We start from the raw sequence: 56,798 nt of genomic DNA on the forward strand, positions 1-56,798 counted from the left end.
GGGGGGAGGGGAGACATTATGACCATCGCTGCCATCTCCGGCCTGATCCGCCCGATGCTTGAACACCGCCTGCCCGAAGGCCTCGACGTGCGCTGGTTCATGTCTGCCGAGGAGGCGCTAACCGCCGTTGCCGAAGCCGAAATCGGCTGGTTCGACATGAACGATCAGGCCGCGATGGCTGAAACCCTGCGCGCCGCCAAAAAGCTGAAATGGCTCAATTCGATCTACGCGGGGCTCGATTTTCTTCCGATGGATGTGCTGATCGAGCGCGGGGTCACCGTCACCAACGGGGCGGGGATCAACGCTATCACCATCGCCGAATATGTCGTGATGGGGATGCTCAACATCGCCAAGGGTTACCGCGATGTGGTGCGCGCACAGGACCGGCACGAATGGCTGCTCGACAGCCCCGGCAAGCGCGAATTGGCAGGATCGAAGGCGCTGCTGCTGGGTTACGGCGCGATCGGAAAGCTCATCCAGCCGCGTCTCGAAGCCTTCGATGTCGAAGTTTCGGTGGTGCGCCGCAGCCCCGGCGACAACACTCTCGGCCCGGATGAATGGCGCGCCCGGCTGGGCGAGTTCGACTGGGTGATACTCGCCGTGCCCGCAACGCCCGAAACCGAAGGCATGATCGGCGCAAGCGAACTGGCCGCGATGAAATCCGACGCCGTGATCGTCAACATCGCCCGCGGCTCTGTGATCTATCAGCCCGCCTTGGTCGCCGCGCTGGAGCGCAAGGCGATCGGCGGCGCTTTCCTTGATGTAACCACGCCCGAGCCACTGCCCGCCGATCATCCGCTGTGGGCGCTGGACAATGCGCATATCTCGATGCACCTGTCGGGCCGCGCGCAAAGCCAGATGTTCATCCGCAGCGGCGACCGCTTCCTCGACAATCTCGGCAAATATCTGCGCGGAGAGCCGGTCGCACCGGTGTTCGACCCGCGGCTGGGGTATTGATCGCACCCCCCACGCGGTCTGGCGCGTTTCGGCAAGACATTCCCCGGCGCAGCGCCCATCATCGCGGCGCCGGGCAGGAAAGCTGGTCGGCAGCGTGAATTTCATGGGGGGAAATTGCAGGCATGAGCGAGACCAGCAAAGCATCGGACCTTTTCGTCGAATGCCTTGAGGCAGAAGGCGTGGAATATATCTTCGGTGTGCCGGGGGAAGAAAACCTCGATTTTCTCCAAAGCCTGTCGAAGTCTGAAAAGATCAAGCTGATCCTGACCCGCCACGAACAGGGCGCGGGTTTCATGGCGGCCACTTACGGTCGGCACACCGGCAAGACCGGGGTGTTCCTCGCCACGTTGGGGCCGGGCGCGACGAATATGGTGACGGCGGTGGCCTATTCGCAGCTGGGCGGAATGCCGACGCTGGCGATCACCGGGCAGAAACCGATCAAGAAATCCAAACAGGGCCGGTTCCAGATCCTTGATGTGGTAGCGATGATGGGGCCGATCACAAAATACGCCCACCAGCTTGCCAGCGCCGACAACATCCCCAGCCGCGTGCGCGAGGCGATCCGGCTGGCCGAGGAGGAAAAGCCTGGCGCGGTGCATCTTGAGCTGCCCGAGGATATTGCCGAGGAACAGACCGCCAGCCGGCCGATCCCGGCCAGCCTTGCGCGGCGTCCTTCGGCCGAGGTCAAGGCGGTGCGACAGGCGGTGCTGGCGCTGGAACAGGCCAAGGCCCCGATCCTGGTGATCGGCGCGGGCGCGAACCGCAAGATGACCGGGCGGATGCTGCGCCAGTTGATCGACAAGACGGGCATTCCCTTTGTCACCACCCAGATGGGCAAGGGCGTGGTCGATGAACGCCACCCGCTGTTCCTCGGGTGCGCGGCGCTTTCGGCCGGGGACTTCGTCCACCGCGCAATCGAGGATGCCGATTGCATCGTGAATATCGGCCACGACGTGATCGAAAAGCCGCCGTTCTTCATGCACGCGGGCGGGCCGACGGTGATCCACGTTTCGACCCGCACGGCAGAGGTCGATCCGGTCTACTTCCCGCAAGTGGAGGTGATCGGCGATATCGCCAACGCCATCTGGCAGATCAAGGAGGACATCGTGCCGCAAGGCCGGTGGGATTTCCGCCGGATGCTGGAATACCGCGCGGCCGAAGTCGCTCACACTGCGCCTCTGGCCGATGATGCGCGCTTCCCGATTTTCCCGCCGCATCTGGTGGCGCAGGTGCGCGGCGCAATGCCGGAAGACGGGATCATCTGCCTTGATAACGGGGTCTACAAGATATGGTTCGCGCGCGGCTATGCGGCCTATCTGCCCAACACCGTGCTGCTCGACAATGCACTGGCGACGATGGGCGCGGGCCTGCCTTCCGCGATGATGAGCGCGATGCTCTATCCGGATCGCAAGGTGATGGCGATCTGCGGTGACGGCGGGTTCATGATGAACAGCCAGGAGATGGAAACCGCCGTCCGGCTAGGGCTGAACCTCACCGTGCTGATCCTGCGCGACGATGCCTATGGCATGATCCGCTGGAAGCAAGCGAACATGGGCTTTGCCGATTTCGGCCTGACTTATGGCAACCCCGATTTCGTCAAATATGCCGAAAGTTATGGCGCTCTCGGTCACCGGGTGACGTCAGCCGAGCACCTCACCGATCTGCTGACGCATTGTCTCGCCACGCCGGGGGTGCATCTGATCGATTGCCCGGTTGATTACACCGAGAACGACCAGATATTGAACCACGATATCAAGCGGCTGAGCAAGGAATTGTAACAATCCCTTCCGTTCGCCCTGAGCCTGTCGAAGGGCCGCCCTTCTTTTGAAGCCGCGCAACCGAAGCAGGGCAGGGCTTCGACAGGCTCAGCCCGAACGGAGGATGAAAAATGCCCAAACTCAAAGACACATACCCGCTCTACCTCAACAACAAGGCCGCGCAGCCCAACACCGATCTTGAGGTGACGGATAAATACACCGGCGAAGTCGCCTTCCGCACCGCGCTCGCCACGCCCGATGTGATCGAAGAGGCGATTGCCGGTGCAGTGCGCGCGGCCGAGCCCATGGCGCGGCTGGCCTCTTACGAAAAGCAGGACGTGCTGATGCACTGCGTCGCGCGTTTCCGCCAACGGTTCGATGAACTGGCCTACGCGCTGTGTGTTGAAGCGGGTAAACCGATCAAGGATGCCGAGGGCGAAGTCACCCGCCTGATCGATACCTTCCGCATCGCCGCCGAGGAATCGGTGCGGAACTACGGCGAAGTCCAGCCGCTCGACATTTCGGCGCGGGCCAAGGGCTATATGGGGATGTGGAAGCGCGTCCCCATCGGGCCGTGCAGCTTCATCTCGCCGTTCAACTTCCCGCTGAATCTTGCCGCGCACAAGATCGCGCCCGCGATTGCGATGGGCTGTCCGTTCGTGATGAAGCCTGCCAGCAAGACCCCGCTCGGCGCGATCATCATGGGTGAGGTGCTGGCGGAATGCGACGTGCTGCCCGAAGGCGCGTTCTCGATCCTGCCCGCTGCCCGCGACGGGGCCGATCTGTTCACCACCGATGAACGGTTGAAGTTGCTCAGTTTCACCGGATCGCCGGGGGTGGGCTGGGATCTGAAGGCCAAGGCGGGCAAGAAGAAGGTAATCCTCGAACTCGGCGGCAATGCGGCGGTGATTATCGACAGGGACGCCGATCTCGACGATGCCTTGGAGCGCGTGATCTTCGGCGCGTTCTACCAGTCGGGCCAGTCCTGCATCGGGGTACAGCGTATCCTGATCCATGATGATGTGTATGACCGCTTCAAAGCCATGCTGGTCGAAAAGACCAAAACGCTGGTGGCGGGGGATCCCAAGGACCGTGACACTTTCATCGGCCCGATGATTTCCGAAGGCGAGGCCAAGCGGCTGAAAGGCTGGATCGACGAGGCGGTGGAGGCGGGCGCGACCCTGCTGTGCGGCGGAGGCCTGTCGCGCGGCAACATGCTGGAGGCGACCTTGCTCGAAGGCGTGCCGGATGGCGCCAAGGCGAAGAACGAGGAAGCCTTTGGCCCGCTCGCGATCCTGCAACGCTTTGACAGTTTCGAAAAGGCTTTGGAGGAGGTCAACAACTCCAGATTCGGGCTGCAAGCGGGCATCTTCACCCGCGATCTTTTCCAGATGTTCGATGCGTGGGACAGGCTTGATGTCGGCGGCGTGGTGATCAATGATGTGCCAAGCTACCGCGTGGACAACATGCCCTACGGGGGCGTGAAGGATTCCGGGCTGGGCCGCGAAGGCATCCGCTTTGCAATGGAAGACATGAGCGAGATCAGGAATCTGGTGATCAGGAGGGAAACATAGTGGTAAAAGGACGTGCAAAGCCGCTGGCATTGGTGGCAATCGCGGCTGCAATGGTGGCCGCACCAACATTGGCTGGCCCACTCACGCCGCTCACCTATCGCGATAAGCCAGTAAACGGCTATCTTGGCGGGCATGAGGATTTCCCGGCGGTGTTTGTGGGGCAAAATCTGTGCGAGAACGGCAGCCCTGCACCCGACGCCCGCAGCGGTTGTGTCAAGCTTGAAGCCGATGGCAGCGGCACATGGGAGAATGATGTTGCCCCCGGGCGGCGTCCTGCTCCTGAAAACATCACATGGTACGTGATTGCCGATCAGCAGGGCACGGTGACCAAGGTTTCATCGTCCGATGCGGACACCTATTTCGTGCTGTTCGAGTTTGCGGGTGGCGAAAAGCGCGCCTTTCCCGCACGGATTGTGAAAGACACACCGGCCCGCGCTGTGATCGACAGCAAGTATCGTGTGATCCCCTGACCGGATTGGCTGGCCCCGCCCGGAAAAGGGCGGGGCTTTGGTCGTCACCCCTCTTCCAGCAACAACAACACCGCCGTTACCTCCAGCCGCTCCATCGCGCCGAAGCGGTGATCGACCTTGGTGATGGTGGCGTCTGCCACCAATTGTCCGGGGATTGAGAATTCGTGATCGGGCAGGCGCTCGATCAGTTCCTCGCCGCCGACCACGGCTTCAGCGCCGCAGAACTCCAGCCGCACCTCGTGGCGCGTGCCCGAAAAGGTGATCGACGCCCAGGCCTTCTCGTCATGCGAGAGCAGCGCGCCGTGCCCGCCCGCTATGGACTTAAGGGCCGTCCGCACACGGTCAGCCGTGGAGCGACGGGCGCGGAACGCGGGTGAGGCGGGGGCTGGCGCGGACTTGATCTCGATCTGGTCGAAATCGGCAAAGATATGAGCGAACGGATCGCGCAGGCTTGTGGTCAGCATCATGCAGCCTCCTTCATCTGCGCAGCCGCGCGGTCGGCATAGCCCTGCATCCATGCGCGGGTGCGCAATTCTGTATCGGGACGGGGGATGCGCCCCATCCTGAGATCGAGCACGAAGCGCGGGTCATGGGCGGCCAATCGCCCGAATTTGGTGGCGGGCATGGAATGTGTCCGCAGGAAGGTTTCGATCGTCCGAAGCAGCATGGTTTGCGTCCCTGTTGAAGCTTGCGAGAGTGGCGGCAGTGGTATTTCGCATCGTGCGAATCGCCCGATGTTCCTGAAATGTTCCAGCTTTTTCCGGGCTTGTCTAGGAAAAATCCTTCGTGTAGGAAGTGCCCATGAAGGAAACCCAACAGAATACTGCCGAAATGCTCTCTGGCCCGCGCGCGCGACTGCTCGAATTGTCGCTGGAACGGGGGGTGAGTCTCGCCGCGCTCTCTGATCTGTTGGGGCGCAATCCCTCGTATCTCCAGCAATTCATTCGCAAAGGCAGCCCCCGCAAGCTTGAGGAGCAAGACCGCGCCAAGCTCGCGCAGTTCTTCGGCGTGGGAGAGGAGGAATTGCGCGAATCGCAGGATAATTCCTATGCGAAAGCCCCTAAACAGCGCGAATCGGGCGATTGGGTGGATGTGCCACGCCTCGATCTCGGCGCATCAGCCGGGCCGGGCAGGGTGGCGGGTGGCGAGGCGGCGTTCGATACCTTCCGCTTTTCGCGCCGCTGGCTGGCCGAACAGGGCCTCGACCGCGCGCAGCTATCCGCGATCCGGGTCGAGGGGGATTCGATGGAACCTCTATTGAACGACGGCGACGAAATCCTGGTCGATTGCAGCCCCCGCCCGTTCCGCGATGGCATCCACGTGGTGCGCCTTGGCGACACGCTGATGGTGAAGCGCGTGGCCAGCGCCGGACCGGGGCGGGTGGCGCTGCTCTCGCAGAACTTCGCCTATCCACCGGTCGAGGTCGCGGCGGAGGAGGTGGCGATTATCGGACGGGTTGTGTGGAAGGGGGGGCGGGTTTAAGTCCCTTCGCATGACCGAACCGACCACGCCTCCCCAAAGCGTACCGATGCGCGCAGCCATCATCCCGGTGACGCCGTTGCAGCAGAACTGTTCGCTGATCTGGTGCACCAAGACCATGAAAGGCGCGCTGGTCGATCCCGGCGGGGATCTCGACAAGCTGAAGGAGGGCGTCGCCAAGGCGGGCGTTACGCTGGAGAAGATCCTCGTCACCCACGGCCATCTTGACCATTGCGGGCAGGCGGGGATGCTGGCGGAGGAACTTGGGCTCGAAATCGAAGGCCCGCACGAGGATGACCGCTTCTGGATCGAGCAGCTTGACGATGACGGCCCGCGCTGGGGCATGGTCGCCAAGAGTTTCGAACCGGACCGCTGGCTGCAGCATGGCGACACGGTGACGGTGGGCGAATTGACGCTCGACGTGATCCACTGCCCCGGCCACACGCCCGGCCACGTTGTGTTCTTTCACGAACCGAGCCGGTTCGCGATCGTCGGCGATGTCCTTTTCCAGGGCAGCATTGGCCGCACAGACTTCCCGCGCGGCAACCATCAGGATCTGATCGATGCGATCACCCAGCGCCTTTGGCCGCTCGGCGAGGATGTGATGTTCATTCCCGGCCACGGCCCGACCAGCACCTTCGGGCGCGAGCGGAAGACCAATGCGTTCGTTTCGGATTATGCATTGTCCTGATTATTCGTCATTGCGAGCCGAAGGCGAAGCAATCCATCAACTGACACGGCGTCCGGGCGCAAAGTCCGGTCATGGATCGCCACCGAGCCTGCGGCTCCTCGTAATGACGATGTTGGATTTTACATCACCCCCGCCGCCACCAGCGCCGCAACCACCGCCAGGCCGAGTTGCACCAGCATCGTCACCAGCGTGCCGATCATCCGGCCGACCTTCCACTTGCCGCCATCCATGCCGAAGCCATGTGCCACGCGGCCAAGGAAATATGCCGCCGCCACAAGGCTGAGCCACCAGCTGCCCCGGCCTGCCAGTTCGATCGCGGCGATCAGCACCAGCACGAAGGCGGTGTTTTCGACATAGTTCAGCTGCGCGCGCATCCGGCGCTGCAGTGCCTCGTTCCCGCCATCGCCGACGTTGATTCCCAATGCCTGCCGTACCGCCCCGATGCGGATCGACAGCCAGATATTCAGCACAGCCGCAGCCGCCGCAGCAGCCAGCGTGACAGGAAGCACGATCATCAAACAATCCCCTTGAACACAGGCCGCCGCTGCTAGGCTGGCGGGGAGCGGGTTGCAACGCGCGAATTTTGCGTTATAGCGCGCGCCTTCCCGCCGCCACCGGCAAAGGAATGCACGTACCTGCTACGGCTTGTGCGCGCCTTTCCCTTGCCGTAAGGGCGGCCTTCGAGAATCACACCTTTGACCAGCAAAGCGCCGGTGGCGCGAGTTGACGCATTTATTTGAGGAATTGGTGCCGCCATGGCTGTCCCCAAGAGAAAAACTTCCCCCAGCCGTCGCGGCATGCGCCGTTCGCACGATTCGCTGAAGGTAGAGGCATTCCACGAATGCCCCAACTGCGGTGAGCTGAAGCGCCCGCACAATATCTGTGGCAGCTGCGGCCACTACAACGGACGTCAGGTTGTTGCCGTCGGCTGATTGCCGGTGGCCCTCACGATAAACCGGAGTATCGCACCATGAACCTGCCGCGTATCGCCGTTGATGCGATGGGCGGGGATGAAGGCGTGCGCGTGATGATCGAAGGCGCGGCTCTGGCCCGCCGCGATCACGACAGCTTCCAGTTCCTGTTGGTGGGTGATGGCAAGCGGATCGAATCCGCGCTTGAATATCACCCGAACCTGCGGGCGGCCTCCGAAATTCTGCATTGCGATGATGTGGTGGGCGGCGACGAACTGCCCAGCAAGGCGATCCGCCGTGCCAAGAGCACATCGATGGGCCTTGCCGTCAATGCGGTGAAAACCGGCGCCGCCGGGGCTGCGGTGAGTGCGGGGAATACCGGCGCGCTGATGGCGATGAGCAAGATCGCGCTTCGCACCATGCCGGGGATTGATCGCCCGGCGCTGGCTGCGATCATGCCGACCTTGCAGGCGCATGATGTGGTCATGCTCGATCTGGGCGCCAACACCGAGGCCGATGCCCGCAATCTGGTGCAATATGCGGTGATGGGCGCGGCCTATTCGCGGATCGTCAACGGCTTTGACAAGCCTGTCGTCCGCCTGCTCAATATCGGCACCGAAGAAATCAAGGGCACCGAAGAGCTGCGCGATGCCGCAGCCATGCTGATCGCTGCTTCCGCGCGCGAGGATGGCGGTCTGGCGCTGGTGTTCGACGGCTTCGTCGAAAGCGACAAGATCAACCGCGGCGAAACCCATGTGGTGGTGACCGACGGGTTTTCCGGCAACATCGCATTGAAGGCAATCGAAGGCTCCGCGCGCTTCGTGACCGATCTGCTCCGGCAGGCGTTTACCTCGTCGCTTCGTTCAAAAATCGGGTTTCTTGTTTCACGCCCGGCCACCGAACTGCTGAAGCATCATCTTGACCCCAATAATCACAATGGCGCGGTGTTCCTCGGCCTCAATGGCGTGGTGGTGAAAAGCCATGGCAGCGCCAATGCCAAGGGCGTGGCCAACGCGGTGGCCGTGGCGGCGCGCTTGCTGGAAAACAAGCTGACCGAACGGATCGCGCATGATCTTGCCGCACTGGGTGAAGGCGCATTGACCCGCAATGGCCGCAGCAAGGCGGCCAAGGACAATCCTACGGATAGCGAGGCTTCCGCGTGATCGGATCGCGACTGCTGGGCACCGGATCGGCGCTTCCCCGCCGGGTTGTCACCAATGCCGACCTTTCGGAACGGGTTGAAACCTCTGACGAATGGATTGTCGAGCGCACTGGCATTCGCCAGCGCCACATTGCCGAGCCTGACGAAACTACCGCCACGCTCGCCACCGCTGCCGCACGCGCGGCGCTTGCCGATGCCGGGATCGATGCGTCGAGCATCGGTCTGATCGTGCTGGCCACGGCCACCCCTGACAACACTTTTCCGGCCACGGCTACCAAGGTGCAGAATGCGCTGGGCTGTAACGGCGGCATCGCTTTCGATGTGGCGGCGGTGTGTTCGGGCTTTCTCTACGCGCTTGCCACCGCCGATTCGCTGCTGCGCACCGGCATGGCCAAGCGCGCGCTGGTGATCGGCGCGGAAACTTTCAGCCGCATTCTTGACTGGGATGATCGCACCACTTGCGTGCTGTTCGGCGATGGCGCAGGCGCGGTGGTGCTGGAGGCGGCCCCTGCTGACGCACCGATGGACGGGCCCGGCATTCTTGGCACCCGGCTTCATGCCGATGGCGCGCAGCATGATCTGCTTTATGTCGATGGCGGGCCTTCGACCACGCAGACCACTGGCCATGTCCGCATGAGGGGGCGCGAAGTGTTCCGCCATGCGGTGGTCAATCTCACCAATGTTCTCAACGAAGTGCTTGAGGAAACAGGAGTTTCGGCAGAGCAGATCGATTGGGTCGTACCGCATCAGGCCAATGCCCGGATCCTTGATGCTACCGCCAAGAAGCTTGGCATTTCGCCTGACAAGGTGGTGGTGACGGTGGATCGCCACGCCAACACGTCGGCTGCTTCGGTGCCGCTGGCGCTTGACGTGGCGCGCAAGGATGGGCGGATCAAATCCGGCGATCTGGTGATGCTGGAGGCGATGGGCGGCGGCTTTACCTGGGGTGCAAGCCTGATCCGCATCTGACCTCGCATTGGCCTGTGGCTAAGAGATTTGCGAAAAACTCTGCATTCTATGATGCATCGCATTGCAAATCCGGTGAAAAATCGTAATCTGCAAGCCTTCGATCGGGTCGCGCCGCGAAGGAGTAATCGCATGATGCGTTCGGTAGGCACGTTGACCCGCGCAGACCTGGCGGAAACCATCAATCGCAAGATGGGTTTCAGCCGGGCAGAATCTCTCGAAATGGTGGAAGCCATTCTGGGCAAAATGTCCGATGCTCTGGACAAGGGCGAAAACGTCAAGATTTCCGGCTTCGGCAGCTTTGTCCTGCGCGACAAGAACGAACGCATTGGCCGCAACCCCAAAACGGGCGTCGAAGTCCCGATCACGCCGCGCCGGGTGATGACTTTCCGGGCGAGCCAACTGCTCAAGGAACGCATTGCCAAGGGCTGATCGCCCCGCAGCATCGTGTGCAATAGTGAGGTTTGATGACCGGTTTCGATGACGGCAAGGATGATGGCGCGCTGCGCACCATCGGCGAAGTCAGCGATGCGCTGGGCATCAAGCCGCACGTGCTGCGGTATTGGGAAGCGCAGTTCCCGCTGCTGAAGCCGTTGAAGCGCAGCGGCGGGCGACGTTATTACCGCCCGGATGATGTGGCTCTGGTCGAAACGATCGACCGGCTGGTCAACCGCGAGGGATACACGTTGAAAGGCGCGGAGGCTGTGTTGCGGTCATCGGCCAAGTCCGATCTTGACCGCCGCGGCGTTGAGCGGCGCAGCGGTGACCGGCGGGCAGATGCCGACGCCGGTGCCAATTCTGCAGAAGGCCCGGGCGTACGGCTGATGGTGTCCGAAGGGCCCGACATGGCCGAAACCATATCTGCTTTGAAAGCCATCCGCGCAAAGCTTGCCGCCGCGCTGGGAGCGTAAAGCTACTCGGCCGCCAGCAGAGCAGCTTCGCCCAGATCGACGCTGACGAGACGCGAGATTCCGCGTTCAGCCATCGTCACCCCGAACAAGCGATGCATCCGGCTCATCGTCACCGCGTTGTGGGTGACGATCAGGTAGCGGGTGCGTGTGGTCGCCACCATCGAATCGAGCAGATCGCAGAAGCGTTCGACATTGGCGTCATCCAGCGGGGCATCGACTTCGTCGAGCACGCAGATCGGCGCGGGGTTGGTGAGGAACAGCGCAAATATCAGCGCGGTTGCCGTCAACGCCTGTTCGCCGCCTGACAGCAGTGACAGCGATTGCAGGCGCTTGCCCGGCGGCTGGGCATAGATTTCAAGGCCAGCCTCCAGCGGATCATTGCTATCGACCAGCGCCAGATGCGCCTGCCCGCCTTCGAACAGCCGCGTGAACAGCACCCGGAAATGCCCGTCCACCTCCTCGAAGGCGGCGCGCAGCCGTTCGCGGCCCTCACGGTTGAGATTGCCGATCGATCCGCGCAGCCGCGCAATGGCTTCGACCAGCTCAGCCTGTTCCTGCGCGCTCGAACCGTGCTCGCCCTCGATCCGGGCGAGTTCATCGGCGGCGACGAGATTGACAGGCCCGATCCTTTCGCGCGCAGCAGTCAGGCGTTCAAGTTCGGCGGATTCGTCGGCTGCCGGGGCGAGATTGGTTTCGTCAAATCCGAAACGTTCGCACAGGAGCGGCGGCGGGCACTGGAAGCGCTCGCCGGAAATGCGCGCCATTTCCGCGCGGCGCAGTTCCTCGTTCTCGGCGCGAGCGGTAAGGCTGGCGCGGGTCTCGCGGGATTGGGCGAGGGTTTCGGTGCGGGCGGCAAGGGCTGCGTCGGCGGCGCGCTGCCGCGTTTCGGCCTCGCGCATCACGCTTTCGGCTGCGGCAAGTTCTGCGGCAAAACGCGTGCGGGCTTCTTCGCCCGCTTCGATTTCGGCGGTGAGGGCGGCGGGCTTGGCGGCGTGGACGGCGCGATCTTCGGCGATTTCGGCGAGCCGCCGGGTGGTTTCGGCCATACGCCGTTCGGCATCGGATGATCGCGCCTGCCAGCCGCCATGGTCGGCCTGCTGCGCGGCGAGCCTCTCTCGCGCAACGGCCAGTGCCTGATCCTGCGCGGCTAGTTCTGCCAAGGCCGCCTGCACACCGGCGCGGGCAGCGGCGTTCTTTGCCTGCGCGGCTTCGAGCGCGGCGCGTTCGGCATCGCGGGCAGGCAGGCGGGCGCGGGCTTCCTGTGCAGCGCTGACATCGGCCTGAGCGGCGGCGATCTGGGTTTCGATCTCATCCGCGCTGTTAGCGAGCTCGGCGAGCCGGGCAGCGAGGCGTTCTTTCGCTGCTTCGGCCTGATCGAGCCGCCGCAGCGCCTGGCGCTCGGCCTCGATTGCTCCTGCGATGCCGCGTTCCTGCGCGACAAGTGCAGTCTGCAACGCCCCGAGTTCCTCACGCACGGTCTTGTCCTCGGCCTTGGCGCAGGCGGCAGCTTCGCGCAACGGCGGCAACGCGGCGTCGAGTTCGGCAAAACGGTTGGCGGCTTCCAGCTGCGCAGCTTCGGCAGCACCTTCGCCGCGCGCCACAAAACCGTCCCAGCGGCGCAGGTGTCCGGCGCGGGTGACAAGCCATTCGCCCGGAGCGAGTACGCGGCCATCGTCGGCATCGACACAATGCACCAGCGCCAGCCGCGCGGCGAGTTCGGGCGGGCAGGTGGTGAGGCGCGTCAGCAGACTGTCCGTGACAGGCTGAGGCGCTTCGGCACCCGTCCAGAACCGCCCGTCCTGCGGCGTGGCAGGCGAACCCAAGGGCGACTTTCCATCGCGGCCCAGCACGGCTGCAAGTGCGCGCTCGTATCCGGGAGCAACGCTTACCCGGTCTAGCGCGGTAGCCATCCCCTGCCGCCCGGCCTCGCGCTTGGCACGGGCTTCGCGGTCGCGGGACAGCGCGGTGTGTTCACGCTCGATTCCGGCGAGTTCGGCGCGCGCGGCAGCAAGCGCGCTGGCTGCATCATCGCGCAATGTCTGCAATTCGCCCTTGCGCGCCTGATCGGCGGCGAGCCTTTCGCGCAAGGCTGACACAGCGCCTGCCGCTTCGTCTGCGGCATTGCGGGCGGCAATGACATCGGCCTCCGGATCGCCGCTTGCTGCCAGATCACTGCGAGCGCGGGCGATGCGGGCGGCTTCTGCATGGATGCGGGAGAGGCGGCTTTCGGCCTGTTCCACCGCCGCTTCGGCCACACGCCATTCGGCCTCGACCCCGGCGTGATCAGCTGTCGCCTTGGCCAGAGCGAGTTCGGCACCGCGGCTGGCGCGTTCGCGGTCTTCTGTTCTTTCTGCCAGTGCGGGGCGAGCGGCTTCGGCGGCGGACACAGCTTCGCGGCTGGCAGCCAATTCCTGGCTTAGCCGCGCCAGCGCCGCGACCGCTGCGTTGGTGAGCCGGTCGGCATCGTCGCGGTCTTCCTCCAGCCGCTGCTGCTGGCGGGCGAGGTCGGCAAGGCGGGTTTCTGCGGCATCGAGCTTTTCCGCAAGTGCGGCCATGCGGTGGCCGTGGGCGCTGGCATCATCGCGGCGGTCGGCCAGTTCCTCGCGGGCATCGGCAAGGGCCTGCGCGGCGGCGGCCTGCTCGGTTTGCGCTTCGGCAACGGCGGCCTGTGCGGCGGTAACCTGCGCTTCGGCGGCGCCCGCTGCGGCGCGGGCTTCCTTGGCCGCCGCCGCCGCCTCGCGCCAGCGGGCGAACAGCAGTCGTGCCTCGGCCGCCTGAATCTTCGAGGTCAGTTCAGTATAGCGTTCGGCCTGCTTGGCCTGCCGGCGCAAGGTGGCAATCTGCGCGTCGAGCCCCGCCATCAGGTCTTCAAGCCGCGCAAGGTTCGCCTCCGCCCCGCGCAGTTTGCTTTCGGCATCCTTGCGGCGGACGTGCAATCCGGCGATCCCGGCGGCTTCTTCCAGCATCGCGCGCCGTTCGGCCGGCTTGGCGGCGATCACCTGTGCGATCTTGCCCTGACTGACGAGCGCGGGGGAGTGCGCCCCCGTGGCAGCATCGGCAAAGGTCAGTGCGACATCCTTGGCCCGCACATCGCGCCCGTTGACGCGGTAAGCGCTGCCTGCGCCGCGCTCGATCCGGCGGGTGACAACCAGTTCCTCGCCCGCGTCATCCTGGGCGTGCAGCACCACTTCGGCAAAATCGCGCGGCGGGCGGGTGGAGGTGCCCGCGAAGATCACGTCCTCCATCCCGCCCGACCGCATCGACTTGGCCGAGGTTTCGCCCATCACCCAGCGGATCGCTTCGAGCAGGTTGGATTTGCCGCAGCCATTGGGGCCGACAACGCCGGTCAGACCCGGCTCTATGCGCAGTTCAGCCGGCTCGACAAAGCTCTTGAACCCGCTGAGCTTGAGCCGGTGGATCTGCATCAGGTTACGCCGCGCCCCCGCCCCGAACCGCCCGGCGGATCAGCGTGCGCCAGCGCGTTGCAGCAGCGGTTCAAGCTGCGGCCACTGGGTCACGTCCAGCCGGTTGCCGTTGAGCAGGAAGGTCGGCGTGGCGTTGATCTTCAGATCTTCCGACTGCTTGTTCGACGCATCGGCAATAGCCTGCACCTTGGCAGTATCGGCAAGGCAGGCCCGCGATTGATCGGCGGAAAGGCCCCGCGCCGCGAAGAAATCGATCAGGCCGGCAGCTTGCGCAATGGTGACAAAGCGCTGTTCGACCGGCTGGCTTGATGCCGCTTCGTATACCGCTTGATTGGTCTGGACTGTGGCAAAGATTTCCTCAAGCGAAGCCCACGCCTGATCGGACAGTGGCTGCATGTTTTCCTTCGCCCCGCAGCGCACCAGCGTGGCGATGCTGAGGTCGATCGGATCGCGCACCAGATTGCGCAGTTCGAAGCTTACGACGCCGCTGGAGACGTATTTGTCCTTCAGCGGCGGCTTGCCATTGACGGCGAAAGTTGCGCAGGCACCGCATGTGTGTGAGGCATATTCCACCAGCTTGAGCGGCGCATCGGGGTTGCCGACCATGTATCCGCCTTCGGGCGTGATAGTAACGGTGTCGGTCCACGTCGCGCCCGCCGGTGCGGCGACCGCAGGGATTGGCTCGCCCGAGGCAACGCCGCCTTCGGTCGTGGCGGCATCATCGCAGGCTGCCAGAGCGAGGGGGGCGGCGGCGACAAGCGCCAGCTTGGCAAGGCGAGAGATCGTCATAAGTCAGGATTCCTTGATGCAGGCGATAAGATTAGCCGTGGAGGCGCCCATGCAGCAAGGCTTGAGGCGCCCGATTGTGAACAAATGGATCAGCCCGGTGCGCCTGGCCTGCCTTCGGGGTCGGGGGTAAGCCGTGCCGAGAGCACTGGATAGAGCGCATCCCAGCCATGCACCTCGCTGAGCAGCTTGCCGTCCATCGCGAAACTGGGTGTCGCATTGACCGAAAACTCGGTGTAATCGGCCTCGCCATTGTCGAGCAGCTTTTTGGCGGCAACGTCATTCGTCACGCAGGCATCCAACTCGGCGCGCGATTGGCCGCGTTGCACCAGCAATTCCGACAGCCCCAGCGCGCTGGCCGCGTTCATGCGCGATGCCTTGTCCCCGCGTGACCAGATGGCCTGCTGGCTTTGCGGGGCGTTGCGCGCCTTGCCCATCCAATCGGCCTGCGACAGCATCAGCGTGCGATGGCGATCCTTGAAGCCCGCCGGATCGCCGCACTGGGCCAGCAACGACAGGGTGAGATCCAGCGCATTGCGGATCACCGGACGCACTTCCAGCCCGATCTTGCCCGGCGCCAGCGCCGACAATTCCAGCGCGGGCTCGCCGTTCGCCGTGAAAGTGGCGCAGTGGCTGCAGGTGTAGCTGATGAACTCGATCAACTGCACTTCGGCTTCGGGATTGCCGATCCGATGGCCGCGCGCGGTGCGCTCGATCGTGGTCTGCCAGTTACCGGGGTTGTCGGCCGGCGAAAAGCTGCTGCCGGGGTTAGCGAGCGTTTGCTGTGCAGTCGCCGGGCCGGTCGCCAGCATCAGGGCAGCAGCGGCAGAAAGGAGGAGCGGCTTGATCATGTCCGTTGGGGTTCCTGTCAGGACGGTTTTTCGGTGTTGCCAAGGCTGCGAGCCAGCGATTCGAGCACGGTGCGCAGTTCCGGATCGCCGATATCGCGCAAGCTGTCGCCCAGTTCCAGCGGGATCGGCTTCAAGGACGGCGGCGGCTTGGCCGGTCCGCCATCTGCCGGCGCGGTGACTGCGCCCTGCCGCAGCTTGACGCGGGCAACCGCCTTGTATCCGAAGAAGCGGTTCACCCGCTCGATGATTTCGGGGATCACCTGCTGGATCAGCGGGGCGTGGGCGGGTACCACTACCAGTTGCAGGATGCCTTCGGCTTTTTCACCGGGCGGAAAACGGATCGCTTCCGGGCTGCAAATACGGGCGTGGCGCGGGCCGACGATTTCAGGCCAGCGGGTGACGACCGAGCTTTGCACAAAACCGAAGCGGCGAAAGGCGGTGCGGCCGATTTCGGGCATCAGATCGCCGATCGCACGCACGCCTTGCCCGCGCGGGCGGGTGTAGGGCTTGATCTTGCCCTTTTTGGGGGGTGTGGTCTTCTCGGTTCCCATGGTCGATCCCGCCATGCCATAGGCGGCGTGTGACTGCCAGCATCTCCGACATTCTGCTGCATTGGTATGATGCACACGCGCGCGATCTGCCGTGGCGCGTGCCGCCCGGCGCGGCGCTGCCTGATGATCCGGCGTGGCCTTACCGGGTGTGGTTATCCGAAGTGATGCTGCAACAGACCACCGTGGCGGCGGTGAAGCCGTACTTCGCCAAGTTTATTGCCACCTGGCCGACGGTCGAGGCTCTTGCTGCTGCGCGCGATGATGACGTCATGGCGGCATGGGCGGGGCTGGGGTATTACTCGCGTGCCCGCAATCTGGTGAAATGCGCGCGGGTGGTGGCGGCACAGGGCGGATTTCCCTCCACCGAAGCGGAACTGCGCCAGCTGCCCGGCTTGGGCGACTATACCGCAGCCGCCATCGCCGCGATTGCTTTCCGCCAGCGCGCGGTGGTGGTCGATGCCAATGTCGAGCGGGTGGTCGCGCGCTTGTTTGCCATCGCGGAACCGCTGCCTGCTGCGCGCAAGGCGATCCGCGCGGCCACAGATACGATTACGCCGGCATCGCGTGCAGGGGATTTCGCGCAGGCGATGATGGATCTGGGCGCGCATATCTGCACCAGCCGCGCCCCGCGCTGCATGCTGTGCCCCTTGCGGCAGGACTGCGCGGGCCATGCCTCGGGCGAGCCTGAGCGATTGCCGGTCAAGCCTGCAAAAAAGGCCGTGCCCGAGCGGCGCGGCACTGCTTACTGGATCACCCGGGCTGACGGGGCCGAGGTGTGGCTTGTCACCCGTCCGGCCAGCGGGATGCTGGGCGGGATGCGCGCACTGCCCGATGATGGCTGGAGCGCGCAAAGCGATGGTTCGGCGCAGCCTCCGCTGGAAGGGCAGTGGCGACAACTGGGAGCGGTGCGCCACAGTTTCACCCACGCCCATTTGACGTTGGCGGTTGCGGCGCTGGAAACAGGGTCAGGCACGCCCGGCGATGGCCAGTGGTGGCCGGTCAGCCGGATCGGGGAAGCTGGCCTTGCGACCCTGTTTGCCAAGGCCGCGCGGCTGGCACTGGCGGATTAGATAATCCCGCCGCCCAGCATCAGGCGCACGCCTGCAATCAGCAGCACCACAAGACAGAAATTGCGCCCGCCATCCTTCGATGAAAGCGCGCCCAGAATAACGCCGATCACGATCAGCGGCAACGCTACCCAGTTGGCCCAGCCGAGCAGGGGTATCTGCGCCGGGATGACGATGATCAGGCTGATAAGGCCGGTGATATAAGCAAGTGCGTTCAACATGTGTTTTATATGTATAGGACACCTGCGGAATGCAAGCCCCCTTACGGATTGCGGCGATTGACCCATGCGCTCGCCTGCCGCAGACACTCGTGCCAGACCTTTCGGAGATTCTTTGCCCATGGCGTTCCGCGAATTCGAAACCCCCGCACTGTCCCGCCGCTCCCTGTTCCGGGGAAGCGCCTTGCTGGCTGGCGGCGCCGCGCTTTCCTCCTTGCCGTTTGGCCGGGCATTGCTGGCGCATGATATCAGCGAAAACTGGCCCAACGTCGCTGCGCTGGCAAAGCGTTATGTCGACAGCCGTAAACTGGCCAACCTGTTCCTGACGTTTGGCTGGGGCCAGGAAGACCATGCCCACACGGTCGGCGGCGGCACGCTTTCGCTCGCCAAGCCGGCACAGGTGGATGAAAACTCGCTGTTCCGGATCTATTCGATGTCCAAGCCGATCACCGGCATGGCGACGATGATCCTGATCGATCAGGGCAAGCTGGGCCTTGATCAGCCGCTGCACGAAATCCTGCCTAAATTCCGCAACATGCAGGTGTTGATCGATCCTGAAGGGTCGCTGGAAGAAACCGTTCCTGCGCAGCAACCGATCACGATCCGGCAACTGCTGACCCATACGGCTGGGCTGGGTTACCAGATCATCAGCAAGGGGCCGCTTCAGGCGGCCTTCAACGAACAGGGACTGGTTGGCGGCAGGGTCAGCCGGATGCCGATCCCCGGGATCGAGCCGGTAACGCCTGCACCCGGCCTTGCGGTCTGGGCCGACCGGCTGGCCGAATTGCCGCTGATGTATCAGCCTGCCACCAAATGGAGCTATTCCTGCTCGATCGACCTCCTGGGCCGGGTGATCGAAGTGGTTAGCGGGATGGAGTTCGAAGCGTTCCTGAAGCAACGCATTTTCGAACCTTGCGGCATGGGCAGTACCTATATGCAGGTGCCGCAAAGCGAAGTGGGCCGTTTGACAGACAATTACGGGATCATCGGCGGCAATGCCTTCCCGATCGATCCGGGCGTCAATTCGATTTTCCTCGACCCGCCCGAGGTGCCCGCAGGCGGCGGCGGTCTGGTGTCGAGCCCCAAGGACTACGATCGCTTCCTGCGCATGCTGCTGGGTTACGGTACCATCGACGGTAACTTCGTGTTGAGCGAAGAAGCGGTGCGGGTTGGCACGTCGAACCTGTTGCCTGCGTCGGTCGATACGACCGGCAGCTGGCTTGAAGGCGAAGGCCATGGTGCCGGCGGCCGATCAAAAGATGGCAGTTTCGGCTGGGGCGGGGCGGCTGGCACGCTGGCCGCAGTGGACTTCAACCTCAAGCTGCGCTCGTGCCTGTTCACGCAATACATGCCGGCAGAAGCCTATCCGATCCGGGACGAATTCCTTGCCGCGATGGAAGCTGATCTGGCGGGGATGCGGGCCAAGCAGAAGGCAGCGTAATGCTGAACACCATTGCAACTGCACCGCTGATGGCGTTTTCCGGATCGCCGATTGACCGGGCCGACAATATCCGGGTCGATCCGGCGGCGCTGGGTAACCTGATGAACTGGCGCGCGCGGGTGATGAACCTCGACGGGTTGCTGCCCGAATTCGACGATGACGGGCGCTTGCTCTGGCATACGCTTGCCGATGTCGCGCCTGATGCCGAGCTGGTCTTCCTCGGAATGCTGGGCGACCAGGCGCATTTCGCGCCGGTGCCGGATCAGGGCGCTGGCGGGCCGGCCATGCCGCGCGCGTGGCAGGTGATGCAGATGCTGCAGCCGGAGGATCTGGCGATCTATGGCGGGGCAAGGAGCCTGATCGATTGGCACGCGCGGCACCGGTTCTGCGCCAATTGCGGTTCGCCGACGAAACTGGTGAAGGGCGGCTGGCAACGCCATTGCGATGGCTGCGGCGCGGATCATTTCCCGCGCACCGATCCGGTCACAATCATGCTGGTCGAGCACGAGGACAAGCTGCTGCTGGGCCGCCAGCCGCGCTTCCCGCCGCGCATGTATTCCGCGCTGGCAGGTTTCGTCGAACCGGGCGAGACGATCGAGGAAGCCGTGGCCCGCGAAATTCACGAGGAAGCAGGCGTGCGGGTGCGCGATGTGCGCTACATCGCCAGCCAGCCGTGGCCGTTCCCCAGCCAGCTGATGATCGGTTGCACCAGCGTTGCCGTTGACACGCAAATCACCATCGACCGCACCGAACTGGACGATGCACGCTGGTTCACCCGCGCCGAACTGGAGGATGCCCGCGCCGCCGGGCCTGAGGGCAATGAACTGCTGATCTTCCCGCAGAAATTCGCCATCGCCCACCACCTGATCGCATGGTGGCTCGACCGATGACAGCAGAAGCCCCCCGGCGCCTGACGATCGACATCTATTCCGATGTGATGTGCCCATGGTGCCTGATCGGCTATGGCCAATTGACCAAGGCCTTGGCCGAGCTCGAAGGTGAAATCGCCGCGGAAATCCGCTGGCGACCGTTCGAATTGAACCCCGGTATGCCGCCCGAAGGCGAGGAACAAGAGGCTCATCTACAAAGGAAATATCGCCGTCCGGCAGAAGAGGGCGCGGCGATTCGCGGGCAGATGAAAGCGATTGCCGAAAGGGCCGGCGTGTCGCTTTCCTACGAGGGCGGGGATGTGGCACCGCCTGCGATGATGTGGAACACGCGAGACTGCCACCGGCTGCTGACCTTTGCGCTCGAACAGGCGGGGCCAGACGTGCAGACCGCGCTGAAGCTGGCGCTGTTTCGCGCCCATTTCAACCACCGCGCCAACCTGTCAGACCGCAAGGTTCTGCTTGATATTGCAGCCGAAAACGGGCTTCATCGGGAAGCAGTCAAAGCCGCGCTGGATGATCCCGAAGTGGAAGCCCGCGTTGCTGCCGAGCAAGCCCGGGCGTGGGATATGAATATCTCCGGCGTGCCTGCGATGATCGTTGAAAACAAGTTCCTGATCCCCGGAGCGCAAGCCCCGGAAGTCTATGTGAACGCGCTCAGAAGGGTGGCTGAACGCAGTCAGCCAGGGGTCTAGAAAGGGTCTAACAAGGGTCTGGACACCAGCAAGGCTTGCCCATTCAGACCAGTCCCAGCCGCTCCAGCTTCATCGCCAGCTTGCCGGGCAGCGCATCGCCGATATCCTCGCCATCGGCCACGTCTTTCGGGGCCTTGTCCTCTGTCAGATAACGCCAGCCCTGATGGGCGCGCTTGGGGATCTGGTGGACGCGGATCAGGCGCGGTTCGAGGCAAATGTCCCAGCGCCCGTCATCGGTTTTCACAAAGCCGGTGATCGGGGATCGCGCCACAATGGCGTGGTTGATGATCCAGTAAAGCGATCCGCCCACCACCTCTTCATGCCGCGTCGGGCGGTTGCGGGTGGTGAGACGAGCCCCGCCGCGCCCTTCAAACCATCCGGCAAGGTCATCATAGCTTTTCGCGCCGAACGCGATCTTGGTCAGGTTGAGCGGCATGGGGGCAACTTAGGGTGTTTTGTCGTCATTGCGAGCCGTCAGGCGAAGCAATCCACGGCCAGGTCTGTCAGTCGGTTGCTGCGGTGGTCCATGGATTGCCGCGTCGCCTCCTGACGGAGGCTCCTCGCAATGACGAAAGGTAATCAAGCAATAGATAGGCCCCCATCCACAATGAACGGCGCGCCCGTGGCAAATTTGCTCTCGTCGCTGGCGAGATAGACCACCAGATGCGCGATATCATCCACCTCGCCCATGCGGCCGATGGGCTGGGCGACGGAGAAGGCGGCGCGGGTGGCATCGGGATCGGGGGTGCCCGCGATTACGCTTTCCACATTGGGGGTGAGGATCGTGCCCGGCTGCACCGAATTCACCCGCACGCCGTTCTTCTCGCGCGCGCAGTAGAGTGCGATGCTTTTGGTCAGCGTCACCACCGCAGCCTTGGCGCTGTTGTATGCAGCCAGATCGGGCGAGACCTTGTTGCCCGCCGCACTGGAGAAATTGACGATCGATCCCCCGCCACTGCGCGCCATCAAGGGGATCGCCGCCTTGCAGCCCATGAAGATCGAATCGACATCGACCGTGTAACAGCGCTTGAAATCCTCCACGCTGATATCGGCGATGGAGCCGAACACGGTGATCGCAGCATTGTTGACCAGCACATCCAGCCTGCCGTGGCTGGCTTCGACTGCGGCGATCACTTCCTGCCAGCGCGCCCAGTCTGTCACGTCCTGCGGCAGGTAGTCGCAGCCCAGTTCCGCCGCAGTCGCCGCGCCCGCCGCCTCGTCGATATCGGCGATGATGACGGTCGCACCCTCGGCCATCAGAGCTTTGGCTGCTGCCTTGCCCAGACCCATTGCGCCGCCGGTCAGCAGCACCACCTTGCCCGAAACCCGTCCTGCCATGCGCTCTCTCCCCTATGTTCGGGAGAGCGGGTTAAAGCGTGGCCAGCCCCATCGCCACTGCCAAACCTAAGAAGGCAAAGAAGCCCATGGAGTCGGTGATCATCGTCACAAACACGCTGCTGGCGACGGCGGGATCCTGATCCAGCCGTTCAAAGATTACCGGCACCAGCACGCCTGCAAGGCCCGCAATCGCGATATTGACCACCATCGCGAGCGCGATCACTACGCCCATCATCGGCGTGAACAGCACCGCCGTGGCAGCCCCGATCAACAGCGCAATCGTACCGCCATTGAGCAGCGCGACGCGGAATTCGCGCCACAATATGCGGCGGGTGTTGGAGCGGGTCAGCTGATTGGTCGCAATCGCGCGCACCGCCACCGCCATCGTTTGCGTGCCGGCATTGCCGCCGATGCTGGCGACAATCGGCATCAGCACGGCGAGCGCCACCAATTGTTCTATTGCCGCCCCGAAAAACGCGATGATGGCCGATGCGATGACCGCCGTGCCAAGGTTCGCGATCAGCCACCGCACGCGGCTGGAGTATGCCTCGCGCAGCGGTTCGTTGATGTCACCATCGCCCGCGCCGGACATCAGCAGGGCATCCTCGCCCGCTTCTTCGGAGATGATGTGGACGATATCGTCGACCGTCATCTGCCCGACCAGCCGCCCGCTTTCATCCACCACGGCGGCGGAAATCAGCGCGTATTTCTGGAACATCAGCGCCGCTTCTTCCTGATCCATCGTCACCGGGATCAGGGTCTGGTCGCGCTTCATCAGATCGGTGAGTTTCACGTTGCGCGGGGTGGTAAGCACCCAGTTCAATGCGCAGGTGCCTACCGGGTGGTGACGCTCGTCAATCACGAAGACTTCGAAGAAATCGTGTTCGATATCGCCGTTTTCGCGCAGGTAATCGATCAGGTCGCCAACGCTCATATGTTCCGGCACGGCAACGAAATTGCGGCTCATCAGCCGCCCGGCGGTTTCTTCCGGGTAAGCCAGCGCGCTGGAAACGGCGGCGCGGGTTTCCGGCTCCAGTTCGGCCATCACCGCGCGCTGATCGGCCTCGTCGAGATCCTCGATCAACTGCACCGCATCATCGGTGTCGAGCTGTTCCGCGATCACCGCAACTGCCTGCGCGGACAAGGTGTCCATCAGGTCATCGCGCACGTAATCGTTGAGTTCCGCGATCACATCGCCGGACATCAGATCGCTGATCGCTGACGCCAGCGCCGCGCGTTCGCGCGGTTCGAGCAGTTCAATCAGGTCGGCGATGTCGGCCGCGTGGAGCGGTTCGACCAGATCGTAAACCGCGCCCTTGTCACCTGCCTCCAGCGCATCGTGAACCGCGCTGACGAAGGATGGCTTCAGCCGGTTTTCCTCGTCGTGGCGTTCATCGTCCACGCGGTCATCCGGACGCACCTCGGCGTCTGCCGGTTCAGCGGTCAGCAGATCATCGTCGAGGTTACGGATATCGGCCATATTGAGGCGGTTTAGGCGGGGAGGGGTGAAAAGCAAGGCTGGAGGGTGACACCTGCGTTTTGCCTGCTAAAAGCGCGGAAAATTCCCTCAGGAGATACAGACATGGCCGAAACCCTTACCTTCACCCTCGACACCGGCGGCGACACCACCGGCGACGTCGTGATCAAGCTGCGCCCCGATCTGGCGCCTGGCCACGTGGCGCGCATCGCCGAACTGGCGCAGGAAGGCTTTTATGACGGCGTGATCTTCCACCGCGTCATCAACGGCTTCATGGCGCAGGGCGGCGATCCGACCGGCACCGGCATGGGCGGCAGCGACAAGCCCGACCTTGCGGCAGAATTCAACGCCGAACCGCACGTCGAAGGCGTGTGTTCGATGGCGCGTTCGCAGAACCCCAACAGCGCCAATTCGCAGTTCTTCATCTGCCTTGATGACGCGCGCTTCCTCGACAAGCAGTACACCGTGTGGGGCGTGGTCGAAAGCGGCATGGAACACGTCCACGCGCTTCCGAAGGGCGAACCGCCGCGCAGCCCCGGCAAGATCGTCAAAGCGACTGTGGCCTGAGGACGGGCCGAGCCCCGAAATGATGACCCGTGCGATGGCAGCGGCGCTTCCGGCGCTGCTGCTGGGCGCCTGCGCCACATTGCCCGATATCTCGCAATCGCGCTCCCCATGCCAGCTTGAGCCGGGCGGGTGGTGCGCTTTTGTGCGGGAGGCTGCGGTTGATGCCTTCCCCTATGCGGTGGCATCAACCAATGCCTATACCGGCGATGATGATCTGTTCGCCAAGCCGGGCCGGGTGTTGCAGCGGGTTGAGCACCTTCCGATCGCTGCCGAAGATGCGGACAAGGGCTTCAGCTACGAAATCTTCAATCAATACGCGCCTGCATCAGGCAGCGATTCCGCGCGCAAGCCGATCGCCCGCGTGCTCGCCTTCCGTGGAACCGATTTCAAGGGGCTGAGCGATGTCTTTTATGGCTCCCTGCGCAGCGACCAGATCGAATTGGCGCTGCGCTATTTCGATGCGGAGCGGGCGCGGCTGGGAACAGACGTGCCGTGGATCGTAACCGGTCATTCGCTGGGCGGGGCGCTGGCGACAGAGGTATCCCAGGCCCATCCGGACGTGCGCGCCTATCTGTTCAACACATCGCCTTTTTATCGCAACGGGGTGCGTCCGAACGCGCTGCAGCGCACGGTCTTCAACGAACGGGGCGAATTTTTGCGGCGGTTTGCCAAATATGACGAACCACCCGCTGCCAACGTCATCACCATCAATTGCGAACCGCGCAAAAACGCTATCACCAAGCACAAGGTGCGCCCGCTGGCCGATTGCATCACGTGGATTGCCGCTTATGCCAGCCCGGATGCGCTGGCGGTGGTGAAGGCCAATGGCATTGCCAAGCCCTTTGTCGAATGCGGGCCGGAAGATCAGCCGCACCCCGGCCTGGGGGTGAAGCCGGATGCGCCCTGCGTGCACAAGGCCCAGCGCGAGAAAAAGCCCGAGGGTAAGGTCAAGCGCAGCGGCGATTGAACCTTGCGGCCATCGGCGCTAAAGGCGCTGTCCTCATGAAACCGCAATCCTCCCCCAAGACCTATCGGGTCAAAAGTTTCGGTTGCCAGATGAACGTCTATGATGGCGAGCGCATGGCCGAATTGCTGGGCGAACGCGGCATCCAGCCAGCACCGGAAGGCGAGGAGGCCGATCTCGTCATCCTCAACACCTGCCACATCCGCGAAAAGGCGGCAGAGAAGGTCTATTCGGACATCGGACGGCTGGTGAAGGCGGGCAACAAGGCGGGCAAGGCTCCCCTGATCGCGGTCGCCGGCTGCGTCGCGCAGGCCGAGGGCGAGGAGATCATGGCGCGTGCGCCTGCTGTCAGCATCGTAGTCGGCCCGCAGGCCTATCACCGCCTGCCCGAAATGCTCGACACAGCGGCAAACGGCGGGCGAGCAACCGATACCGACATGCCCGCCATCGCCAAGTTCGATGCGCTCCCAGGGCGCAAGAAACGCGGCCCCAGCGCCTTCCTCACCGTGCAGGAAGGCTGCGACAAGTTCTGCACCTATTGCGTGGTGCCCTATACCCGCGGTGCGGAAATCTCGCGGCCGTTCGCGCATCTCGTTGCCGAGGCACAGAAGCTGGTCGAGACCGGCGCCTGCGAGATCACGCTGCTGGGCCAGAACGTCAATGCGTGGTCGGGTGAGGACGACAAGGGCCGCAAGACCGGGCTGGGCGGGCTGATCCGCACGCTTGCTGAAATCGACGGGCTGGAGCGTATCCGCTACACCACCAGCCACCCCAACGACATGGACGATGACCTGATCGCCGCGCATGGCGAGGTGGACAAGCTCATGCCCTATCTGCACCTTCCCGTGCAAAGCGGCAGTGACCGCGTGCTGAAGGCGATGAACCGCCAGCACACCGCGGAAAGCTATCTCAAGCTGCTGGAGCAATTCCGCGCCGTGCGACCTGATATCGCCTTGTCAGGCGATTTCATTGTCGGCTTTCCGGGCGAGACCGAAGCCGAGTTCGAAGATACCCTGCGGATCGTCGATGAAGTCCGCTATGCCCATTCCTTCACTTTCAAATACTCCCCGCGCCCCGGCACGCCTGCGGCCACGATGGAGGGTCAAATTGCGGCGGAGGTGATGGATGATCGTCTGCAACGCCTTCAGGCGCGCATCGCCCACCACCAGTTCGCCTTCAACAAGGCCAGCGTCGGCAAGACCTGTCAGGTGCTGGTCGAACGCACCGGAAAACTGCCGGGCCAATGGCTTGGCAAATCGCCGTGGCTGCAATCAGTGTGGTTCGAATCGCCCGCTGCAATCGGTGATCTGGTCGAGGTCACACTCGACGAGGCCGGGCCGAATTCGCTGATGGCCCGGCTGCGCCAAACCATTACGGTCTGAAGACTTTCCACCACCATCTCGCCGCACCCGGCTTGCTTTGCGCAAGGGTCGCCTTACCTTCCCGACTCAGGGCGAGGGACTGTCCCTTCGCCGCAGCCAAAGGAAGCTATGGGCCGACGACCCTCCCGTGCCGGACATCCGGCTCTTTCGCCCGACCCGCGCGGTATCCCTGAACCTCGCCGCGCACGCGTTGATCTGACTTTCGAAAACCAGTCGCTGCTCGGCCCGTTGTTCGGCCAGTTCGATGCCAATCTGGTGCAGGTCGAAAACCGGCTGGGCGTGTTCATCCACGCGCGCGGGCATCAGGTGGTGATCGAAGGGCCGGAGGACGATGTCGGCCGCGCCCGCGAAACGCTGAAAACCATGTATGACCGGCTGGCGCGCGGCGAGGCGCTGGATAGCGGCGCGATTGAAGCGATGATCGCAATGTCATCCGAACCGACGCTGGAAGGGATCATTTCGGGCGAGTCCGACGGCCCGCCGATCATGATCCGCACGCGCAAGAAAACCATCGTGCCCCGCTCGGCCACACAGATCGAATATATGCGCAGCCTGGCGCGCGATGACATCATCTTCGCCCTTGGCCCGGCAGGCACTGGCAAGACCTATCTCGCCGTGGCGCAGGCGGTCAGCCAGCTCATCACCGGCAACGTCCAGCGCCTGATCCTGTCGCGTCCGGCGGTGGAGGCGGGCGAAAAGCTGGGCTTTCTGCCGGGGGACATGAAAGAGAAGGTCGATCCCTATCTGCGGCCCCTGTATGATGCGCTGAACGATTGCATGCCGCCCGAACAGGTGGAGAGGCGTCTGGCCAATGGCGAGATCGAGATCGCGCCGATCGCCTTCATGCGCGGGCGCACACTGGCGGACAGCTTCATCATCCTCGACGAAGCGCAGAACACCACGCGCGAACAGATGAAGATGTTCCTGACCCGCTTTGGCCAGAACAGCCGGATGGTGATCTGCGGCGATCCGCGGCAGGTCGATATCCCCGGCGGGCCGCGCATGAGCGGGCTGAACGATGCGGTCGAACGGCTGGAGGGTGTGGAAGGCTTCGGCACAATCCGCTTTTCCGCCGCCGATGTGGTGCGCCATCCGATTGTGGGCCGGATCGTCGAGGCGTATGAAGGCAATGGTGAGGGCGAGGGGGCTTAGGTGGGTTTCAAGCGGATAGTATTCACTTGGCTGGGCGTGTTCGCTGCGGTCTGTGCGGCCCCGCTTGCTGCGCAGGATGAACCCGTAGCCGAGGTGATTTTTACCGACGTGCGGATTTTTGATGGAACGTCGGATAGGCTATCGCCTGCCACCAATGTTCTTGTGCGCGGGAATATCATTGCGGCGATCGGCGCAGAAATCCGTGCCGAAAGCGACAATGCAGCGGTGATCGAAGGGCGCGGGGGCACGCTGATTCCGGGCCTCATCGACAACCATGTCCACATGATGTTCAACAGCCTCTCGCCCGCGCAAATGTCCGATCCCGATATGGGGCTGGAAAAGGTCATGCAGCTTTCTGCCGGACAGGCGCGGGCCATGTTGCTGCGCGGCTTTACCTCGGTGCGCGATGTTGGCGGGCCTTCGTTTGAACTCAAGCGCCTGATCGATAGCGGCAGGATCATGGGGCCGCGCATCTGGCCTTCGGGGCCGATGATTTCGCAGACTTCGGGCCATGCCGATCTGCGCGGCCCGAACGAACCGTCGCGCCGCTTTTCCGGGAAGGTGCCGCTGGCCGAGCAGGTCTGGGCCAGCGTAATCGCCGACGGACGCGCAGAAGTGCTGACCGCGGTGCGCGAGAACCTGCGATTGGGCGCAAGCCAGATCAAGATTGCAGCGGGCGGCGGTACCAGTTCCGAATATGATCCGCTTGATGTCACCCAATACACGCTCGACGAGATGCAGGCGGCGGTTGATGCGGCGTCGGACTGGAACACCTATGTCACTGTCCACGCCTATCACCCCAAGTCGGTGCGCCGCGCGATCGAGGCCGGGGTCAAGGTGATTGAACATGGCAACCTGCTGGACGAGGACACGCTAAAGTTGATGGCCGACAAGGGCATCTGGCTGTCCGGCCAGATGCTGGTCGATTCGACCGAAGCGATGGACCCGAAGCGCCGCGAAAAGCGCAAGCCGGTGATCGAGGGCCAGCGGATTGTCTGGCCCATGGCCAAGCGGCTCGGCGTGAAGCTTGCCTGGGGAACCGATTTTCTGTTCGAGCCGGAATTGAACGCGCAGCAGAACACCTACCTGCTGCGGTTGAAGCCCTATTTCACGCCGGCCGAATTGCTGCGCCTTGCCACCAATGACAATGCCGCTTTGCTGGCGATGTCAGGGCCGCGCAGTCCATACGAAGGGCGGCTGGGGGTCGTGGAAGTGGGAGCGCTTGCCGATCTTATTCTGGTGGACGGCGATCCGCTCGCCAACATCGATCTGATCGGCGATCCCGAAGGCAAGTTCGTGGTAATCATGAAAAATGGCGAACTTGTGAAGGGCGGGCGTTAAATGCTGGCTTGCCCGCTGCGCTGTGCCTGCCACGGCGGTTGTCCGATGCATAATCCGCGCTAAGGCGGCACCCCATGCAACTTGATATCGACATCGAAGGCTGGCCTGCGGGTGATTGGGACGCGCTGGCGGAGCGGGCGGCGCAGGCCGCAGGCGCTGGTGAGCCGCTGCTCGCCAACCCGCGCCTGATTGCCAGCCTGCTGTTTACCTCGGACGCTGAAGTCCACATCCTCAACCGCGAATGGCGGCAGCGGGACAAGCCCACCAATGTGCTCAGCTTCCCGATGCTGGAGCGCGGCGAACTCGAAGCGCTCAGGCCAGAAGGCCCGCCGGCGATGCTCGGCGATATTGCGCTGGCTTATGAAACCTGCGCGCGCGAAGCGGCGGAGAAGGGTGTGCCACTGGAAGCCCACGCCGCGCATCTGATCGTCCACGGCCTGCTGCATCTGGCAGGCCACGATCATGTCGATTCCGACGCACAGGCCGAACAAATGGAGGCGTTGGAAACAGCAATACTTGCAAAACTGGGCATCGCTGACCCATATGGCGCATGAACACCGCTAGGAGCAGCGACTAAGGCCATGGCCGATTCCAATCTTTCCGCGTCCCAATCGGGAGACGCGGACAGTAGCAGCGGGCTTTGGCCTGCCTTGCGCAAAATCTTCGGGCTGGAAGCCGCGCGTTCTCTGCGCGAACAGCTTGAAGAAGCGATTGACGAGCACGAGGACGAAAACGGTGCCTCAGGCTCGGATGCGGGTGGCAACGCAGGGGGCGACCTTTCGCGGGTTGAACGCCAGATGTTGCGCAACCTTCTGCACTTTTCCGAACATGATGCCGATGATGTCGCCGTGCCGCGCGGAGAGATTATTGCGGTTGATGCCGAAATCAGCTGGGCGGACATGGTCGCAGCGTTCAGCGAACACGGCCATTCGCGCATGCCAGTATACCGCGAAACGCTGGATCAGGTGATCGGGATGATCCACATCAAGGATGTGTTCCCGTTCCTCGCCGATGGCACTCCGCCGCCCGAGGATTGGACGACGCTGATGCGCCAGCCGCTATACGTGCCGCAGGCGCGCGGCGCGCTGGATGTGCTGGCCGATATGCGCACCCAGCGGGTGCACCTTGCGATCGTGCTCGACGAGTTTTCGGGCACTGACGGTCTCATCACGATCGAAGATCTGGTCGAGGAAATTGTCGGTGATATCGAGGATGAACACGATGATGCGCCGCAAGCGCTGTGCGTCTCCATCGGCGAAGGGATGTGGGATTGCGATGCCCGCGCCGAGCTTGACGATATCGCCGAGCAGATCGATCCGCGCTTGGCCGAGGTGGAAGAGGCAGTCGATACTTTAGGCGGGCTGGCCTTCGTTCTGGCAGAAGCCGTGCCGCCGGTTGGCGCGATGCTGGAACATCCCAGCGGTTGGCGGATTGAAGTGACAGCGGGCGACGAAACCCACGTCACCCGGCTGCGGCTGCACCCGCCTGAAGTTGCGAACGAGATGCAATAGGCGCAACTGCGCAGCGCCGTCTGCATTTTTTCTTCGATTTTTTGCATCCAAATTGCGTCTCGGGCGTATCTCCGGCATCAAGGAGAGAGTTCATGCCTGCACGCCGTCTGCCCCCATTGCGCGCGCTCGAAGCGTTCATGCGCACCGTCCGCCTCGGCTCGGCGCGTGCGGCGGCGGAAGAAATCGGCCTCAGCCCTTCGGCCCTTTCGCGGCGGATCAGCAATCTTGAAGAATTCGTCGGCAAAAAGCTGTTCACCCGCGCGCGTCAGTCGATGCAGCTGACCGACGAGGGCCAAGCGTTTTACGAGGCTGTGAACCCGCATATGGAAGCGCTGGCCCGCGCGGTGGAAAGCCAGTCGGATAATATCGCGCTGCTGCGGCTGCGGCTGGGCGTGCTGCCGATGTTCGGTAGCCAGCGCCTGTTCCCGCGACTGGGCGAACTGCGCAAGCGCCACCCGCTGCTGCACATCGACATCGATACCGCCCCGCATCTGGAAGACCGGGTGGGCGATACTCTGGATGCCGCGATCATTCTGTCACGCGGCCCGGCCAGCGGCTTGCACGCGGTGCGGCTCGACCACAATCTCGTCCATGCGATTTGCAGCAAGGACATTTCGCGCGCCATCGGCAACGAGGTAACCCCCGAATCGCTCGCCAAGCAGACCTTCCTGATCCACAACGAACTGCCCGAAAGCTTTGCCGCGTGGAAGAAGGCCAACGGGCTTGAAGGCATGACCCCGGCGGCAATCGATCATTACGATTCGGGCGCGCTGATGCTGGAGGCAGCAGCACAGGGCCTCGGCATTGCGATCATGCATGATGATCACCTGCGCCGCGCCAATGACAACCGCCTGATCAACCTGCCCGGCGCGCCGGTCGAGAGCCCATATAGCTACTGGTTCGTGTGCAAACCGGTGTCGCTGGAGAGCCGCCCAGTGCGGATTTTCCACGATTGGCTTGTACGCGCGGGATTGTAGGTTTTGCGATCGCGCTGGCGCGCGATGCATACCTCCCGCTCCGCCTCCCCACCCGGACACCATAACATAGTGGTACTATTGGTGGCCGGGTGGGGAGGCGGGGCGGGTGGTCTGCGACCTTACAAGGACGCCTCATAGCGCACTGGCGGCACTGTGTGCGCAAAGGGGCGCAGCGGCTTTCCGAGAATCTCGATCAGCGCTTCCTCGATCCGGCGGCGCGATTCCTGGCTGATCGCCTTGCGCCCGCGGAAATCTTCGGGGCTGAAAGGTTCCAGATAATGCAGCCGAACCTTGAAGCTGCCCTTGCGGGACAGGACGCGTTTGGCGTTATTGACGCCGCCTTCCTCGCCGATCCAGCCGATCCATTCGGCCACCGGGCCGTAATCCATGATCACCGGCTGCACCAACACGCCCGGCGGCGGTGGTTCGAGCACTGACAGCATGGAGGTCTTGAACGGCAGCAGCGATTGCCCATCGGTGGTGGTGCCTTCGGGGAAGACCGTGACCGACCAGTTATCGACCAGTGCCTCTTTCAGGGCATTGATCTGTTCGGCCACGCCCATGCGGTTTTCCCGCTTGACGAAGACAGTGCGGTTGAGGCTCGCCAGCCAGCCGACCACGGGTGCTTCGGCCAATTCGGCCTTGGCGACAAAGGCCGTGCCGCTGGCGCCTGCCAGCGCGAGAATATCAATCCACGACAGGTGATTGGCGACAAAGAATACGTCGCGTTTCAAATGGGTGCCAACCACCTCCACCCGCGCCCCGCACACCCGCGCGGCATAGCGCAAGAACAGCATCGGGAAGGGCGATCCATAGGCCAGCGCCCGGAACAGGTAATGCAACGGCACGAACACGATCAGCAGCGCAATCAGGCCCGCCGCACGCAAGGCAATTCGCATCCATCCCGCAGCCGAGACCGGCGTTGGCTCGCCCCGCGCTGCGGCGGCGCGCAATTCCGCGTCAGTCATTGCGCGCAATTAATCATTGCGAGAAAGTCGCACGCCGTAAAGCTCCATGCGGTGATCGACCAGCCTGTAACCCAGGCGCTCGGCAATCTGGCGCTGCAGCGCTTCTACTTCGGGATCGACAAATTCGACGACCTTGCCGGTTTCCACATCGATCAGGTGATCGTGATGCGCCTCGGGCACGGGTTCGTAACGTGAACGCCCGTCGCCGAAATCGTGGCGATCAAGTATGCCGGCTTCTTCGAACAGGCGCACGGTGCGATACACCGTGGCGATCGAGATGCGCGGATCGATGGCGGCGGCGCGGCTGTGCAGCAGCTCGACATCGGGGTGATCTTCGCTGTCCGATAACACCTTGGCGATCACCCGGCGTTGTTCGGTGATGCGCAGGCCCTTTTCGGCGCAGAGTTGTTCGAGATCGATTTTCTGGTTCAAGCAAAGCTCCATCGCCAAACGTGGCGTCCGGTACCGGATACGGCCATTCTATAGCAAAGCAGCCTCATCTCTATAGAGACGAGGCTGCTTGCTCAAGCTGGCTTGCAACCCTCTCAACAGGGGTGGCTAAGCCGGCGACTTATTGCGCGACCTGAGGGCGGATCAGGCCTTCTTGGCGCGGCGCGGACGCACCACAGTGCCCGGCTTGCGGCCGAGGCCGATCTTCTTGGCCAGATCGCGGCGTTTTTCCGCATAATTGGGCGCAACCATCGGGTAATCGGATGGCAGACCCCAGCGCGCGCGGTATTCTTCCGGCGTCATATCGAAGTTGGTGCGAAGATAACGCTTCAGCATCTTCAGCTTCTTGCCATCTTCAAGGCAGACAATGTAATCCGGCTTGATCGAATTGCGGATCGAAACTGCGGGCTGCGGCCGCACTTCTTCAACCTCTGCCACTTCGCCAAGGTTGGCGAGGGCGTTGTAAACATTGGTGATCAATTCAGGGAGATCGCCAACTGCGACATCATTGTTGCCGACATGGGCGGCAACGATGTCGCTGGTCAGCGTGATAAGCGTTTCTTTAATTTCCATTTTCGATTCCTGCATAAGTTCCCGACGGCATCTTGATTGTGTGCCTGTTTTTCGCCCATGCCGGACGAAACCATTTTTGGCAACCGCATAGCTTTGCGTAATCCGGATTATGCGGTGGGTAGGGCGAGACTAGATTGAACAGCCAAAAGTAATGGCATCCACTCTCTCGCCATTTTCCATGCGGTAATAGTTTCGCCGCTCTCCGATAGGTTCGAAACCGAACTTGCTATAGAGATGTATCGCGGGATTGCCGCGTCGCATTTCAAGGAAGATGCGCGTGATACCGCGTGAACTGGCCTGCGCGAACAAGTGCTTTATCAATGCCGCACCGACCCCGCGCCGCCGAACACCGGGCAACACCGCGATGAGCAACAATTCTTCCTCGTCCAGCACATGGCGGGTCAGCACGAACCCGGCCGGGCTGGCGGATTGCGCGGCATTATCGGGAATCGGCGTGCCGTCGGCATCCACCACCAGCGCATGGGTGTTGGGCATGGTCAGTGCATCGGCAATCTGCCTGCGGTTCCACGCCTCACCATAAGCCGGATCGAATGCGGACCCCATCACCGCCATGATCCGGTCGATCAGGGCAGGGCTTGCCATCATGCGCGGGTGCGCTCCGCCATCGGAATGGCATCGGCACCGCGGCCATAGATCGGGGTAAGGCGGACGGTCAGCAAGCCTTCTGGCAACAGTGACACCCGCGAGGCTTCTGGTAACAATGCGATCGCCTTCCGGTCCTCTCCCAGAAGCGCGGCGAATTCTTTTGCCCGGTTGCCCGCGATCACACCTTGCGCACCCACTGCGACAGCTTGCGCCGGCGTGAGCGAGCGCAGGTCTTTGTCCGGCTGGCCGTTGGTGAAATCCTGCACGAACCATTCGCCGTGTCCGCCGTTCATGCAGACTGTGATCGCGGCGTCGGGATGTTCAGCCTGCGCCTGCGCACCAACCAGCGCAAGCGTGGGGTAGCCCAGCACCTCTGCCCCCCACGCATACCCGAGCGCGCGGGCAGTCGCCAGGCCGATCCGAACACCGGTAAAGCTTCCGGGACCGAGCGAGACCAGAATGCGCGCCGCTTTGCCTTTATCCGGCAGAGCGGCAATCATCGGCACCAGCGCTTCGGCATGGCCGCGCCCCAGCACACGGTGATCATGCGCGATCAGCCGTTCACCCTCGAACAGGGCAACAGAGCACGCTTCCGAAGCGGTTTCGATGGCAAGCAATCGCATCGTGACGCGCGATGCCTCACGATGCGTGCCTGCGCAAGCAGCGAGATGCGCTTCAGACGATGCGGTTGAAGAGGCCGAATTCTGGACGCGGGCTGCGCGGGAAGATGCTGTCGGGGTCGCCATAGCCGATCGAGCAGATGAAATTGACCCGGTGGCGCGGTTCGTCTGCGAAGAACGCGGCGGTCACCGCATCGCCATCAAACCCCGACATCGGCCCGCAATCCAGCCCCACCGCACGCGCGGCGAGCATGAGGTAGGCACCCTGCAAGGATGAATTGCGAAATGCGCCTTCCTTGCGGCCGGCCTCGTCCCCGTCGAACCAGCTTTTGGCATCGGTGTGGGGGAACAACCACGGCAGTTCTTCATGGAAATCGATGTCGTAACCGATTACTGCTGTGACAGGTGCGGCGGCGACTTTGTCCTTGTTGCCATCGGACACGCAATCCACCAGCTTTGCCTTGGCGTCTTCGGACTTGACCCATACGATCCGTACCGGCTGCATATTGGCCGATGTGGGCGCCATCTTCATCAGATCCCAGATCGCATGAAGCTGTTCATCCGAAACCGGCTTGTCGAGCCAGTCATTATAGCTGCGCGCATCGTTGAACAGCTGCGCAAGCGCCGCGTCCGAAAGGACGTGATCGTGATATTGGGTGGTCATGGCGAATCCTTGAAAGTGGAAAAGTGAAAACTCAGGCTGCCCTGACTTCAACCACTTCGGGGACATAATGTTTCAGCAAGCCTTCAATGCCGTGCTTCAGTGTGGCGGTGCTCGAAGGGCAGCCTGCGCATGATCCCTGCAAGGTCAGATAGACCACCCCGTCGCGAAAGCCGCGATAGGCGATATCGCCGCCGTCGCCTGCCACTGCCGGGCGAACGCGGGTTTCGAGCAGTTCGTTGATCGCCGCGATTACCTCGGCATCTTCGGGGCGCTCTTCCACCACGGCTTCATCTTCGGGCGGAACGCTGATGCCACCTGCGCTGCCGCTGGCGAATAACGGGGCCTGCGAGACAAAGTGATCGAGCAGGATCGAAATCACCTGCGGGCGCAGCACGCTCCAGTCCGCACCCGGTGCGGCGGTGACCGAGACGAAATCGCGGCCGAACATCACATTGACCACTTCGCCGCTGTCGAAAATTGCCTGGGCCAGCGGGCTGGCTTCGGCAGCTTCGGGCGAGGCGAATTCGCGGGTGCCTGCGTCCATCACGGTCTGGCCGGGCAGGAACTTGAGGGCGGAAGGGTTGGGTGTGGTTTCGGTTTCGATGAACATGGCCCCAATCTAGGCAGGCACGGCGCAAGCCACAAGTGCGCGGGGCAAGAAGCATTCACTATCGCTTCAGACTTTGGTGCCCTATAACTGCGCCCATGACGTTGCTCACCCGTGCCAGCCGCACTCTCGTCCTCCTGCTTTCATCCGCCGCGCTGCTGCAGCCGGTGCTTGCCCAGCAGACCACCAACGCCCCGCCGGTTGCCGTACCCGCCGCGCCTGTGGTGCCTGCGCCGCAAGCCCTGCAGATCAATGGCGAGACACCGTGGCTGTACCGCGGCAGCGACGTTCCGGTTGATGAAAAATGGCTGTTTGGCGAGATGAAGAACGGCCTACGCTATGCCGTGCGCCGCAATGGCGTGCCGCCGCGGCAGGTTTCGATCCGGGTGCGGGTGGATGCGGGCGCGCTTCACGAAGCTGACGGCGAACAGGGCTATGCCCACTTGCTGGAACATCTGTTGTTCCGCGAAAGCAAATATCTTGGCCAGGCCGAAGCGATTTCAGCTTGGCAGCGGCTGGGCGCGACCTTCGGCAGCGATGCCAATGCCGAAACCAGCCCGACTCACACGGCCTACAAACTCGACATTCCCAATATCGACGATGCCAAGCTGGGCGAGAGTTTCAAGCTGCTGTCGGGCATGATCCGCGAACCGGTGCTGAACGATGCCAATGTCGGGGCCGAACGTCCGATTGTGCTTGCGGAAAAGCGCGAGCGCGGCGGCGCGGGGCTGCGGATGGCAGACCTTACGCGGCAGACTTTCTTTGCCGGACAGCGCCTTGCGGTGCGCAATCCGATCGGCACCGATGAAACCCTGAGAGCCGCAACCGGCCCGGCGGTTAAGGCGTTCTATGATCGTTGGTACCGCCCGGAAAATACTGTGATCGTGGTGGCTGGTGATGCCGATCCGATGGTGCTCGCCGGGCTGGTGGAGAAATGGTTCGGCGATTGGCAGGGCACCGGCCCTGTTGGCGTCGCGCCCGATTTCGGCGATCCGGTTGCCCCGGTCACGGCGTTGGAAAACCCGGTGGAAGGCACCCCGATCGGCGAGCTTGCGGTTGGCGTCGAACCCGATCTGCCGCGCAGCCTGACCTATGCCGTCATGCGGCCGTGGCGGCAGGTTGAAGACACCGTCATCTATAACGAAGGCCTGCTGCTGGATGCCGTGGCGCAGGCGATCATCAACCGCCGGCTGGAATCGCGCGCCCGCGCAGGCGGCAGCTATCTTTACGCGCAGGTGCAGCAGGATGATGTTTCGCGTTCGACCGATGCGACCTTCGTGACCTTCGCTCCGCTGACCGACGATTGGCAGGCAGCGCTTGCCGATGTGCGCAGCGTGATCGCCGATGCGCTCACCACCGCGCCGACGCAGGAGGAAATTGACCGCGAAGCCGCCGAATTCGACGTGGTCTTCGCCAACGCGGTCGAGCAGGAAAGTGTGCAATCCGGGTCGGTTCTTGCCAACAACATCATCAACGCTGTTGATATCCGCGAGACGGTGGCCGCGCCCGAAGTGGTGCTGGATCTGTTCCGGGGCATGAAGCCGCGGCTCAATCCGCAAGAGGTGCTGGAACGCACGCAGGCATTGTTCGAAGGCACCGTGACCCGCTCCGTCTATGTCACCCCCACCGCGGGCGAGGCTGATGCCGCCGCACTGCGGCTGGCCTTGGCGAGCGAGGCAGCAGTCGATGGCAGTGCAAGGCTGGCCGCGCAAAGCATCTCGTTTGACGATCTGCCGCCTGTCGGCACACCCGGCACCATTACCGGCCAGCGCCCGCTGGGGGTGTTGCAGATCGAACAGGTCGATTTCGCCAACGGGGTGAAGGCACTGGTATGGGCCAATGATGCCGAACCGGGCCGCGTCACTGTGCGCGTTCGCTTTGGCGCTGGCTACCGCGCATTTGACAAGGACAGCGCCGTTTATGCGGCCATAGGCGAGGCCGCACTGGTGGGCTCGGGCCTTGGCGAATTGGGACAGAACGAGATCGACCGGCTGGCAACGGGCCGCAAGCTGGGCTTTGATTTCGCCATTGACGATGCGGTGTTTACCCTGACCGCGCAGACCCGGTCGGAAGACGTCAACGATCAGCTCTATCTGTTCGCCGCGAAGCTGGGGATGCCGCGCTGGGACAAGGATCCGGTCATCCGCGCCAAGGCGGCGGCGGGGCTCGCCTACAACACCTATGCCACCAGCCCCGGCGGCATCCTGAACCGCGATCTGGAATATCTCGCTTCGGGCGGGGATCAGCGGTTCGCCACGCCCGATCCGGCGGCGCTGAATGCGGTCACGCCCGAAGGCTTCCGTGCTGTATGGGAACCCTTGCTGAAGCAAGGCCCGGTCGAAGTGCTGGTGTTCGGCGAATTCGATCAGGAAGCGGTTATCGAGCAATTGCGCCAGACCTTCGGTGCGCTGGCTCCGCGCGATCCCATTCCGGCTGATGTCGCCGCGCGGGTGCCGGGATTTGCCGCTCCTTCTGCCGATCCTTCGGTGGTGACCCATCGCGGCGATGACAATCAGGCCGCTGCCGTGGTTGCCTGGCCCAGCGGGGGCGGGGTGGCATCCTTGCGCGAAAGCCGCCAGCTGGAAATCCTGACCCAGCTGTTTAATAACCGCCTGCTGGATGCCCTGCGTGAACGTGCCGGGGCCAGCTATTCGCCGCAGGTCTTTTCCAACTGGCCGGCCGATCTTTCAACCGGCGGGCGGATCACCGCGCTGGCCCAGCTTGAGCCGGAATTCGTGCCGATTTTCTTTGCCGAGGCAGACAGGATCGCGCGCGATCTCGCTGCCAATCCGCCCACTGCGGATGAACTGGAACGGGTGACAGAGCCGCTCAGCCAGCTGATCCGGCGCGCATCCACCGGCAACCAGTTCTGGCTGTATAATCTTGAAGGCGCAGCGTTTGATCCCCAGAGGGTGGCGCTGCTGCGCACGCTGCTGGCGGATTACTCGCAAACCAGCCCGCAGATCATGCAGTTCCTGGCTGATCGTTACTTTGCCAAGGGCGCTCCGTTCCGGCTCGCGATTATTCCCGAAGGGCAGACCCTGGCGCAGGCTCCGGCGGCAACCGATGCGGCGGCGCCTGCCTCTGCAAACGCACCGGTGGCATTGCCGGCGGGCCGCTGATCAACCGTGCGGCGGCGCCGTTTATCGGCGGGGCCGGTTACAGTGGCCGGGAAATAATGTTGTCCAAAGTGGCATTGCCGCTTTACAATTCAAACCCGCGTCCTGTAGCGGGCGCCCCCGCGCAAGCTTTGCGCGGATTGACATGAAAGAGTTTGACTGTGCCTGAGACCTGGACCCCGGATAGCTGGAAGGCCCACGAAGCGCGCCACCTGCCGCATTACGAAGATGCGGCCGAACTGGCGGAGGCGGAGAAGACGCTGTCTTCCTACCCCCCGCTGGTGTTCGCGGGCGAGGCGCGGGCGTTGCAGGCAGATCTGGCACAGGTCGCTGGCGGCCACGGCTTCCTGCTGCAAGGCGGGGACTGCGCCGAAAGCTTTGCCGAATTCCACCCCAACAACATCCGCGATACCTTCCGTGCGATCTTGCAGATGGCGGTGGTGATGACCTTCGCCAGCAAGCGTCCGGTGGTGAAGGTTGGTCGTATGGCGGGCCAGTTCGCCAAGCCGCGTTCCGCCCCGACCGAGACGATCGATGGCGTGACACTGCCCAGCTACCTTGGCGACAACATCAACGGGATCGATTTCGATGCGGTATCGCGCCGGAATGATCCCGCCCGCATGGTGCGCGCCTATTCGCAGGCGGCAGCGACGCTCAATCTGCTGCGCGCATTTGCAGGCGGCGGCTATGCCAATCTGCGGCAGGTGCACCAGTGGACGCTCGATTTCATGGGTCGCACCCCGTGGACCGAAAAGTTCAGCGAAATGGCTGACCGGATCGGCGAAGCGCTCGATTTCATGGAGGCTTGCGGGGTCGATCCCGGCACCGTGCCGCAGTTGAAGGGCACCAGCTTCTACACCAGCCATGAAAGCCTGTTGCTGCCTTACGAACAGGCGATGACGCGGCAGGATTCGCTGACCGGCGATTGGTTTGCGACGTCTGCACACATGCTGTGGATCGGGGATCGCACCCGTTTCCCCGGTTCGGCGCATATCGAATATGCCCGCGGAATCGGCAATCCGCTCGGCATGAAATGCGGGCCGAGCCTTGAACCGGATGCGCTGCTGACCTTGCTTGATCAGCTTAATCCCAAGCGCGTGGCGGGGCGGATCACGCTCATCAGCCGCTTTGGCCACGACAAGGTCGAAGACGGCCTGCCGCGCCTTGTCCGTGCCGTAGAGCGCGAAGGGCATCCGGTTGTGTGGAGCTGCGACCCGATGCACGGTAACGTCGTCAAATCCGATACCGGCTTCAAGACCCGCCCGTTTGACCGCATCCTGCGCGAAGTGAAGGGCTTCTTCGCCGTTCACCGCGCCGAAGGTTCGCACCCCGGCGGCATCCATATCGAGATGACCGGACAGGATGTGACCGAATGTGTCGGCGGCGCGGTTGCGATCACCGAGGAACGGCTGGGCGACCGTTACCACACGCATTGCGACCCGCGCCTCAACGCCGAACAATCGCTGGAACTTGCATTTCTGGTGGCAGAAATGCTCAACGAGGCTGCGGGCGGGCGCGAGGCTGACATCAGCGCCAACGCGGCGTAACGTGCGGGGCGCAGGCGTATTTATCGCACCGTTCGGCATAAAAACCTGATGCCGGTTGTGTTTTTGCGTTAGCGTTGGACCTATTTTCGCGTCTTCGCAGTTTCACACGGAGCGAACATTGTCCGTGTCCGAAACGGTTAGGCGCGATAGCAGGAGACGCAGGGTGCAGCGTAGCGATCGTCAACATGACCGGCAGACAAAGGGTTCAGCCGATCTTGCCACACAGTTTCGCACCACCCGCGCGCTGAACGAGGCGCTGGTCGCACCGCTGAGCGATGCCGATGCCAGCCTTCAGTCAATGGAGGATGCCTCGCCCGCCAAGTGGCATCTGGCGCACACCACATGGTTCTGGGAAACCTTTCTGCTGCGCGAATACGCGCCGGGGTACCGGCTGTGGCGCGAAGACTGGCCGTTTCTGTTCAATTCATATTACGAGGCCGAAGGGGCGCGCATCAGCCGTGCGGCGCGCGGTTTGCTCTCGCGCCCGACGCTGGACGAGGTGCTGGAATGGCGCGCCCATATCAATGACGCCATGACGCCGTTGCTTGATGATCCCGCGCTGGGCGATCTGATTGCGCTGGGTGTGGCACATGAACAACAGCACATTGAATTGCTGCTGACCGATATCAAACATGCGCTGTTTCAGAACCCGCTCGGGCCCCGGATGTGGGATGGAACGCCAACCCCCGCTGCCCCTGCCGCGCCGCTGGGCTGGCACCACCACCCCGGCGGGATCGCGCTGGTCGGGCATGACGGGGCCGAGGGCATGGGGGGCTTTGCCTTCGACAATGAAGGCCCGCGCCACCGCGTGCTGATCGAACCTTTCGCAGTCGCTGACAGGCTGGTGACCAATGGCGAATGGGCAGAGTTCATCGCCGATGGCGGATACCGCAACGCCCGCCTGTGGCTTTCCGATGGCTGGGCATGGGTGCAGGGCGAAGCTATCAGAGCGCCGCTATATTGGCGCGATGATGCGCACTTCACCCATCAGGGCTGGCACACCCGCGATCCCCATGCGCCTGTCACCCACATTTCCCATTTCGAAGCCGATGCCTTTGCCACATGGGCGGGCGCGCGGCTGCCGACCGAGTTCGAATGGGAGGCAATCGCGCGCGGGCAGGACGCCGCAGCCAGCGCGCTGGCGCATGATCCGGCAGGCGGAAACCAGCTGGAGTCAGCTGGACCGCCTTCGCCGACCGGCGGCTCCGCCCTGTTCGGGGATTGCTGGCAATTCACCCGTTCCGCCTATCTGCCATATCCCGGCTTCCGCCCGGCAGAGGGCGCGGTGGGCGAATATAACGGCAAGTTCATGAGCGGGCAGGTGGTGCTGCGCGGGGCATCCTGCGCCACGGTGCGCGGCCACTCCCGCCCTTCCTACCGCAATTTCTTCTACCCCCATCAGCGCTGGCAATTCACTGGGCTGCGACTGGCCAAGGACGATTGAGATGACTGCAAGCACGGGCCTGAAACTGGTTGAACGCGACGCAAGCGGCGTTGACCGCGCCTTTCGTGCCGATGTGCTGGCAGGTTTGGCGCAACCGCAAAAGGCAATTCCGGCGCGCTGGTTCTACGATGATGCCGGATCGGAATTGTTTGAGGATATCACCCGGCTGCCCGAATATTACGCCACCCGAGCCGAGACCGAGATCCTGCGTGCCCGTTCCGGCGAAATTGCCGATCTGGTCGGGCCGGGACGGGCCGTGGTGGAGTTCGGTTCTGGCTCCTCGGTTAAAACGCCTTTGTTGCTGTCTGCCATCGACCCTTCGGCCTACGTCCCGCTCGATATCGCGGGTGATTTCCTGCGGGCTTCATCCGCAGCGCTGGCGGAAAAGTTTCCGGGCCTGCCGGTCTGGCCGGTCGAGGCTGATTTCATGCGCCGCGTGGAATTGCCCGCCGAAGCCGCGCAGCTTCCCAAGCTCGGCTTTTTTCCCGGATCGACCATCGGCAATATGATTGCCCGCACTGCCACTGATTTGCTGCGGTCGATGCGCGAGACATTGGGCGAAGGCGCGATGCTGCTGATCGGCATGGATCTGGTGAAGGACGAATCCGTGCTGACCGCCGCCTATGACGATGCGGCAGGGGTGACGGCAGCCTTCAACCTCAACCTGCTGACCCGTATCAACCGCGAGTTGGACGGCGACATCGACGTGGAGGCTTTCCGCCACGAAGCGCGCTGGAACGATACGTTCGCGCGGATCGAGATGCATCTGGTGGCGCGGGCCGATGTGTCTTTCACGGTCAGCGGGCAGCCCTTTGCGATGCGCGCCGGGACAAGCATCCACACCGAAAACAGCCACAAATTCACCCGCCGTTCGGCCCAGACGCTGCTGGCGGCAGGCGGGTGGGAGCCGCGCGGGCGCTGGACCGACAGTGCGGGGCAATTCATGCTGGTGCTGGCAGAAGCCTGCGCGCCGCGTTCGGCTCCCTGAAAACGCCCGACGTGTGAAACCTCCGCACTTCCCGAACGTTGCTGCGGGATGGACGGACATTCAGATACTTTGGCTGACATTCTCATTATCGGGGGCGGCATGGCAGGGCTTTGTGCCGCCACCGCTCTCGCCGAAGCAGGCCAGCGCATAATCGTGATCGACAAAGGGCGCGGGCCGGGCGGACGCATGGCAGCGCGGCGCGCGGAGTTGGCGGGAGAGACCGTCAGCTTCGATCACGGTGCGCAATATTTTACTGCCCGCGATCCGGCGTTCCGCGAGGTTGTGGCGGCGTGGGAGGCATCAGGCGCGGCCGCACGTTGGCCTGCGGCAGGTGATGGGGCTTGGGTGGGCACACCGGGAATGAACACGCCGATCCGCGCCATGGCTCAGCCACTGGATGTGCGCTGGGGCGTGCGGGCTGATGCGCTCTCCCGCACTGCCGCAGGCTGGCGCGTTGCGGCAGGCGAACAAACCTTTACTGCCGCCACCGTGCTGGTGGCTGTGCCGGCCGAACAGGCGGCGGTGCTTCTGGCCGATGCCGCACCTGATCTAGCGATGCTGGCAGGCGGGGTCGAATCCGCGCCGTGCTGGGCTGTGATGGCGGGCTTTCCCGCGCCGCTGCCTTACACGCATGACACGTTCCGTGGCGACACCGCCCCGGTCAGCTGGGCCGCGCGCAATTCGGCCAAGCCGGGGCGTTCAGGCGCGGAGGCATGGGTCATCCACGCCAGCCCCGCACGTAGCCGCGAATTGATCGACCTGCCGAAGGACGAAGCCGCCAAGGCGCTGCTGGCGGATTTCTTCGCTGCCACCGGCGTCGCGCCAGCTGTGCCGCAGCATTTGGATGCCCACCGCTGGCTCTATGCCCTGCCCGAAGCTCGCAAGGGCGAGGGCGCGCGGTTCGATCCGGCGCTGGGGATCGGCATTGCCGGGGATTATCTGCATTCGCCGCGGGTCGAGGGCGCATGGCTGTCAGGCCGGGCGCTCGCTCAGGCGGTGCTTCAGGAGCGCGTTGCCAGCACGTCGTAATGGTGTCCGCGCCCGTATTTGGCGAAACGGGTGAAGCCGCCTGCACGTAGCCCGCGCTCGATCTCTGCGGCGCTCGCCCAGCGATCATCAACTTCATAGAAAATGGCGGCGATGCGCGCGAAGGCTTCGGTTTTTGTGAGTTCTTCGATCACCACCGCCTCCAGCCCTTCAACGTCGATCTTCACGAACAAGGGAAGTTCGTCTGCCAGCAGGGGATCGACCAGAGGGGCATCGATGGTGCGGATGATCACGCCGCCGCCGCTTTTGCCCTCGCGCCCTGCAAGGGTCGCCGTGCCGGTATGGCCGGCCGCAACGCTGATTTCCACTTCGCCCGAAGTGGCGGCAATCGCCAGTTGGTGCAGCACGGTGCGATCCGCCCCGCCGTTCAATGCGACATTGGCGGCCAGCCGTTCATGGGTCGCGGGCACAGGTTCGAAGGCGATGATCCGGCGGCATTGCGGGTTTTGCGCGGCGATCAGCGAATAAAGCCCCTGATTGGCGCCGATATCGACAAATGCGAAGTCATCCGCCTGACGCAGCAACAGGTCGGCCAGATCGCGCCCATAGGTACCGAAGATGCAGTAACGAAAGGTGGTGTCCTGCCAGTTGGGCACCATCAGCACGCCATATGCGGAACGCACCACGCCGCCCCCGCGCGCCGCCATCACTGGCGACAAGGCGGCTGCCTTCAGCTTGCGCGCTGTCTTGATCACGCCGTAACGCCAGAAATCCATCAACCTAGCCACGTGCGGATTGTCCTTCGCAAAATGCGGCAATCGCATCGGCGGCCCGCTCGGTCGAGGGGCGGTCGGATAGCGAGAAGGTCGCCTCGATCAGCGTTTGCTGGACGGGCGCATAGTCGGGATAGGATGCCACCGCCGCATCGATCGCATCGAGCAACCCGTCGGCATTTTCCAGCACCGGCCCTGCATTCCAGTGCAGGTAATTGGGATCGTCCTGCCAATCGACCGCATGGCTGTTGAGGAACAGGCAGGGACGCGGGCGATAGAGGAATTCATACACCTGGCTGCTGACATCGCCGATGTAGATATCGGCGCGGTTGGTGTAGCTCATATCGCTGCTGGCGCTGCTGCCGGTGTCGATGTGGATGCGGCGTTCGGCGCGGTATTTTAAACGTGGCGGAACCACGCGGGCGAGGCTGGGCGGATCAAGCGTCACCACCCATTTGCGTTCGAACAGCATGACGTGCGGGGCGAAGATCAGGTTGTAACGATCCTGATTGCGGAAGGCTTCCAGCACCGCTGCACCATGCTTGAACCAGCTTGACAGTTTGGGCGAGGGGTGGGGGTTATAGAGCACCGTCGGCCGGTCGGGCGCGGGGAAGGTGTCGCCAAAGCGATTGTCTGCGCACAGATCGAACTTGGGGTAACCCACCAGCGCGATCTGTTCGGGCGCAAGGCCGGCTTCGGCAATCAGCCGGTCACGGATTTTGGGGCCGGAAACCAGCACCAGATCGAAGCCTGCGCTTTCGCGGTTGAACCCGATTGCCCGGTCGCCCGCGCCGTGGCGGGTGTGGATGAGCTTGACCTTGTCGAGACCATAGACGGTCTTGAGCAACAGCGAGGTCTTTTCCGAAACCACCACCGCATCGAAACTGGTAAAGAAATCAAGGTTGTCACGGTAGATCAGCAGCTTGGTTGCTGGAATCAGCCGTTCCAGCACGCCCGCCAAAAATTGCGATCCGCTGCGTTCGAGCCCGATCTTCACCAGCTCCGCCCGCGCCAATGCCGCGGGATGGGTAGTGCGTTCGATCTCGGCCCGGATCGCGTCTTTGGTGTAGGCAAGCACGATCTGGTGCTCCCCCCGCGCGGCCAGCGCCAGCGCAATCGGCAGGCTGTGGGCCAGTTGGTGCGTCTGATCGTGATTGAACAGGAAACAGATGCGGCTCATGCGCCCCTGCTCCTTTCCGATCCGCTCCAGTCGGCTTGGCTCCAGCCGTCCTGCGGCTTGGCATAACGGCCCACCAGCACGCCTGCATCGGCAAGGTTCAGGATCGGCGCATCGCTGGCGTGATCGGTGTAGGCAGTGATGTGCAGGCCATTGCGCGCCAGCCCTTGCGCCGCGAGCCACGCAGCAACCCGCCCGACCTTTTCGGCGCCGTAATTGTTTTCACCATCGATCAGGGCAATCAGATTGCCCGCGGCATCGCGTTGGTGACGGGTGGCGATGCAATCCTCAAAGCCCAGCGCCTCTGCCAGCGCGGCGGCATAGATTTCGGGCGCGGCGGTGATCAGGACAAGACGCGTGCCAGCGGCGCGGTCGGCAGCGATGTGCGCCAGCGCACCGGGCTGGATATTGCGCGCCAACTGCCGCTTCACAAAGCGGTCGATCCGCGGTTGCAGCGCGGGGCTGCGGACCACGCGGCCCACCAGCAGGCGCAGGCCGAACTGCTTGAGGGGTTTCCTGCCATACAGCTTCGCCTTGTAACCGATCATGGCGATGATCCACAGCGGCAGGCCCAGCAAGCGCAAGGGATTGCCGCTGGCCGCCATGTGGACAAGGAACGGCGTAAAAGTCGGCGCGAAGGTCACCGTCCTGTCCAGATCATAGAGGGCGAGGCGCTGCATCGCTCAGCCGCAATCTGCCAGCAGACGTTCAGCCAGCACGTGATCTTCGGGCTTGTCGACATCCACGCCCATGCGCCCGTCGCTCAGCAGCACCGGCGCGGCGGTGGCGCCCAGCTTTGCGCCTGCCGCTGCGAGAGCGCCGTGAACCGTCAACCGCCGTGCCAGCAGCCTGACCATCAGCACCGGGCCGAAATGCGCCGCCAGCCGCAGCACCGATTTGCGATCCTGTTCGACCCGCTCCCAGAACCGCAGTACATTGGCAGCGGCAGGCGCTGTGAGCGCGAACAGGTTGGCGCCGGTGTATGCGCCGTCCTTGAAAGTCAGCCAGGTGCGCCGGTTGGGGCCGACGGCCGCTTCAAGCCGCGATCGTTCGACCATGGCGACAGAGACATCGCTGTCCCCCGCTGCCGCGATGAATTCGGTAACGGTGCCCGGCGTCAGCATCACATTATCGGCGGTGGTGAGCAGCACTGGCAGGCCGATGGCGGGATCATCGATGGCCGCCAGCACCGATCCGCTGATGGTGCTGCCCGAAACCCGCGCTTCGATCCGCGCATCGCCTGCCGCCCATGCGAGTGCCGGGTCTGCCAGCACCTCGGACGCGCTTTGCCCCATGATGATGATCCGCGCGATCTGCGGCGTGGCGGAGAGCGCGTGCAGCACCCGTCCCAGCATTGCCTCGCCCGCCACGGGGATCAGCGCCTTTGCTTCCAGCCCGAAATGGCCGGCAAGCCGGTCTGTGCCCGGACGCTGTCCGGCAAGCACCAGCGCTGTCCACCCGGGGGCGGGCCAGCCGGGCGAGTTTTCATTCATGGCGGGGGCTAACCTCGGGCAAGCGGTAGAAGGCGATACGGCTCTCTCCTAGCCAAGCCCGGTCTTGTCAAGAATCCCGCATTGCTCTCACGCAGCGATGGGCGCAGGGCAATAGCGCGCAAGGTAATCGCCGTGCCCCGGCATATGCTGCACCAGATAGCGGATCGATCGTTCCATCTCGTTGACTTCCTCGGCAGTTTTCGCCGGATCAAGCGCGTCGGCCATGGCATTGTGGCCGTCCATGCTGATCCCCTGACCCATCATCACCGCCGCCCAGCTTGTTTCAGTGAAAAGTTCATCTTCCTCGCGGAAGATCTGGCCGTTGGCCTTGAAGATCTCGATCTTCTCCCTGAGCGTATCGGGCACTTCCATGGTGCGCACGTAGTTCCAGAATTCGGAATCGCTACGCTGCGTGGCATTGTAATGCAGGATCAGGAAATCGCGGATGCGGGCATATTCGCGCCCCGTCAGGCGGTTGAAGGTGTCCTCCTGCACCTGCGTCACCCCGTCCAGCGACAAGAGCGAGATCAGCTTGTCGATCCCGGTGTTGATGAGGTGGATGGAGGTCGATTCGAGCGGTTCCATGAAGCCCGCAGCAAGGCCAAGAGCGACTACGTTCTTGTTCCAGAACTTCTTGCGGCGTCCGGTCACGAAGCGCAGGAAATTCGGCTCGGCCTGCGGCTTGCCCGCGATATTGCCGAGCAGGATGTCGAGCGCCGCCTGATCTTCCATATAGCTGCTGCAATAGACGTGGCCGTTGCCGTTGCGGTGTTGCAGCGGCACCTGCCATTGCCAGCCGGCGCTGTGGGCAGTGGCGCGGGTAAAGGGCGGGGGCGGGCTGCCATCCTCGCGCAGACAGGGCAGGGCAACCGCGCGGTTGCAGGGTAGATACCGGCTCCAGTCGTCATATCCGGTCTCCAGCGCCTGTTCGATCAACAAGCCGCGAAAGCCCGAGCAATCGATAAACAGATCGCCATCGAACTGCCGCCCGTCATCCAGTGTCACGCCGGTAACAAAGCCGGTTTCTCCATCGAGCGCTACATCGGCCACCTTGCCTTCGTGTCGCACCACGCCGCGCGTTTCGGCAAAGCGGCGCAGGAATGCCGCATAGCGCCCGGCATCGAGGTGATAGGCATAATTGACCGGCGGCAGATCATCGCGCGAATAATCCTGCGTGCGCGCAAACTTGCCGAAATAGGCAGCCATGGTTTCAAGGTTGAAAACCTGGATCGGGCGCTTGTCGCCGCCCTGGTTCATGCGGTGCCAGACATGGTGGAAGCTGATCCCGCCCATGGTGTAGCCATAAGCGCCGAAGGGGTGGATGTAACTTTCGCCCAGATTGCCCCAGTTTTCGAACTGGATGCCCAGTTTGAAGGTGCCGCCGACTTCGGCCAGCATTTCGCTTTCGGAGATGCCGAGCAGTTCGTTGAAGCCCACGAAGGGCGGAATCGTTGCCTCGCCCACGCCGACGGTGCCAATGGCTTCGGATTCGATCAGGATGATTTCCACAGGCCGCCCGGCCTTGATCCGCGAAAGGGCAGCGGCGGCCATCCACCCGGCTGTTCCGCCACCGACAATGATTATGCGTTGAATTGCCATGATTTCCTCAACCCCTGCGCGGCGCGTCTGCTCGCTTATCGCGGGTTTCTGCTGTCCCGCCAAGTGTTGCCAGAATGCAATATGAACGTAAGATTACAAGTCTTGAGAACGCTCTCAAGATGAGTTACAAGCATCGCCATATCTGAGTGTCAGGCAAGAATCTGTCACCGGATCTGGGGAGGTTTGAAACATCATGCAATTCGCAAGCCATGCGCCGTCGCGGCGCAAGTTCGTCCTTGGCACCGCTTCGTGCCTTGCGCTTTCGGTGGCCCTTGCCGCGCCGGCCATGGCGCAGGATGCCGAAGTGGAAGAAGAAGCGGTCGTCGCTGAACCTGCTGAAGGCGATATCGTCGTCACCGGCTTCCGCGCCTCGCTCCAGTCGGCGCAGAGCATCAAGCGCAGGGCGGACACCGTGGTCGACGTGATCACGGCAGAAGATATCGGCGCGCTGCCTGACCGTTCGGTTGCCGAAACGCTGCAGCGTATCCCCGGCGTCAATATCGGCCGTTTCGAAAAGACTTCGGACCCCACGCGTTTTTCGGTCGAGGGCACCGGCGTCATCATTCGCGGCCTGCCCTATGTCAGCTCGCAGCTCAACGGCCGCGACATCTTCTCGGCCAATGGCGGCCGCGCGCTGAGCTTCGAAGACATATCTCCCGAACTTGTCGGCCGGGTCGAAACCTACAAGAACATCACCGCTGACCAGATCGAAGGCCACATTGCCGGTCTCGTCAATCTCGTCACCCGCAAGCCGCTCGACCGGCGCGGGTTCCGGATCGCCGGTTCGGTCGAGGCCAACTATGGCGATTTGCGTCAGGAATGGTCGCCGACCGTCAACGTCCTTGTTTCGGACACCTTCGAAACCGGGCAGGGCACCTTCGGTCTACAGCTGAGCTATTCCAAGTCAGAGTTGAAAAGCCGCACCGATGCCTCGCAGCTGGTGGATTTTTGCTATCGCCCGGCGGACCTCAGCGCAGGTTGCGCACGCATTTTCCCGCTCAACTCGGGCGGTTTCGGCGATGTGCCCAACTTCACGCCCGACAACTTCCCGCCGGCCAATTCGGTGCTGGTGCCGCAGTTTGCGAACGTGCGTTCGACCACGCTTGATCGTGACCGCGAAGCCTTTTCGGCGGTTGGCCAGTTCGAAACGCTCGATGGTGATCTGGTGATGACGCTGGAATTCCTGCGTTCGGAAACCACCTTTACGACGGAAGAATTTGCGCTGCTCGGCCGGATCGATGACGGCGTGTCAACCAATCAGCCGCGCCCGGGCACGAGCTATCAGTTCGATCCCAACGGCAATTTCGTGAGCGGAATTCTCACGCAGAACGTCGGCGATGCCTATGCCAACCCGTTTGGTCGCGGCGGCATCCCGATGGATTCGCTGCGCTTCCTGCGTGAAGCCAATTCGGTGACGCAGGACATCTCGTTCGATGCGACGATGAACTTTTCCGAACAGTTCCGCGGCAAGGTCGAAATGCAGAGCCTGAGCTCGAACCTCACCCGCGATTCGGTGTTTGGGGCCTTGAGCACCTGGGCCGATATCTCGGTCGACCTGAGTGGCAAGACCCCGGACATCCAGTTCCTTGCTCCTGTCGGCGCGCCTGCCGATTATTTCTCCAGCGGGCTCAACAACTATTACTGGTTCGGGCTGGACAGCCGCGAGCAGAACGAAGGCGAGCTGTTCACCCTTGCGGGGAGCCTCGAATACGATCTGAGCGAAGACGGGTTTTTCCGCAGGGTCGAGATTGGCGGGCGCTGGGCCGCGCGCGACCGTATCAACCGCAATACCAATTTCAGCACCTGGGGTAACCTTTCTGCGCCTTGGGCGGGCCGTGCCGGCTGCGCGCCGTGGAACGAAGGGCCGGGCTGTGCGGCGACCGGCGGCTTTGTGCCGGGCCGTTTCTTCACCGGGTTGCCGGGTCAGGAATTTGCTATCGCGGGCGGTGTCTTCGCCGACGAATTCGCCACCGCATCTGCCTATCGCACGCCCTTTGCCGACAACTTCCAGCGCGGCGAGGCATCGACGCCGATCGCAGGCGGCGGGGCGTTCTTTTACGGCGGCGATGATTTCCTTCAGGAATATCTGGATGGCGTGACCCAACAGCAGTGGGACGACATCAGCACTCTCGGCCAGTCGCCCGAACGCTTCAACCTGGGTGTCAGTGGTCGCACCCGCACACTGATCGACGGCACCGTGGTACAGTGCGACACTTTCTGCCCCGAAGAAATCTCGGATGTGACCGAAATCACTTCGGCAGCCTATGCGCGGCTCGACTTCGGAACCGATTTCGGCGGGGGCGCTTCGCTCACCGGTAACATCGGCCTGCGTTATGTCCGCACGAAGGTCGGCAACAATTCGGTCCTGGCATTCCCCGATCCGGCGCGCTTCGACCAGACCATCATCGAAAACGGCGTCAACGTCGGCGGTAACGGCGACGGCATTGTGCAGGTGGCTGAAATTCAGGCGGTTTGCCGTGGCTCAAGCCCGGGTGTGCCTCAGCAGGCATTCTGCGATCTTACCGGTGCGCGTCTGGCTGAATTTGCCGCGTTGCATACCGGCGAACTGATCCGCGATAACCGGCCCATCAATTTCGATCACTTCCTGCCGGCCTTCAACGTCCGTTATGACAACGGCGACGGGATCGTCGTTCGCGGTGCCGTGTCGAAGGGGATCAGCCGTCCCGACCTCAATCTGTTCAACGCCAGCGGCGTGCTCGGCTTCAGCGGGCGGGTGAATGACGGGCCGCTCCTGTCGGTGAGAACCGGCAATCGCAACGTCATGCCAACCGAGGCGTGGAATTACGATCTGAGCTTCGAATACTATTTCGCCAATGTCGGCCAGCTCAGCCTTGCGCTGTTCGCCAAGGACATCACGGGGATTATCAGCAACGGGACCGGCCTGGTCAATTATACCACGCCCGGCGGCACGTCGCAGGACGTGATCATCAGTGGTCCGGCAAATGATATCGATGGTTTGCTGAAGGGTGTGGAGTTCAGCTACCAGCAGACCTTCGATTTCCTTCCCGGGTTCCTCGACGGGCTCGGTACGGCGGTCACCTATACCTATATCGATGCCGGTGACTTCCCGAACCCGAATATCTCGGGCATCGGCTCGCCTTCGGTCAATTCGAGCGGTCAGCCGCTCAACAACGGCCCGTTCGGCGGTGAACTGCCGCTGGGTGGCACTTCGAAGCACACGGTCAACGCAACGCTGTTCTATGAAAAGGGACCGCTGTCGATCCGTACCGCCTATAACTGGCGCAGCGCGTTTCTGGTCACGCCGCGGGACGATCTCTTCCCGTTCTCGGCGATCTACCAGGACGCCGGTGGCCAGCTGGACGGGACCATCTTCTACAGCGTCACACCCAATATCAAGCTGGGCGTGCAGGGGGTGAACCTGCTCGACGAAACCACGCAGTTGTCGACGGTCGTCGATTTCGACGGGACGCGTCCGACCTCGGCGGTGTTCCGCAATGACCGTCGCTTCACTTTCATTGCGCGCTTCAACTTTTAAGACGGCAGGGCTATGAAAATTGCAGGGCCGCTGGAAGCATCAACGCTGACAGCGGCCCTGCTGCATTGCGGGGCTGCGAAGCAGAACAGCGCAAAAGGGCTTGCAGGCAGGCCCTTTCCCGCGCAATTCGCCTGCGACTGGATCAGGGTTTACCGCTGTGCCGGCGATCCGGAAACGGGGCGCGCGGGCATCCGGTGATCGGGACGGGGTTGAGCGAATAATGGCGCGGGTGCGCAAGACAGTCACAATCAGGGACGTTGCCGAAGACGCAGGCGTTTCGTTGCAAACCGTAAGCCGGGTTGTGAACGGCGGGCCGAACGTGCGCCCGCAACTGCGCGACAAGGTGCGCGCTGCGATCGAACGCCTCGGCTATGTGCCCAGCCTTGCCGCCCAGCGGATGAGCGGTTCGCGATCCTACATCATCCTTGCCATCAATGATCGCGAACGCACGCTGGCCGACTGGCGCGAGCGGCGCGGGACGGACTGGGTCGACCAGATGCTGCTGGGCGGCATCCTCACCTGCTCGCAGCACGGTTACCGGATGATGGTGGAACTGGTCGATACGCATTCGGACCATGTCGAACGCGAACTGGGCGCGGCGATTTCCGCCTTGCAGCCCGATGGCGTGATCCTGACCCCGCCGCACTCGGAAAACAGCCTGATCACCGATCTGCTGGCAAAGCGCGGCATACCTTTTGCGCGGATCGGATCGAAGGCACCCGGGCCGGGCATCGCCATGACCATGGGCGATGAAGGCGCGGCCCACCTCGCCACCAGCCGCCTGATCGACCTTGGCCATCGCCGGATCGGGATGATTGCCGGGCCTGCGCAATACAGCCTTAGCGGTTGGCGGATCGACGGGTGGAAACGCGCGCTGGCGGATCACGGACTGCCGCATGAAAGCCTGCTGGAACGCGGCGATTTCGGTTATGAATCCGGCACCCATGCGGCGCGCGCGCTGCTGGATCGCAACCCCGATCTGACCGCAATTATCGCCAGCAGCGACCAGATGACGCTGGCCGCGCTTGAAGTTGCGCGCGATCGCGGCTTGCATGTGCCGCGTGATTTGTCGCTGATATCCTTCGATAATACGCCCATCGTGCGGTTCTCCCAGCCGCCACTTACCGCCGTTGACCAGCCGATTGCCGAAACCGTGTCGCGCGCGGTGGAACAGCTGATCGCGCGCGGCGAAGATGGTGATAGCGATCCGGTCATCGAGGTGGCGGCGGGATTGGTTGAACGTTCATCCACTGCGCCTGCGCCGGTCGCCGCTTGAACGCGCCCGATCCGGCCGGGGCCGACCGGCAGCCGCGCTGGTTCCTCGTCCTGTTTGCGCTGGCCGCCGCCGGAGGTGCGGTCGCCTATGTCCCGCTGCTGACCGTGCTGGTGCCGCAGCGCATTGTCGAATTGCAGGGCAGCGAGGATGTGGCCGCGCTGGCGCAGTTGACCTTCCTTGGCGCAGTGATGGCGAGCATTGCCAACATCGCGGTGGGCGCAATGAGCGACCGCAGCGGCTTCCGGCGGCCCTGGATTATCATAGGGCTGATCGCATCCAACCTGCTGTTGCTGGCCGTGGGCGAGGCGCAATCGGTGGAGCAGATGGTGCTGCTGATCATGGCGTGGCAGGTTGCGCTTAACCTGATGCTGTCTCCGCTGATGGCATGGGCCGGGGATTGTTTTCCCCATAGCCAGAAGGGCGTGCTTGGCGGAGCACTGGCGCTGGCCCCTGCGCTGGGCGCGCTGTCGGGATCGCTGGTGACCTTTAGCGGGCTGGTGCCGCCCGATATGCGCCTGCTGCTGGTGGCGGCGCTGGTCAGCGCGCTGGTGCTGCCTGCGGTGCTGCTGGGCAAGGGACGGGTGCGGCCCGAACTGATGCAGCCTTCCGTGCCGACCGGCGATCCGCTGCGTCTGCGAGACCGGGTGGTGGTGCGAATGTGGGGCGCGCGGCTCTTGGTGCAGGTGGCCGAAGGCGGCATGTTCGCGTTTCTGCTCTATTGGCTACGCTCGCTCGCGCCTGCCTATCCGGAAAACAGCGCGGCCAATATCTTCAGTGCGGTGCTGGTGTGCGCGGTGCCGATGTCGCTGGTGCTGGGGCGCTGGTCTGACCGGCACGGACGCCCGGTGCAGCCGCTGATCGTCACAGCCATGCTGTGTGCGGGCGGCCTGCTGGTGATGGCCGCTGCGCAGACGCTGGAATGGGCGATTGCAGGTTATGTCCTGTTCGGGCTGGCGGCGGCCGTCTTCCTTTCGCTGCATGCCAGCCAGACCTTGCGGGTGCTGCCCGCCGCCCAGCACCGCGCCCGCGATCTGGGTGTGTTCAACCTTACCAACACCGTGCCGGGCATGGTTATGCCATGGCTGACCGTGCTGCTGGTGCCCGCCTTCGGCTATTCGGCGCTGTTCGTGCTGTTTGCCGTGCTTGCGGTGCTGAGCGCAGTGCTGCTCGCCAGCTTCGCCCGGCCGCGGTGACTTTCGCTTGAGACTTGCCAAAGCAGGCGCGCAGCGGCATAGTTTGATAACGTTCTCAAGAGAACATTCACAATAAGCTTACGGTCTTGGGAGGGACTGGCCTGATGATGGAACAACGTTTCAGGCGGCTTGCCTGCGGGGCAGGTCTTGCGGCGCTGCTGGCGGGATGCGCCGGAACTCCGCCGGTTGAAATCGCGCGCGCGCCTGTCGCGGCTGCGCCCGATGCCAATACGCCCGAAGCCTTGCTTGCCCGCATGAGTGTGGAGCGCAAGGTGGCGCAGCTGGTGATGCCCGATATCGGGTCGATCACGCCTGAAGACGTGCGCAAATATCGCTTCGGCACGATCCTCAACGGCGGCAATTCCGGCCCTTACGGCGATGACAAGGCCCCCGCGGCGGACTGGCTGAAGCTGGCCGACGAATACTGGGAAGCCTCCACCGCGCCGCTGCCCGGAGATGAACCGGTGATCCCGGCAGTCTGGGCAACCGACGCCGTCCACGGCCACGCCAACATCATCGGTGCGACGGTGTTTCCGCACAATATCGGGCTCGGCGCGACCGGCGATGCCGATCTGATCCGCCGCATCGGCGCGGCCACGGCGGTAGAGATCGAAGTGACCGGCATCGACTGGACGTTCGCGCCCACCATCGCGGTGGCGCGGGACGATCGCTGGGGCCGGACATACGAAAGCTATTCCGAAGACCCGGCGCTGGTTTCGCGGCTGGGCGCGGCGATGGTCGAAGGCTTGCAGGGCCGCCCCGGTGAACCCGGCTTTCTGGGCGAAGGCAAGGTCGCCGCCACGGCCAAGCATTTCTTCGGCGATGGCGGCACCGTGCAGGGCGTCGATCAGGGCGACGTTAACGGCGATCTGGCCGCGCTGATGGCGATCCACGCGGCGCCCTATCCCGCTGCAATCGGCGCGGGCGTGGCCAGCGTGATGGCCAGCTTCAATTCGATTAACGGCACCAAGATGCACGGCAATGGCCCGCTGCTGACGGGCGAATTGCGCGGCAATCTGGGCTTTGAAGGTCTGGTGGTGGGTGACTGGAACGGCCACGGACAGGTTGACGGCTGTACCAATTCCGATTGCCCGCAGGCGCTGCTGGCTGGCCTTGATGTCTACATGGTGCCCGAAGACTGGAAGGCGCTGCACGCCTCACTCACCAAGCAGGTGAAGGACGGCACGATCCCGATGGCGCGGCTGGATGAAGCGGTGCTGCGGGTGCTGCGGCTGAAACAGCAGCTCGGCATCTTCGATGGCGAGGTAAAGCCTTCGCAGCGCGCGCTGGGCGGCAAGTGGGACAGGCTTGGCTCGCCCGAACACCGCGCCATTGCGCGTGAAGCGGTGGCCAAATCGCAGGTCTTGCTCAAGAACACAGGCGTGTTGCCGCTGAAGGCAGGTGCACGGATCGAAGTGGCTGGCAGAGCTGCCGACAACATCCCGCAGCAGGCGGGCGGCTGGTCGGTCACCTGGCAGGGCGGCGGCGATCTGACCGCAGCCGATTTCCCCGGCGCGACATCAATCTATGCAGGCATTGCCGCCGCCGCCAGAGCAGGCGGAGGCGAGGCTGTGCTGGCCGTGGACGGTGCCTCGCAAGCAAAGCCCGATGTCGCGATCGTCGTCTTTGGCGAAGAGCCCTATGCCGAATTCGTCGGCGACCGGAAGGATCTGGCTTTCCGCGACGAGG

At 63.2% G+C, this 56,798-nt stretch carries 56 protein-coding genes (1 of these 56 running past the window's edge); 33 read left to right on the forward strand and 23 right to left on the reverse strand.

Translation table 11 applies throughout. From position 1 onward, the window contains the following. Positions 1-18 precede the first annotated feature (18 nt). The 4 genes from IP79_RS12375 (at position 19) to IP79_RS12390 (ending at position 4,758) form a co-directional block, all read left to right on the forward strand. Positions 19-957 (forward strand): D-2-hydroxyacid dehydrogenase, encoded by a 939-nt coding sequence (locus IP79_RS12375; protein ID WP_054119620.1) that lies wholly within the window; start codon positions 19-21, stop codon positions 955-957. Positions 958-1,079: 122 nt separating this feature from the next. After that, positions 1,080-2,735 (forward strand): acetolactate synthase large subunit, encoded by a 1,656-nt coding sequence (locus IP79_RS12380; protein ID WP_054119621.1) that lies wholly within the window; start codon positions 1,080-1,082, stop codon positions 2,733-2,735. 110 nt (positions 2,736-2,845) lie between these two features. After that, complete coding sequence (locus IP79_RS12385; RefSeq protein WP_054119622.1) at positions 2,846-4,288, forward strand: aldehyde dehydrogenase family protein; 1,443 nt, start codon at positions 2,846-2,848, stop codon at positions 4,286-4,288. Beyond that, on the forward strand, positions 4,288-4,758 hold the full coding sequence (locus IP79_RS12390; protein WP_054119623.1) for a hypothetical protein: 471 nt from the start codon (positions 4,288-4,290) through the stop codon (positions 4,756-4,758). The genes IP79_RS12385 and IP79_RS12390 overlap by 1 nt, the downstream gene beginning before the upstream one ends. Before the next feature lie 44 nt (positions 4,759-4,802). On the opposite strand, the gene IP79_RS12395 is transcribed toward IP79_RS12390, so the two are convergent. Together IP79_RS12395 and IP79_RS12400 are read right to left on the reverse strand one after the other, a co-directional pair. Next, a complete protein-coding gene (locus IP79_RS12395) occupies positions 4,803-5,225 on the reverse strand; it encodes a hypothetical protein (protein WP_054119624.1) in 423 nt (140 codons plus the stop codon). Continuing rightward, positions 5,222-5,425 carry a hypothetical protein gene (locus IP79_RS12400; RefSeq protein ID WP_054119625.1) on the reverse strand — a complete coding sequence of 68 codons (204 nt, stop codon included), beginning with the start codon at positions 5,423-5,425 and terminating at the stop codon, positions 5,222-5,224. The genes IP79_RS12395 and IP79_RS12400 overlap by 4 nt, the downstream gene beginning before the upstream one ends. A 134-nt stretch (positions 5,426-5,559) precedes the next feature. Between IP79_RS12400 and IP79_RS12405 the strand changes: the two genes are divergently transcribed. Beyond that, entirely contained in the window at positions 5,560-6,240 is a 681-nt protein-coding gene (locus IP79_RS12405; RefSeq protein ID WP_082337205.1) for a LexA family transcriptional regulator, read from the forward strand. Positions 6,241-6,286: 46 nt separating this feature from the next. Further along, positions 6,287-6,928, forward strand: a complete 642-nt coding sequence (locus tag IP79_RS12410; RefSeq protein WP_054119669.1) for an MBL fold metallo-hydrolase — start codon at positions 6,287-6,289, stop codon at positions 6,926-6,928. Between the two features lie 119 nt (positions 6,929-7,047). Here IP79_RS12410 and IP79_RS12415 read toward each other — a convergent pair whose 3' ends face one another. Further along, positions 7,048-7,443, reverse strand: coding sequence for an MAPEG family protein (locus tag IP79_RS12415; protein ID WP_197273814.1), 396 nt, complete (start codon positions 7,441-7,443; stop codon positions 7,048-7,050). Positions 7,444-7,683: 240 nt separating this feature from the next. Between IP79_RS12415 and rpmF the strand changes: the two genes are divergently transcribed. The 5 genes from rpmF (at position 7,684) to IP79_RS12440 (ending at position 10,878) form a co-directional block, all read left to right on the forward strand. Next, positions 7,684-7,860: a 50S ribosomal protein L32 gene (rpmF, locus tag IP79_RS12420; protein ID WP_054119626.1), complete on the forward strand. Its 177-nt coding sequence runs from the start codon at positions 7,684-7,686 to the stop codon at positions 7,858-7,860. Positions 7,861-7,898: 38 nt separating this feature from the next. After that, positions 7,899-9,002 carry a phosphate acyltransferase PlsX gene (gene plsX / locus IP79_RS12425; RefSeq protein WP_054119627.1) on the forward strand — a complete coding sequence of 368 codons (1,104 nt, stop codon included), beginning with the start codon at positions 7,899-7,901 and terminating at the stop codon, positions 9,000-9,002. Then, the gene (locus IP79_RS12430) at positions 8,999-9,970 is read left to right on the forward strand and encodes a beta-ketoacyl-ACP synthase III (RefSeq protein WP_054119628.1); all 972 of its coding nucleotides are present in this window, start codon (positions 8,999-9,001) and stop codon (positions 9,968-9,970) included. Before plsX ends, IP79_RS12430 begins: the two co-directional genes overlap by 4 nt. A gap of 129 nt (positions 9,971-10,099) precedes the next feature. Further along, positions 10,100-10,399: an integration host factor subunit alpha gene (locus IP79_RS12435; RefSeq protein ID WP_197273815.1), complete on the forward strand. Its 300-nt coding sequence runs from the start codon at positions 10,100-10,102 to the stop codon at positions 10,397-10,399. Positions 10,400-10,434: 35 nt separating this feature from the next. Continuing rightward, complete coding sequence (locus IP79_RS12440) at positions 10,435-10,878, forward strand: MerR family transcriptional regulator (RefSeq protein ID WP_054119629.1); 444 nt, start codon at positions 10,435-10,437, stop codon at positions 10,876-10,878. Between the two features lie 2 nt (positions 10,879-10,880). On the opposite strand, the gene smc is transcribed toward IP79_RS12440, so the two are convergent. From smc to IP79_RS12460, 4 genes are all read right to left on the reverse strand, one after another. Continuing rightward, positions 10,881-14,303: a chromosome segregation protein SMC gene (smc, locus tag IP79_RS12445; RefSeq protein WP_054119630.1), complete on the reverse strand. Its 3,423-nt coding sequence runs from the start codon at positions 14,301-14,303 to the stop codon at positions 10,881-10,883. 39 nt (positions 14,304-14,342) lie between these two features. Continuing rightward, positions 14,343-15,092: a thioredoxin domain-containing protein gene (locus IP79_RS12450; protein ID WP_054119631.1), complete on the reverse strand. Its 750-nt coding sequence runs from the start codon at positions 15,090-15,092 to the stop codon at positions 14,343-14,345. 89 nt (positions 15,093-15,181) lie between these two features. Further along, positions 15,182-15,940, reverse strand: coding sequence for a DsbA family protein (locus tag IP79_RS12455; RefSeq protein ID WP_054119632.1), 759 nt, complete (start codon positions 15,938-15,940; stop codon positions 15,182-15,184). Positions 15,941-15,957: 17 nt separating this feature from the next. Then, complete coding sequence (locus IP79_RS12460; RefSeq protein WP_233994200.1) at positions 15,958-16,491, reverse strand: DUF721 domain-containing protein; 534 nt, start codon at positions 16,489-16,491, stop codon at positions 15,958-15,960. Positions 16,492-16,520: 29 nt separating this feature from the next. Here IP79_RS12460 and IP79_RS12465 point away from each other — a divergent pair, with 29 nt between their 5' ends. Beyond that, a complete protein-coding gene (locus tag IP79_RS12465) occupies positions 16,521-17,561 on the forward strand; it encodes an A/G-specific adenine glycosylase (protein WP_054119634.1) in 1,041 nt (346 codons plus the stop codon). On the opposite strand, the gene IP79_RS12470 is transcribed toward IP79_RS12465, so the two are convergent. After that, positions 17,558-17,779, reverse strand: coding sequence for a hypothetical protein (locus IP79_RS12470; protein WP_054119635.1), 222 nt, complete (start codon positions 17,777-17,779; stop codon positions 17,558-17,560). The genes IP79_RS12465 and IP79_RS12470 overlap by 4 nt on opposite strands. Positions 17,780-17,897: 118 nt before the next feature. Between IP79_RS12470 and IP79_RS12475 the strand changes: the two genes are divergently transcribed. From IP79_RS12475 to IP79_RS12485, 3 genes are read left to right on the forward strand one after another with little or no spacing between them, the layout of a single operon-like run. After that, on the forward strand, positions 17,898-19,217 hold the full coding sequence (locus IP79_RS12475) for a serine hydrolase domain-containing protein (protein WP_054119636.1): 1,320 nt from the start codon (positions 17,898-17,900) through the stop codon (positions 19,215-19,217). Then, positions 19,217-20,107, forward strand: a complete 891-nt coding sequence (nudC, locus tag IP79_RS12480) for an NAD(+) diphosphatase (RefSeq protein ID WP_054119637.1) — start codon at positions 19,217-19,219, stop codon at positions 20,105-20,107. The genes IP79_RS12475 and nudC overlap by 1 nt, the downstream gene beginning before the upstream one ends. Next, positions 20,104-20,799, forward strand: coding sequence for a DsbA family oxidoreductase (locus IP79_RS12485; protein WP_054119638.1), 696 nt, complete (start codon positions 20,104-20,106; stop codon positions 20,797-20,799). Before nudC ends, IP79_RS12485 begins: the two co-directional genes overlap by 4 nt. Before the next feature lie 43 nt (positions 20,800-20,842). On the opposite strand, the gene IP79_RS12490 is transcribed toward IP79_RS12485, so the two are convergent. From IP79_RS12490 to mgtE, 3 genes are all read right to left on the reverse strand, one after another. Then, positions 20,843-21,235 carry a DUF1489 family protein gene (locus tag IP79_RS12490; RefSeq protein WP_054119639.1) on the reverse strand — a complete coding sequence of 131 codons (393 nt, stop codon included), beginning with the start codon at positions 21,233-21,235 and terminating at the stop codon, positions 20,843-20,845. Positions 21,236-21,378: 143 nt separating this feature from the next. Further along, positions 21,379-22,137, reverse strand: coding sequence for an SDR family oxidoreductase (locus IP79_RS12495; RefSeq protein WP_054119640.1), 759 nt, complete (start codon positions 22,135-22,137; stop codon positions 21,379-21,381). A gap of 31 nt (positions 22,138-22,168) precedes the next feature. Further along, a complete protein-coding gene (gene mgtE, locus IP79_RS12500) occupies positions 22,169-23,617 on the reverse strand; it encodes a magnesium transporter (protein WP_054119641.1) in 1,449 nt (482 codons plus the stop codon). 102 nt (positions 23,618-23,719) lie between these two features. Between mgtE and IP79_RS12505 the strand changes: the two genes are divergently transcribed. The 8 genes from IP79_RS12505 to IP79_RS12540 all read left to right on the forward strand — a co-directional run bounded on the left by IP79_RS12505 (position 23,720) and on the right by IP79_RS12540 (position 31,508). Beyond that, on the forward strand, positions 23,720-24,181 hold the full coding sequence (locus IP79_RS12505; protein ID WP_054119642.1) for a peptidylprolyl isomerase: 462 nt from the start codon (positions 23,720-23,722) through the stop codon (positions 24,179-24,181). Positions 24,182-24,200: 19 nt separating this feature from the next. Further along, positions 24,201-25,148, forward strand: a complete 948-nt coding sequence (locus IP79_RS12510) for an alpha/beta hydrolase (RefSeq protein WP_054119643.1) — start codon at positions 24,201-24,203, stop codon at positions 25,146-25,148. Positions 25,149-25,183: 35 nt separating this feature from the next. Further along, a complete protein-coding gene (miaB, locus tag IP79_RS12515) occupies positions 25,184-26,527 on the forward strand; it encodes a tRNA (N6-isopentenyl adenosine(37)-C2)-methylthiotransferase MiaB (RefSeq protein WP_054119644.1) in 1,344 nt (447 codons plus the stop codon). 108 nt (positions 26,528-26,635) lie between these two features. Further along, the gene (locus tag IP79_RS12520) at positions 26,636-27,679 is read left to right on the forward strand and encodes a PhoH family protein (RefSeq protein ID WP_054119645.1); all 1,044 of its coding nucleotides are present in this window, start codon (positions 26,636-26,638) and stop codon (positions 27,677-27,679) included. Further along, a complete protein-coding gene (locus tag IP79_RS12525) occupies positions 27,680-29,020 on the forward strand; it encodes a metal-dependent hydrolase family protein (protein ID WP_197273816.1) in 1,341 nt (446 codons plus the stop codon). A 74-nt stretch (positions 29,021-29,094) separates the two neighbouring features. Next, on the forward strand, positions 29,095-29,574 hold the full coding sequence (gene ybeY / locus IP79_RS12530; protein ID WP_054119646.1) for an rRNA maturation RNase YbeY: 480 nt from the start codon (positions 29,095-29,097) through the stop codon (positions 29,572-29,574). 27 nt (positions 29,575-29,601) lie between these two features. Then, positions 29,602-30,531, forward strand: coding sequence for a hemolysin family protein (locus tag IP79_RS12535; RefSeq protein ID WP_054119647.1), 930 nt, complete (start codon positions 29,602-29,604; stop codon positions 30,529-30,531). A gap of 92 nt (positions 30,532-30,623) precedes the next feature. Next, positions 30,624-31,508: a LysR substrate-binding domain-containing protein gene (locus IP79_RS12540; protein WP_082337206.1), complete on the forward strand. Its 885-nt coding sequence runs from the start codon at positions 30,624-30,626 to the stop codon at positions 31,506-31,508. 119 nt (positions 31,509-31,627) lie between these two features. Here the strand turns inward: IP79_RS12540 and IP79_RS12545 are convergent, their stop codons facing one another. The 7 genes from IP79_RS12545 to IP79_RS12575 form a co-directional block, all read right to left on the reverse strand. Next, entirely contained in the window at positions 31,628-32,476 is an 849-nt protein-coding gene (locus tag IP79_RS12545; RefSeq protein ID WP_054119648.1) for a lysophospholipid acyltransferase family protein, read from the reverse strand. Positions 32,477-32,485: 9 nt separating this feature from the next. Beyond that, on the reverse strand, positions 32,486-32,908 hold the full coding sequence (locus IP79_RS12550) for a Fur family transcriptional regulator (protein WP_054119674.1): 423 nt from the start codon (positions 32,906-32,908) through the stop codon (positions 32,486-32,488). Between the two features lie 162 nt (positions 32,909-33,070). Beyond that, entirely contained in the window at positions 33,071-33,514 is a 444-nt protein-coding gene (locus tag IP79_RS12555) for a MucR family transcriptional regulator (protein WP_054119649.1), read from the reverse strand. 114 nt (positions 33,515-33,628) lie between these two features. Then, positions 33,629-34,105 (reverse strand): GNAT family N-acetyltransferase, encoded by a 477-nt coding sequence (locus IP79_RS12560; RefSeq protein WP_054119650.1) that lies wholly within the window; start codon positions 34,103-34,105, stop codon positions 33,629-33,631. Beyond that, a complete protein-coding gene (gene tsaB, locus IP79_RS12565; RefSeq protein ID WP_054119651.1) occupies positions 34,102-34,728 on the reverse strand; it encodes a tRNA (adenosine(37)-N6)-threonylcarbamoyltransferase complex dimerization subunit type 1 TsaB in 627 nt (208 codons plus the stop codon). Before tsaB ends, IP79_RS12560 begins: the two co-directional genes overlap by 4 nt. A 52-nt stretch (positions 34,729-34,780) precedes the next feature. Next, a complete protein-coding gene (locus tag IP79_RS12570; protein ID WP_054119652.1) occupies positions 34,781-35,389 on the reverse strand; it encodes a malonic semialdehyde reductase in 609 nt (202 codons plus the stop codon). Between the two features lie 31 nt (positions 35,390-35,420). Next, entirely contained in the window at positions 35,421-35,999 is a 579-nt protein-coding gene (locus IP79_RS12575) for a NifU family protein (RefSeq protein WP_054119653.1), read from the reverse strand. 95 nt (positions 36,000-36,094) lie between these two features. Here IP79_RS12575 and IP79_RS12580 point away from each other — a divergent pair, with 95 nt between their 5' ends. From IP79_RS12580 to IP79_RS12600, 5 genes are all read left to right on the forward strand, one after another. After that, on the forward strand, positions 36,095-39,118 hold the full coding sequence (locus tag IP79_RS12580; RefSeq protein ID WP_082337207.1) for a M16 family metallopeptidase: 3,024 nt from the start codon (positions 36,095-36,097) through the stop codon (positions 39,116-39,118). A gap of 158 nt (positions 39,119-39,276) precedes the next feature. Further along, positions 39,277-40,662, forward strand: coding sequence for a class II 3-deoxy-7-phosphoheptulonate synthase (locus IP79_RS12585; RefSeq protein ID WP_054119654.1), 1,386 nt, complete (start codon positions 39,277-39,279; stop codon positions 40,660-40,662). A gap of 163 nt (positions 40,663-40,825) precedes the next feature. After that, on the forward strand, positions 40,826-42,106 hold the full coding sequence (gene egtB / locus IP79_RS12590; RefSeq protein ID WP_054119655.1) for an ergothioneine biosynthesis protein EgtB: 1,281 nt from the start codon (positions 40,826-40,828) through the stop codon (positions 42,104-42,106). A 1-nt stretch (position 42,107) separates the two neighbouring features. After that, a complete protein-coding gene (gene egtD / locus IP79_RS12595; protein WP_054119656.1) occupies positions 42,108-43,094 on the forward strand; it encodes an L-histidine N(alpha)-methyltransferase in 987 nt (328 codons plus the stop codon). Positions 43,095-43,163: 69 nt separating this feature from the next. Beyond that, positions 43,164-44,123, forward strand: coding sequence for an NAD(P)/FAD-dependent oxidoreductase (locus IP79_RS12600; protein WP_324608193.1), 960 nt, complete (start codon positions 43,164-43,166; stop codon positions 44,121-44,123). Here the strand turns inward: IP79_RS12600 and IP79_RS12605 are convergent. The 5 genes from IP79_RS12605 to IP79_RS12625 all read right to left on the reverse strand — a co-directional run bounded on the left by IP79_RS12605 (position 44,096) and on the right by IP79_RS12625 (position 49,123). Continuing rightward, positions 44,096-44,869 (reverse strand): FkbM family methyltransferase, encoded by a 774-nt coding sequence (locus IP79_RS12605; protein ID WP_197273817.1) that lies wholly within the window; start codon positions 44,867-44,869, stop codon positions 44,096-44,098. The two genes, IP79_RS12600 and IP79_RS12605, sit on opposite strands and share 28 nt — an antisense overlap. Beyond that, positions 44,862-46,034: a CDP-glycerol glycerophosphotransferase family protein gene (locus IP79_RS12610; RefSeq protein WP_054119659.1), complete on the reverse strand. Its 1,173-nt coding sequence runs from the start codon at positions 46,032-46,034 to the stop codon at positions 44,862-44,864. The genes IP79_RS12605 and IP79_RS12610 overlap by 8 nt, the downstream gene beginning before the upstream one ends. Beyond that, positions 46,031-46,711: an HAD family hydrolase gene (locus tag IP79_RS12615; protein ID WP_054119660.1), complete on the reverse strand. Its 681-nt coding sequence runs from the start codon at positions 46,709-46,711 to the stop codon at positions 46,031-46,033. Before IP79_RS12615 ends, IP79_RS12610 begins: the two co-directional genes overlap by 4 nt. 3 nt (positions 46,712-46,714) lie before the next feature. Further along, positions 46,715-47,524, reverse strand: coding sequence for an NTP transferase domain-containing protein (locus IP79_RS12620; protein WP_054119661.1), 810 nt, complete (start codon positions 47,522-47,524; stop codon positions 46,715-46,717). An 87-nt stretch (positions 47,525-47,611) separates the two neighbouring features. Next, positions 47,612-49,123 (reverse strand): tryptophan halogenase family protein, encoded by a 1,512-nt coding sequence (locus IP79_RS12625; RefSeq protein ID WP_054119675.1) that lies wholly within the window; start codon positions 49,121-49,123, stop codon positions 47,612-47,614. A gap of 193 nt (positions 49,124-49,316) precedes the next feature. Between IP79_RS12625 and IP79_RS12630 the strand changes: the two genes are divergently transcribed. From IP79_RS12630 to IP79_RS12650, 5 genes are all read left to right on the forward strand, one after another. Then, the gene (locus IP79_RS12630) at positions 49,317-52,640 is read left to right on the forward strand and encodes a TonB-dependent receptor (RefSeq protein WP_054119662.1); all 3,324 of its coding nucleotides are present in this window, start codon (positions 49,317-49,319) and stop codon (positions 52,638-52,640) included. Positions 52,641-52,652: 12 nt separating this feature from the next. Then, entirely contained in the window at positions 52,653-52,838 is a 186-nt protein-coding gene (locus IP79_RS12635) for a hypothetical protein (protein ID WP_054119663.1), read from the forward strand. 22 nt (positions 52,839-52,860) lie between these two features. Beyond that, positions 52,861-53,916: a LacI family DNA-binding transcriptional regulator gene (locus IP79_RS12640; RefSeq protein WP_054119664.1), complete on the forward strand. Its 1,056-nt coding sequence runs from the start codon at positions 52,861-52,863 to the stop codon at positions 53,914-53,916. After that, complete coding sequence (locus tag IP79_RS12645) at positions 53,913-55,109, forward strand: MFS transporter (RefSeq protein ID WP_054119665.1); 1,197 nt, start codon at positions 53,913-53,915, stop codon at positions 55,107-55,109. Before IP79_RS12640 ends, IP79_RS12645 begins: the two co-directional genes overlap by 4 nt. A gap of 107 nt (positions 55,110-55,216) precedes the next feature. Next, positions 55,217-56,798: the 5' portion of a glycoside hydrolase family 3 N-terminal domain-containing protein gene (locus IP79_RS12650; protein WP_420705631.1), read on the forward strand. The gene runs 794 nt beyond the window's last position; 1,582 of the gene's 2,376 nt are visible here — the first part of the coding sequence; it begins with the start codon at positions 55,217-55,219; its stop codon lies off the right edge, out of view.

Source organism: Porphyrobacter sp. AAP60, from assembly GCF_001296025.1.
Classification (GTDB): domain Bacteria; phylum Pseudomonadota; class Alphaproteobacteria; order Sphingomonadales; family Sphingomonadaceae; genus Erythrobacter.

Excerpts from the sequence above, each read along its gene's own strand:
- IP79_RS12580 (WP_082337207.1), top strand. The coding sequence starts at position 36,095 with ATGACGTTGCTCACCCGTGCCAGCCGCACTCTCGTCCTCCTGCTTTCA.
- nudC (WP_054119637.1), top strand. The coding sequence starts at position 19,217 with ATGCTGAACACCATTGCAACTGCACCGCTGATGGCGTTTTCCGGATCG.
- IP79_RS12435 (WP_197273815.1), top strand. The coding sequence starts at position 10,100 with ATGATGCGTTCGGTAGGCACGTTGACCCGCGCAGACCTGGCGGAAACC.
- IP79_RS12385 (WP_054119622.1), top strand. The coding sequence starts at position 2,846 with ATGCCCAAACTCAAAGACACATACCCGCTCTACCTCAACAACAAGGCC.
- egtD (WP_054119656.1), top strand. The coding sequence starts at position 42,108 with ATGACTGCAAGCACGGGCCTGAAACTGGTTGAACGCGACGCAAGCGGC.
- IP79_RS12620 (WP_054119661.1), bottom strand. The coding sequence starts at position 47,524 with ATGAATGAAAACTCGCCCGGCTGGCCCGCCCCCGGGTGGACAGCGCTG.
- IP79_RS12450 (WP_054119631.1), bottom strand. The coding sequence starts at position 15,092 with ATGACGATCTCTCGCCTTGCCAAGCTGGCGCTTGTCGCCGCCGCCCCC.
- IP79_RS12615 (WP_054119660.1), bottom strand. The coding sequence starts at position 46,711 with ATGCAGCGCCTCGCCCTCTATGATCTGGACAGGACGGTGACCTTCGCG.
- miaB (WP_054119644.1), top strand. The coding sequence starts at position 25,184 with ATGAAACCGCAATCCTCCCCCAAGACCTATCGGGTCAAAAGTTTCGGT.
- IP79_RS12495 (WP_054119640.1), bottom strand. The coding sequence starts at position 22,137 with ATGGCAGGACGGGTTTCGGGCAAGGTGGTGCTGCTGACCGGCGGCGCA.
- IP79_RS12635 (WP_054119663.1), top strand. The coding sequence starts at position 52,653 with ATGAAAATTGCAGGGCCGCTGGAAGCATCAACGCTGACAGCGGCCCTG.
- IP79_RS12405 (WP_082337205.1), top strand. The coding sequence starts at position 5,560 with ATGAAGGAAACCCAACAGAATACTGCCGAAATGCTCTCTGGCCCGCGC.
- IP79_RS12440 (WP_054119629.1), top strand. The coding sequence starts at position 10,435 with ATGACCGGTTTCGATGACGGCAAGGATGATGGCGCGCTGCGCACCATC.
- IP79_RS12625 (WP_054119675.1), bottom strand. The coding sequence starts at position 49,123 with ATGGCAATTCAACGCATAATCATTGTCGGTGGCGGAACAGCCGGGTGG.
- ybeY (WP_054119646.1), top strand. The coding sequence starts at position 29,095 with ATGCAACTTGATATCGACATCGAAGGCTGGCCTGCGGGTGATTGGGAC.
- IP79_RS12380 (WP_054119621.1), top strand. The coding sequence starts at position 1,080 with ATGAGCGAGACCAGCAAAGCATCGGACCTTTTCGTCGAATGCCTTGAG.
- IP79_RS12520 (WP_054119645.1), top strand. The coding sequence starts at position 26,636 with ATGGGCCGACGACCCTCCCGTGCCGGACATCCGGCTCTTTCGCCCGAC.
- IP79_RS12375 (WP_054119620.1), top strand. The coding sequence starts at position 19 with ATGACCATCGCTGCCATCTCCGGCCTGATCCGCCCGATGCTTGAACAC.
- IP79_RS12630 (WP_054119662.1), top strand. The coding sequence starts at position 49,317 with ATGCAATTCGCAAGCCATGCGCCGTCGCGGCGCAAGTTCGTCCTTGGC.
- IP79_RS12545 (WP_054119648.1), bottom strand. The coding sequence starts at position 32,476 with ATGACTGACGCGGAATTGCGCGCCGCCGCAGCGCGGGGCGAGCCAACG.
- IP79_RS12510 (WP_054119643.1), top strand. The coding sequence starts at position 24,201 with ATGATGACCCGTGCGATGGCAGCGGCGCTTCCGGCGCTGCTGCTGGGC.
- IP79_RS12540 (WP_082337206.1), top strand. The coding sequence starts at position 30,624 with ATGCCTGCACGCCGTCTGCCCCCATTGCGCGCGCTCGAAGCGTTCATG.
- plsX (WP_054119627.1), top strand. The coding sequence starts at position 7,899 with ATGAACCTGCCGCGTATCGCCGTTGATGCGATGGGCGGGGATGAAGGC.
- IP79_RS12490 (WP_054119639.1), bottom strand. The coding sequence starts at position 21,235 with ATGCCGCTCAACCTGACCAAGATCGCGTTCGGCGCGAAAAGCTATGAT.
- IP79_RS12560 (WP_054119650.1), bottom strand. The coding sequence starts at position 34,105 with ATGATGGCAAGCCCTGCCCTGATCGACCGGATCATGGCGGTGATGGGG.
- rpmF (WP_054119626.1), top strand. The coding sequence starts at position 7,684 with ATGGCTGTCCCCAAGAGAAAAACTTCCCCCAGCCGTCGCGGCATGCGC.
- smc (WP_054119630.1), bottom strand. The coding sequence starts at position 14,303 with ATGCAGATCCACCGGCTCAAGCTCAGCGGGTTCAAGAGCTTTGTCGAG.
- IP79_RS12570 (WP_054119652.1), bottom strand. The coding sequence starts at position 35,389 with ATGACCACCCAATATCACGATCACGTCCTTTCGGACGCGGCGCTTGCG.
- IP79_RS12460 (WP_233994200.1), bottom strand. The coding sequence starts at position 16,491 with ATGGGAACCGAGAAGACCACACCCCCCAAAAAGGGCAAGATCAAGCCC.
- IP79_RS12455 (WP_054119632.1), bottom strand. The coding sequence starts at position 15,940 with ATGATCAAGCCGCTCCTCCTTTCTGCCGCTGCTGCCCTGATGCTGGCG.
- IP79_RS12400 (WP_054119625.1), bottom strand. The coding sequence starts at position 5,425 with ATGCTGCTTCGGACGATCGAAACCTTCCTGCGGACACATTCCATGCCC.
- IP79_RS12610 (WP_054119659.1), bottom strand. The coding sequence starts at position 46,034 with ATGAGCCGCATCTGTTTCCTGTTCAATCACGATCAGACGCACCAACTG.
- IP79_RS12575 (WP_054119653.1), bottom strand. The coding sequence starts at position 35,999 with ATGTTCATCGAAACCGAAACCACACCCAACCCTTCCGCCCTCAAGTTC.
- IP79_RS12415 (WP_197273814.1), bottom strand. The coding sequence starts at position 7,443 with ATGATCGTGCTTCCTGTCACGCTGGCTGCTGCGGCGGCTGCGGCTGTG.
- IP79_RS12410 (WP_054119669.1), top strand. The coding sequence starts at position 6,287 with ATGCGCGCAGCCATCATCCCGGTGACGCCGTTGCAGCAGAACTGTTCG.
- tsaB (WP_054119651.1), bottom strand. The coding sequence starts at position 34,728 with ATGCGATTGCTTGCCATCGAAACCGCTTCGGAAGCGTGCTCTGTTGCC.
- IP79_RS12555 (WP_054119649.1), bottom strand. The coding sequence starts at position 33,514 with ATGCAGGAATCGAAAATGGAAATTAAAGAAACGCTTATCACGCTGACC.
- IP79_RS12640 (WP_054119664.1), top strand. The coding sequence starts at position 52,861 with ATGGCGCGGGTGCGCAAGACAGTCACAATCAGGGACGTTGCCGAAGAC.
- IP79_RS12475 (WP_054119636.1), top strand. The coding sequence starts at position 17,898 with ATGGCGTTCCGCGAATTCGAAACCCCCGCACTGTCCCGCCGCTCCCTG.
- IP79_RS12485 (WP_054119638.1), top strand. The coding sequence starts at position 20,104 with ATGACAGCAGAAGCCCCCCGGCGCCTGACGATCGACATCTATTCCGAT.
- IP79_RS12505 (WP_054119642.1), top strand. The coding sequence starts at position 23,720 with ATGGCCGAAACCCTTACCTTCACCCTCGACACCGGCGGCGACACCACC.
- IP79_RS12470 (WP_054119635.1), bottom strand. The coding sequence starts at position 17,779 with ATGTTGAACGCACTTGCTTATATCACCGGCCTTATCAGCCTGATCATC.
- IP79_RS12395 (WP_054119624.1), bottom strand. The coding sequence starts at position 5,225 with ATGATGCTGACCACAAGCCTGCGCGATCCGTTCGCTCATATCTTTGCC.
- IP79_RS12535 (WP_054119647.1), top strand. The coding sequence starts at position 29,602 with ATGGCCGATTCCAATCTTTCCGCGTCCCAATCGGGAGACGCGGACAGT.
- mgtE (WP_054119641.1), bottom strand. The coding sequence starts at position 23,617 with ATGGCCGATATCCGTAACCTCGACGATGATCTGCTGACCGCTGAACCG.